The organism is Sphingomonas sp. (assembly GCF_964263785.1).
Lineage (GTDB): Bacteria > Pseudomonadota > Alphaproteobacteria > Sphingomonadales > Sphingomonadaceae > Sphingomonas.
Genome location: NZ_CAXVWL010000112.1, coordinates 1 through 47,283 on the forward strand (window position 1 = coordinate 1; position 47,283 = coordinate 47,283).

The 47,283-nt window shown below is 68.4% G+C and carries 53 protein-coding genes, 2 tRNA genes and 1 pseudogene; 21 read left to right on the forward strand and 35 right to left on the reverse strand.

What is annotated here, in order from left to right; all coding sequences use genetic code 11:
- Positions 1-417 precede the first annotated feature (417 nt).
- The 3 genes from cmk to aroA are packed head-to-tail and all read right to left on the reverse strand — an operon-like array spanning position 418 to position 3,382.
- Entirely contained in the window at positions 418-1,044 is a 627-nt protein-coding gene (gene cmk / locus ACE5C1_RS14690) for a (d)CMP kinase (protein WP_374944820.1), read from the reverse strand.
- On the reverse strand, positions 1,041-2,051 hold the full coding sequence (locus ACE5C1_RS14695; RefSeq protein ID WP_374944821.1) for an alpha/beta fold hydrolase: 1,011 nt from the start codon (positions 2,049-2,051) through the stop codon (positions 1,041-1,043). The genes cmk and ACE5C1_RS14695 overlap by 4 nt, the downstream gene beginning before the upstream one ends.
- Positions 2,048-3,382: a 3-phosphoshikimate 1-carboxyvinyltransferase gene (gene aroA / locus ACE5C1_RS14700; protein WP_374944822.1), complete on the reverse strand. Its 1,335-nt coding sequence runs from the start codon at positions 3,380-3,382 to the stop codon at positions 2,048-2,050. Before aroA ends, ACE5C1_RS14695 begins: the two co-directional genes overlap by 4 nt.
- Before the next feature lie 99 nt (positions 3,383-3,481).
- Between aroA and ACE5C1_RS14705 the strand changes: the two genes are divergently transcribed.
- Together ACE5C1_RS14705 and ACE5C1_RS14710 are read left to right on the forward strand one after the other, a co-directional pair.
- Positions 3,482-3,805 (forward strand): TIGR02300 family protein, encoded by a 324-nt coding sequence (locus ACE5C1_RS14705; RefSeq protein ID WP_374944823.1) that lies wholly within the window; start codon positions 3,482-3,484, stop codon positions 3,803-3,805.
- Positions 3,806-3,887: 82 nt separating this feature from the next.
- Positions 3,888-3,963, forward strand: a tRNA-Ala gene (locus ACE5C1_RS14710).
- A gap of 19 nt (positions 3,964-3,982) precedes the next feature.
- On the opposite strand, the pseudogene xth reads toward ACE5C1_RS14710, so the two are convergent.
- Positions 3,983-4,765: pseudogene (gene xth / locus ACE5C1_RS14715) on the reverse strand (exodeoxyribonuclease III); the annotation flags it as partial.
- 304 nt (positions 4,766-5,069) lie between these two features.
- Between xth and ACE5C1_RS14720 the strand changes: the two are divergent.
- Positions 5,070-7,460: a M10 family metallopeptidase C-terminal domain-containing protein gene (locus ACE5C1_RS14720; protein WP_374944824.1), complete on the forward strand. Its 2,391-nt coding sequence runs from the start codon at positions 5,070-5,072 to the stop codon at positions 7,458-7,460.
- Positions 7,461-7,512: 52 nt separating this feature from the next.
- Here the strand turns inward: ACE5C1_RS14720 and ACE5C1_RS14725 are convergent, their stop codons facing one another.
- Positions 7,513-7,965, reverse strand: a complete 453-nt coding sequence (locus ACE5C1_RS14725; protein WP_374944825.1) for a GreA/GreB family elongation factor — start codon at positions 7,963-7,965, stop codon at positions 7,513-7,515.
- A gap of 104 nt (positions 7,966-8,069) precedes the next feature.
- Between ACE5C1_RS14725 and ACE5C1_RS14730 the strand changes: the two genes are divergently transcribed.
- Complete coding sequence (locus tag ACE5C1_RS14730) at positions 8,070-8,240, forward strand: hypothetical protein (protein WP_374944826.1); 171 nt, start codon at positions 8,070-8,072, stop codon at positions 8,238-8,240.
- On the opposite strand, the gene ACE5C1_RS14735 is transcribed toward ACE5C1_RS14730, so the two are convergent.
- Entirely contained in the window at positions 8,237-9,526 is a 1,290-nt protein-coding gene (locus ACE5C1_RS14735; protein ID WP_374944827.1) for an MFS transporter, read from the reverse strand. The two genes, ACE5C1_RS14730 and ACE5C1_RS14735, sit on opposite strands and share 4 nt — an antisense overlap.
- 112 nt (positions 9,527-9,638) lie before the next feature.
- On the opposite strand from ACE5C1_RS14735, the gene pgsA reads away from it, so the two are divergent.
- From pgsA to ACE5C1_RS14750, 3 genes are read left to right on the forward strand one after another with little or no spacing between them, the layout of a single operon-like run.
- Positions 9,639-10,190: a CDP-diacylglycerol--glycerol-3-phosphate 3-phosphatidyltransferase gene (gene pgsA, locus ACE5C1_RS14740; RefSeq protein ID WP_374944828.1), complete on the forward strand. Its 552-nt coding sequence runs from the start codon at positions 9,639-9,641 to the stop codon at positions 10,188-10,190.
- A 5-nt stretch (positions 10,191-10,195) separates the two neighbouring features.
- Positions 10,196-10,447, forward strand: coding sequence for a molybdopterin converting factor subunit 1 (gene moaD / locus ACE5C1_RS14745; RefSeq protein ID WP_374944829.1), 252 nt, complete (start codon positions 10,196-10,198; stop codon positions 10,445-10,447).
- On the forward strand, positions 10,444-10,881 hold the full coding sequence (locus ACE5C1_RS14750) for a molybdenum cofactor biosynthesis protein MoaE (protein ID WP_374944830.1): 438 nt from the start codon (positions 10,444-10,446) through the stop codon (positions 10,879-10,881). Before moaD ends, ACE5C1_RS14750 begins: the two co-directional genes overlap by 4 nt.
- 102 nt (positions 10,882-10,983) lie before the next feature.
- Here the strand turns inward: ACE5C1_RS14750 and ACE5C1_RS14755 are convergent, their stop codons facing one another.
- The 3 genes from ACE5C1_RS14755 to ACE5C1_RS14765 are packed head-to-tail and all read right to left on the reverse strand — an operon-like array spanning position 10,984 to position 13,316.
- Positions 10,984-11,577, reverse strand: coding sequence for a fasciclin domain-containing protein (locus tag ACE5C1_RS14755; RefSeq protein WP_374944831.1), 594 nt, complete (start codon positions 11,575-11,577; stop codon positions 10,984-10,986).
- Positions 11,578-11,631: 54 nt separating this feature from the next.
- Positions 11,632-12,537 (reverse strand): hydrogen peroxide-inducible genes activator, encoded by a 906-nt coding sequence (locus ACE5C1_RS14760; RefSeq protein WP_374944865.1) that lies wholly within the window; start codon positions 12,535-12,537, stop codon positions 11,632-11,634.
- Positions 12,538-12,557: 20 nt separating this feature from the next.
- A complete protein-coding gene (locus ACE5C1_RS14765) occupies positions 12,558-13,316 on the reverse strand; it encodes a sulfite exporter TauE/SafE family protein (RefSeq protein ID WP_374944832.1) in 759 nt (252 codons plus the stop codon).
- Positions 13,317-13,457: 141 nt separating this feature from the next.
- On the opposite strand from ACE5C1_RS14765, the gene epsC reads away from it, so the two are divergent.
- Positions 13,458-14,141, forward strand: a complete 684-nt coding sequence (epsC, locus tag ACE5C1_RS14770; protein WP_374944833.1) for a serine O-acetyltransferase EpsC — start codon at positions 13,458-13,460, stop codon at positions 14,139-14,141.
- A complete protein-coding gene (locus ACE5C1_RS14775) occupies positions 14,141-14,482 on the forward strand; it encodes a DUF2794 domain-containing protein (protein ID WP_374944834.1) in 342 nt (113 codons plus the stop codon). The genes epsC and ACE5C1_RS14775 overlap by 1 nt, the downstream gene beginning before the upstream one ends.
- A 14-nt stretch (positions 14,483-14,496) precedes the next feature.
- Here the strand turns inward: ACE5C1_RS14775 and ACE5C1_RS14780 are convergent, their stop codons facing one another.
- The 10 genes from ACE5C1_RS14780 to ACE5C1_RS14825 all read right to left on the reverse strand — a co-directional run bounded on the left by ACE5C1_RS14780 (position 14,497) and on the right by ACE5C1_RS14825 (position 24,475).
- Positions 14,497-15,591: a TonB family protein gene (locus ACE5C1_RS14780; RefSeq protein ID WP_374944835.1), complete on the reverse strand. Its 1,095-nt coding sequence runs from the start codon at positions 15,589-15,591 to the stop codon at positions 14,497-14,499.
- 82 nt (positions 15,592-15,673) lie between these two features.
- Positions 15,674-16,585 carry an SDR family NAD(P)-dependent oxidoreductase gene (locus tag ACE5C1_RS14785; RefSeq protein ID WP_374944836.1) on the reverse strand — a complete coding sequence of 304 codons (912 nt, stop codon included), beginning with the start codon at positions 16,583-16,585 and terminating at the stop codon, positions 15,674-15,676.
- A gap of 67 nt (positions 16,586-16,652) precedes the next feature.
- A complete protein-coding gene (locus ACE5C1_RS14790) occupies positions 16,653-17,102 on the reverse strand; it encodes a hypothetical protein (protein WP_374944837.1) in 450 nt (149 codons plus the stop codon).
- 241 nt (positions 17,103-17,343) lie between these two features.
- Positions 17,344-18,036 (reverse strand): phosphate regulon transcriptional regulator PhoB, encoded by a 693-nt coding sequence (gene phoB, locus ACE5C1_RS14795; protein WP_374944838.1) that lies wholly within the window; start codon positions 18,034-18,036, stop codon positions 17,344-17,346.
- A gap of 1 nt (position 18,037) precedes the next feature.
- The gene (phoU, locus tag ACE5C1_RS14800; protein ID WP_374944866.1) at positions 18,038-18,727 is read right to left on the reverse strand and encodes a phosphate signaling complex protein PhoU; all 690 of its coding nucleotides are present in this window, start codon (positions 18,725-18,727) and stop codon (positions 18,038-18,040) included.
- A gap of 13 nt (positions 18,728-18,740) precedes the next feature.
- Positions 18,741-19,487 (reverse strand): phosphate ABC transporter ATP-binding protein PstB, encoded by a 747-nt coding sequence (gene pstB, locus ACE5C1_RS14805; RefSeq protein WP_374944867.1) that lies wholly within the window; start codon positions 19,485-19,487, stop codon positions 18,741-18,743.
- A 14-nt stretch (positions 19,488-19,501) separates the two neighbouring features.
- Positions 19,502-20,803, reverse strand: coding sequence for a phosphate ABC transporter permease PstA (pstA, locus tag ACE5C1_RS14810; protein WP_374944839.1), 1,302 nt, complete (start codon positions 20,801-20,803; stop codon positions 19,502-19,504).
- Entirely contained in the window at positions 20,796-22,169 is a 1,374-nt protein-coding gene (gene pstC / locus ACE5C1_RS14815) for a phosphate ABC transporter permease subunit PstC (protein WP_374944840.1), read from the reverse strand. Before pstC ends, pstA begins: the two co-directional genes overlap by 8 nt.
- Positions 22,166-23,215 carry a substrate-binding domain-containing protein gene (locus ACE5C1_RS14820; protein WP_374944841.1) on the reverse strand — a complete coding sequence of 350 codons (1,050 nt, stop codon included), beginning with the start codon at positions 23,213-23,215 and terminating at the stop codon, positions 22,166-22,168. Before ACE5C1_RS14820 ends, pstC begins: the two co-directional genes overlap by 4 nt.
- A gap of 6 nt (positions 23,216-23,221) precedes the next feature.
- Positions 23,222-24,475 (reverse strand): sensor histidine kinase, encoded by a 1,254-nt coding sequence (locus ACE5C1_RS14825; RefSeq protein WP_374944842.1) that lies wholly within the window; start codon positions 24,473-24,475, stop codon positions 23,222-23,224.
- Between the two features lie 104 nt (positions 24,476-24,579).
- Between ACE5C1_RS14825 and ACE5C1_RS14830 the strand changes: the two genes are divergently transcribed.
- From ACE5C1_RS14830 to ACE5C1_RS14845, 4 genes are read left to right on the forward strand one after another with little or no spacing between them, the layout of a single operon-like run.
- Positions 24,580-24,990, forward strand: a complete 411-nt coding sequence (locus tag ACE5C1_RS14830; RefSeq protein ID WP_374944843.1) for a hypothetical protein — start codon at positions 24,580-24,582, stop codon at positions 24,988-24,990.
- Between the two features lie 19 nt (positions 24,991-25,009).
- Positions 25,010-25,276 (forward strand): HPr-rel-A system PqqD family peptide chaperone, encoded by a 267-nt coding sequence (locus ACE5C1_RS14835; RefSeq protein ID WP_374944844.1) that lies wholly within the window; start codon positions 25,010-25,012, stop codon positions 25,274-25,276.
- Complete coding sequence (locus tag ACE5C1_RS14840; RefSeq protein ID WP_374944845.1) at positions 25,273-26,127, forward strand: HprK-related kinase A; 855 nt, start codon at positions 25,273-25,275, stop codon at positions 26,125-26,127. Before ACE5C1_RS14835 ends, ACE5C1_RS14840 begins: the two co-directional genes overlap by 4 nt.
- Positions 26,112-27,173: a nucleotidyltransferase family protein gene (locus ACE5C1_RS14845; RefSeq protein WP_374944846.1), complete on the forward strand. Its 1,062-nt coding sequence runs from the start codon at positions 26,112-26,114 to the stop codon at positions 27,171-27,173. The genes ACE5C1_RS14840 and ACE5C1_RS14845 overlap by 16 nt, the downstream gene beginning before the upstream one ends.
- Here ACE5C1_RS14845 and gph read toward each other — a convergent pair.
- The gene (gph, locus tag ACE5C1_RS14850) at positions 27,137-27,799 is read right to left on the reverse strand and encodes a phosphoglycolate phosphatase (RefSeq protein WP_374944868.1); all 663 of its coding nucleotides are present in this window, start codon (positions 27,797-27,799) and stop codon (positions 27,137-27,139) included. The genes ACE5C1_RS14845 and gph overlap by 37 nt on opposite strands.
- A gap of 72 nt (positions 27,800-27,871) precedes the next feature.
- On the opposite strand from gph, the gene glmU reads away from it, so the two are divergent.
- The 7 genes from glmU to ACE5C1_RS14885 all read left to right on the forward strand — a co-directional run bounded on the left by glmU (position 27,872) and on the right by ACE5C1_RS14885 (position 34,996).
- On the forward strand, positions 27,872-29,224 hold the full coding sequence (gene glmU, locus ACE5C1_RS14855; RefSeq protein ID WP_374944847.1) for a bifunctional UDP-N-acetylglucosamine diphosphorylase/glucosamine-1-phosphate N-acetyltransferase GlmU: 1,353 nt from the start codon (positions 27,872-27,874) through the stop codon (positions 29,222-29,224).
- Between the two features lie 25 nt (positions 29,225-29,249).
- Positions 29,250-29,519, forward strand: a complete 270-nt coding sequence (locus tag ACE5C1_RS14860; protein ID WP_374944848.1) for a CopG family transcriptional regulator — start codon at positions 29,250-29,252, stop codon at positions 29,517-29,519.
- Complete coding sequence (locus ACE5C1_RS14865; protein WP_374944849.1) at positions 29,516-29,881, forward strand: type II toxin-antitoxin system VapC family toxin; 366 nt, start codon at positions 29,516-29,518, stop codon at positions 29,879-29,881. Before ACE5C1_RS14860 ends, ACE5C1_RS14865 begins: the two co-directional genes overlap by 4 nt.
- 14 nt (positions 29,882-29,895) lie before the next feature.
- Positions 29,896-31,719 (forward strand): glutamine--fructose-6-phosphate transaminase (isomerizing), encoded by a 1,824-nt coding sequence (gene glmS, locus ACE5C1_RS14870; protein ID WP_374944850.1) that lies wholly within the window; start codon positions 29,896-29,898, stop codon positions 31,717-31,719.
- Positions 31,720-31,786: 67 nt separating this feature from the next.
- Complete coding sequence (locus ACE5C1_RS14875) at positions 31,787-32,059, forward strand: CsbD family protein (protein WP_374944851.1); 273 nt, start codon at positions 31,787-31,789, stop codon at positions 32,057-32,059.
- Between the two features lie 112 nt (positions 32,060-32,171).
- A complete protein-coding gene (locus tag ACE5C1_RS14880; protein WP_374944852.1) occupies positions 32,172-33,089 on the forward strand; it encodes an ROK family protein in 918 nt (305 codons plus the stop codon).
- A gap of 101 nt (positions 33,090-33,190) precedes the next feature.
- Positions 33,191-34,996 (forward strand): putative bifunctional diguanylate cyclase/phosphodiesterase, encoded by a 1,806-nt coding sequence (locus ACE5C1_RS14885; RefSeq protein WP_374944853.1) that lies wholly within the window; start codon positions 33,191-33,193, stop codon positions 34,994-34,996.
- Positions 34,997-35,005: 9 nt separating this feature from the next.
- Here the strand turns inward: ACE5C1_RS14885 and dinB are convergent, their stop codons facing one another.
- Positions 35,006-36,076 carry a DNA polymerase IV gene (dinB, locus tag ACE5C1_RS14890; protein WP_374944854.1) on the reverse strand — a complete coding sequence of 357 codons (1,071 nt, stop codon included), beginning with the start codon at positions 36,074-36,076 and terminating at the stop codon, positions 35,006-35,008.
- Positions 36,077-36,141: 65 nt separating this feature from the next.
- Between dinB and ACE5C1_RS14895 the strand changes: the two genes are divergently transcribed.
- Positions 36,142-37,569 (forward strand): phospholipase D-like domain-containing protein, encoded by a 1,428-nt coding sequence (locus tag ACE5C1_RS14895; RefSeq protein ID WP_374944869.1) that lies wholly within the window; start codon positions 36,142-36,144, stop codon positions 37,567-37,569.
- A 103-nt stretch (positions 37,570-37,672) separates the two neighbouring features.
- On the opposite strand, the gene ACE5C1_RS14900 is transcribed toward ACE5C1_RS14895, so the two are convergent.
- The 14 genes from ACE5C1_RS14900 to ACE5C1_RS14965 all read right to left on the reverse strand — a co-directional run bounded on the left by ACE5C1_RS14900 (position 37,673) and on the right by ACE5C1_RS14965 (position 47,074).
- Positions 37,673-37,747: transfer RNA gene (locus ACE5C1_RS14900), tRNA-Phe, on the reverse strand.
- Between the two features lie 32 nt (positions 37,748-37,779).
- Positions 37,780-37,950, reverse strand: coding sequence for a DNA gyrase inhibitor YacG (locus ACE5C1_RS14905; protein WP_374944855.1), 171 nt, complete (start codon positions 37,948-37,950; stop codon positions 37,780-37,782).
- Entirely contained in the window at positions 37,947-38,882 is a 936-nt protein-coding gene (locus ACE5C1_RS14910) for a ribonuclease (RefSeq protein ID WP_374944856.1), read from the reverse strand. The genes ACE5C1_RS14905 and ACE5C1_RS14910 overlap by 4 nt, the downstream gene beginning before the upstream one ends.
- On the reverse strand, positions 38,875-39,444 hold the full coding sequence (locus ACE5C1_RS14915) for a Maf family protein (protein ID WP_374944870.1): 570 nt from the start codon (positions 39,442-39,444) through the stop codon (positions 38,875-38,877). Before ACE5C1_RS14915 ends, ACE5C1_RS14910 begins: the two co-directional genes overlap by 8 nt.
- A 139-nt stretch (positions 39,445-39,583) precedes the next feature.
- Entirely contained in the window at positions 39,584-39,802 is a 219-nt protein-coding gene (gene infA, locus ACE5C1_RS14920) for a translation initiation factor IF-1 (RefSeq protein WP_331043386.1), read from the reverse strand.
- Between the two features lie 193 nt (positions 39,803-39,995).
- Complete coding sequence (locus tag ACE5C1_RS14925; RefSeq protein WP_374944857.1) at positions 39,996-41,606, reverse strand: site-specific DNA-methyltransferase; 1,611 nt, start codon at positions 41,604-41,606, stop codon at positions 39,996-39,998.
- A 155-nt stretch (positions 41,607-41,761) separates the two neighbouring features.
- Entirely contained in the window at positions 41,762-42,100 is a 339-nt protein-coding gene (locus ACE5C1_RS14930) for a type II toxin-antitoxin system PemK/MazF family toxin (RefSeq protein WP_374944858.1), read from the reverse strand.
- Positions 42,087-42,314 (reverse strand): type II toxin-antitoxin system PrlF family antitoxin, encoded by a 228-nt coding sequence (locus ACE5C1_RS14935; RefSeq protein ID WP_374944859.1) that lies wholly within the window; start codon positions 42,312-42,314, stop codon positions 42,087-42,089. The genes ACE5C1_RS14930 and ACE5C1_RS14935 overlap by 14 nt, the downstream gene beginning before the upstream one ends.
- A 158-nt stretch (positions 42,315-42,472) precedes the next feature.
- Entirely contained in the window at positions 42,473-44,644 is a 2,172-nt protein-coding gene (locus ACE5C1_RS14940; RefSeq protein ID WP_374944860.1) for a sodium-translocating pyrophosphatase, read from the reverse strand.
- A 66-nt stretch (positions 44,645-44,710) separates the two neighbouring features.
- Positions 44,711-45,613, reverse strand: coding sequence for a thiamine-phosphate kinase (gene thiL, locus ACE5C1_RS14945; protein WP_374944871.1), 903 nt, complete (start codon positions 45,611-45,613; stop codon positions 44,711-44,713).
- A complete protein-coding gene (locus ACE5C1_RS14950) occupies positions 45,610-45,750 on the reverse strand; it encodes a hypothetical protein (RefSeq protein ID WP_374944861.1) in 141 nt (46 codons plus the stop codon). Before ACE5C1_RS14950 ends, thiL begins: the two co-directional genes overlap by 4 nt.
- Positions 45,751-45,928: 178 nt before the next feature.
- Positions 45,929-46,135 carry a hypothetical protein gene (locus ACE5C1_RS14955; protein WP_374944862.1) on the reverse strand — a complete coding sequence of 69 codons (207 nt, stop codon included), beginning with the start codon at positions 46,133-46,135 and terminating at the stop codon, positions 45,929-45,931.
- Positions 46,132-46,587, reverse strand: a complete 456-nt coding sequence (gene nusB / locus ACE5C1_RS14960) for a transcription antitermination factor NusB (protein ID WP_374944863.1) — start codon at positions 46,585-46,587, stop codon at positions 46,132-46,134. Before nusB ends, ACE5C1_RS14955 begins: the two co-directional genes overlap by 4 nt.
- Positions 46,588-46,663: 76 nt before the next feature.
- Complete coding sequence (locus ACE5C1_RS14965; RefSeq protein ID WP_374944864.1) at positions 46,664-47,074, reverse strand: hypothetical protein; 411 nt, start codon at positions 47,072-47,074, stop codon at positions 46,664-46,666.
- Positions 47,075-47,283: the final 209 nt, after the last annotated feature.

The window sequence follows — 47,283 nt, forward strand, 5'->3', positions numbered from 1 at the left end:
CGGCATACAACCTTCAGCTGCTCGCCCGGCAGGCTGCGCCGGCCTGATACGCGGCGTATCCTCCGGTGGCCGGCGTCACCAGCCATCCGCCACGCCGGTTTCGCGCAGACCTTTTTCAACGGTCTCGAACGGTTGTGACACCGGCTAGGATCGCCAGCTCGGCATTAGCGATGCAAAAATCAAAGTTTTCGCGTCACTTCCAAAATGTCGCGATTCCGGGCATGATCCTGATGCACAAATCCAATGCTGCGTTCCCGTGCATAATCGGCGGCTCAGTACGCACCTCGACCATCGGGGATTATGCAGCGACGGCGTGGTTATGCACGGCGCCAACAACGGTGCGTCGGGCACGGTGGCGGTGATCGAGGAGGCGCGTGCCTAATTCTTAGGCTGAAGTAGAGGCATGCAGCCGACCCGCTAGGACCGCGCGCGTTGCGCCTCGACCAGTGCGATCGCGCGCTGGATGCTGGCGTCGATCGACAGGAAGCTGGTGTCGAGCAACGCCGCATCAGGGGCCTGGACCAGCGGCGCGGTCGAGCGGCCGCTGTCGCGGGCGTCGCGGGCGCGGATGTCGGACAGGACCTTGTCGAAGCTGGTGGTGTCGCCGCGTGCGGACAGTTCGGCGTGGCGGCGCTTGGCGCGGATCTGCGGCGTGGCTTTCACGAACAGCTTGGCGTCTGCGTCCGGCGCGATGACGGTGCCGATGTCGCGGCCGTCGAGCACCGCGCCACCGAGTTGCGCGGCGAAGCGCTTCTGGCGCTGGAACAGCGCGGAGCGGACCAGCGGATGCGCCGAGACGACCGAGGCGAGCGCGCCGATGGCGTCGTCGCGCAGGACGGCCGAGGCGAGGAGACGTTCGTCGAAGTCGCAGGCGGCGACCGCATCGGCTTCCTTTGCGGGATCGAGATCGTGCGCGCGGACGTTGGCGGCGACCGCGCGGTAGAGCAGGCCGGTGTCGAGGTGCGGCAATCCGTAATGGCGGGCGAGAGCGCGCGCCACGGTGCCCTTGCCCGAGGCGGCGGGGCCGTCGACCGCGATGATCATGAATCGTGTCTCTCGAGCCATCCCCGCAGGATGCCGAGCGCCTCGACCGGGCGGTCGCCGAGGAAGCCGTGCGCGGCGCCGGGGACGACCGCGAGCTCCGCGCCGGGGACGCGGGCGGCGAAATTCGCGAGGGTGGACGGGCGGGCCTCGTCGTACTGGCCGCCGATGAACAACGTGCGCGGGCCGTCGAGCCGTGCGAGCAGCGGTTCGCCGTCGTAATCCTTCAAGGTGCCGGTTGCGACGAACTCGCTGCGACCCCACATCGTCTCGTACAGCTTCGGGTCGAAGCCGCGGCCTTCGGACGCGCGGTAGGCGCGCATGCCGTCGCTGGGCGGCTCGCGGCCGTTGAAGCTCGCATAGAATACGCCGGTCGCTTCGTCGCACGATACGGGTATCGGCGCGGGGAGAGCGTCGCAGCGCGCGAGTTCCTGGCGGACGACGGGGGGCAGTTCGTCGCGCAGCGCATTGGCGTCGGCGATCCAGCTGCGGGTGGAGACGAGCGGGCTGGCGAGGATAAGGCTGGCAAGCATGGAACTGGCAAACACCGGGTGCGCGAGCCTTTCGGGCTGGCGCGCACCATATTCCAGCGCGATCGTGCCGCCCCAGCTGTGGCCAAGGACGTGCCAGCGCTTCACCCCGAGGGCGTTGCGGACTCGGTCGAGTTCGTCGACGAAGCGTTCGACACGCCAGTTGGCGGGATTCTGCGGCCAGTCGGAGCGGCCCGAATCGAGCTGGTCGTAAAGGATCACCGCGCGTCGGTCCGCCAGCGCAAGCGCATCGAGATAGGCACCGTGGGTGCCGCCGGGACCGCCGTGGACGATGACGAGCGGCGGGCGTGGGCCGGCGAGGTCGCCGTTGACGCGGACGTAGATACGGCCACCCTCGACCGGGACCATCAGCTCGCGGGTGGGCGCGGGATAGCGCGCCGGGCCGCGTGCCCAGGCGGGGAGTGCGGCGAGCGCGGTGACCGCGGCACCCGCGACCAGGAGTTCGCGGCGGGTGATCATCGCGCTTCGGCTCCCAGCAATACGGCCTGCGCGACGAAGCCGGGGTAGCTGGTCGCGATCGGCGCGGCATCGTCGATGACGACGGGCGCGCGGGCGTGAAGGCCGACGACCGCCATGCTCATCGCGATGCGGTGATCGAGGTGGGTGGCGATCGTCGCGCCGCCGGGGATCGGGTCGCCGTCGGTGCCTTCGATGGCCAGGCCGTCCTCATGCTCCGTGCAGGCGACCCCGCAGGCGCCGAGCGCGGCGGCCATCGCGGCGATGCGGTCCGATTCCTTGACGCGCAGCTCGTGCGCGCCGCGCGCAACGGTGCGACCGCTCGCGAAGGCGGCAGCGACGAAGAGCACCGGGTATTCGTCGATCATGCTCGGTGCCAGATCGGCGGGGATTTCGATCCCCGACAGGGAGGCGTGGCGGACGTGGAGGTCGGCGACGTCCTCGCCGCCGACGTCGCGCCGGTCGATCTCGTCGATCGAGGCGCCCATCATCCGCAGCGCGGTGAGCAGGCCGGTGCGGGTCGGGTTCATCAGCACGTTGGCGATGACGATGTCGGAGCCCGGCACGATCGACGCGGCGACCATCCAGAAGGCGGCGGACGAGGGGTCGCCGGGGACGATTATGTGCTGGGGTTTCAGCTCCGCCTCGCCGCGGATCGAAATCACGCGTCCCCGCGCACTCTCCTCGACCGTCAGGTCGGCACCGAAGCCGCGCAGCATCCGCTCGCTGTGGTCGCGGGTCGGGATGGGCTCGATCACGCGGGTGATGCCCGGCGTGTTGAGCCCGGCAAGCAGGACCGCGGACTTCACCTGCGCCGACGCGACGGGAAGCACGTATTCGAGCGGAATCGCCGGGCAGGCTCCGTGCATCGTCAGCGGCAGCCGGCCGCCGGGCGCGGTCGTGAAGCTCGCCCCCACGCGCGCCAGCGGATCGGTGACGCGCGCCATCGGCCGCTTCGACAGCGAGGCGTCGCCGACGAACGTGGCGGTGATCGCGTGACTCGCGACCAGCCCCATCAGCAGGCGCGTCGACGTGCCCGAGTTGCCCATGTCGAGCGCGGTTTGCGGCTGGAGCAGGCCGCCCACGCCGACACCGTGGACTCGCCAGACGCCGTCGCCGCCGCGCGCGACGTCGGCGCCCATCGCGCGCATCGCCGCGACGGTGGCGAGGACGTCCTCGCCCTCCAGCAGCCCTTCGATCCGGCTTTCGCCGACCGCCAGGCTCGCGAACATGATCGCACGGTGGCTGATCGACTTGTCGCCCGGCACCGAGACGCGGCCCGCCAAGGGACCGTTCGCGACAAGGTACAGGGGCTGGGCAGGGAACGCGGACATGGGGCGCGCGGCTTTTGACAGCCGCATTGTGATTTGGCAAGGCGCGCCCCACTTCGCTGCGGTACTCCCAGCACTACCCACCCGAAAGGTTCACACGGCATGATTCAGCCGGAATGGGGCACGAAGCGCACGTGCCCGAAATGCGCGACGCGTTTTTATGACCTGAAGAAGGACGATCCCGTCACCTGCATCGAATGCGGGGCGCACTGGGAACCCGAACCGATCCTGAAGTCCAAGCAGCCGCTGCCGTTCGAGGTGGCCAAGCCCGACACCGCCAAGCCCGACGCCGACCTGAACGGCGACGAAGAGGATATCGCCACGATCACCGGCGAGAACGAGGAACCGTCGGCCGACGACGAGGTCGATCTGGGCGGCGACGACGATCTGGGCGTGGAAGCGCCGAGCGACGACGACGAACATTGATGTAACGCGGTGGGGCAGGCGGGTGTTTCATCCGCTTGCCAACCCGGCTGCGTCCAGCTAGGGGACGCGCCTTCCCGAGAATGGGGCCGTAGCTCAGCTGGGAGAGCGCTGCAATGGCATTGCAGAGGTCAGGGGTTCGATCCCCCTCGGCTCCACCATTCCGGCCGTGCGGCGTTTGCGCTTCGGCTTATCCGCAAGTTCCACCCATACCGGCGCATGGTCGCTGGTCTTCTCCCAGCCCCGCACATGCGCGTCGACCTGTGCGTCGGTAAGCTGCTTGGCGAGCGCGGGACTGAGCAGGAGATGGTCGATGCGCAGACCGGCATCCCGGGCGTAGGCATTCCGAAAATAGTCCCAGAAGGTGTAGATCGTCGCGTCAGGGTGGACCGTGCGCAGCGCATCGGTCCAGCCCTGATCGATCAGTCGCGCAAAGGCACAGCGGACTTCGGGGGCGAACAGCGCGTCGTCGGTCCAGCGTTCGGGCTTGTAGACGTCGGCCTCGGTCGGCATCACGTTGAAGTCGCCTGCCAGCACCACCGGCACGCCCGCGTCGATCAGCGTCTGCGCATGTGCGATCAGCGCGTCGAACCAGGCGAGCTTATAGTCGAATTTGGGGCCGGGGCGGGGATTGCCGTTGGGCAGGTACAGCGCACCGACCAGCACGCCGCCGACCGCCGCTTCGAGATAGCGGCTTTGCAGCGGATCGGGATCGTCCGGAAGTCCGCGCCGGGTTTCCACCGGCACCCCGATCCGGCTGAGGATGGCGACGCCGTTCCAGCTCTTCTGCCCGTGCCAGACCGGTTGGTAGCCCGCCGCGCGGATTGCGGCTTCCGGGAACTTGGCGTCGGGCGCCTTCAGCTCCTGAAGGCAGGCGATGTCGGGGGCACGCTCGTCGAGCCAGCGCAGCAGGACGGCGAGTCGGCCGTTGATCCCGTTGACATTGTAGGTAGCGATTTTCATCGCACGCGACAACGCGCGATCGGCCGGCAGGGAACCCGGCGGCGACAGTTCGGCAACGTTTATGTCGACAACGGCGCGGCCAATGACGATTCATTGCGCGAGCGCCGTTCCGCCTAAAAAAGTTTAACTTTTTGTTACAATCCGGTTGACCTTCATTCCGCCCTGCCTAGCGTCCGATGTCGATGGGCTCGTTTTGCCAGGTGCGGACGGCGGGGATCACGGGATTTCTGCCGTTGCTGATGGTTGCGGCTTGATCTGATTCGATGCCTTCAACGATAACGACAGGGGATGTCCTTTGAGTATTGTGAACTATACGCCCGAGCGCACCGATTTCCTGGCGCCGCACCCCGACGCCGACTTTCCGGGTGTCGGCAGCGTCGATCCGCTCTACGCCAATGTCGACGGCACCGGCGGCACGATCGGCGGCAAGCCGGTCCTGACGCTGGAGCAGGTCGAGAACGTCCTCAATCGCACGTCCTATCCCGGCACCGACATCGCCGGTCCGGGCTGGAACCAGGGCGAATATGGCGCGCCTTCGCGCAGCGGCGACGCGCACACGATCACCTTCGGCTTCCATACCGAAGACACGATGTTCGCGGCGCCCTATGTCCAGACGGACCCCGACACGGGCGAACTGTTCGGGCTGCCCGAATTCTTCGGCTTTCAGGAATTCTCCGCCGCACAGAAGACCGCGGCGCGCAGCGTCATCGCATTGTGGGACGATATCGTCGCCTACAAGTTCGTCGAGACGACCGCGGACAAGGCGGACATCACGTATGGCAATTACACCAACCAGCCCGGCACGCAGGCCTATGCGTATCTTCCCTACGATTACGGCGGGGAGTATTCGCTGATCGGCGGCGACGTGTGGGTCAATGGCAACGAGCCGAGCAACCTGGAGCTGAACAACGGCGATTACGGTCCGATCACGCTGATCCACGAGACCGGCCACGCGATCGGCTGGCAACATCCGGGCGCGTATAACGCCGCGCCAGGGCTCTCGATCACCTATGCCGCCAACGCCGAATATTATCAGGACAGTCGCCAGTACACGGTGATGTCGTATTTCGACGCGCAGAACACCGGCGCGGCGCCGGTCAACTGGGCCAGTCTGACCTTCGTCTATGCACAGACCCCGCTGATCCACGACATCGCGGTCGCGCAGAAGGTCTATGGCGCGGACATGACGACGCGGAGCGGCGACACCGTCTATGGCTTCAACAGCACCGCCGACCGTGCGGTGTACGATTTCAGCCAGAACAAGCTGCCGTGGCTCGCGATCTGGGACGGCGGCGGGAACGACACGCTCGACTTCTCGGGCTTCGCGACCAATTCGTCGATCAACCTGGCGCCCGGATCGTTCAGCAGCGGCGGCGGCAGCGGCGTGACCCCGCTCGAGACGCTGAAGGCGCAGGGGCTGCTGCCCGCAAGCTATACCGAGGCGCAGTACACCGCGTTCCGCGCGCGCTATAACTCGGTCGACGGGTTGCTCCACGACAACATCTCGATCGCGTACGGCGCGACGATCGAGAACGCGATCGGCGGCGCGGGCAACGACACGATCCTGGGCAATGCGGTCGCCAACCAGCTGACCGGCAACGCCGGCAACGACACGATCAGTGGGCTCGGCGGCGCCGACCGCATCCTGGGCGGCGTCGGTGCGGACGCGCTGTTCGGCGGCGACGGCAACGATTACCTGTACGGCGACGTCGGTGCCGATACGCTCGACGGTGGGCTGGACAACGATGTGCTGTACGGCGGCGACGGCAACGACACGCTGACCGGCGGCGCGGGCGACGATCAGCTGACCGGCGGCCTGGGTGCCGATGCGATGCGCGGCGGCACCGGCAACGACACCTATTACGTCGACGATGCGGCGGATTCGGTGGTCGAATTGGCGGGCGAAGGGACCGATGTCGTCTCGTCGACGCTGATGAACTATCGCCTGGGCGCAAACCTCGAGACGCTGGTTCTCGGCGGTATCGGCGACATCAACGGCAGCGGCAACGATGCCGCCAACACGCTGAAGGGCAATGCCGGCGCCAACACGCTGCAGGGGCTGGGCGGCAATGACAGCATCTCGGGCTATGGCGGCAACGACATCATCTCCGGCGGGGCGGGCGACGACCTGTTGGACGGCGGCGACGGCGTCGACACGATCACCTTCAAGATCGGCGCGACCAATGGCGTCGTCGCCGACCTGGCGATCGCGGGGCGCCAGCAGACTGGGCAGGGCAACGACCAGCTCCGCGGGTTCGAGAATTTGGAGGGTACATCGTTTGCCGACACGCTGTTCGGCGATGCGGGCGCGAACCAGCTGCGGGGTCTCGAAGGCAACGACGTGCTGCGTGGGCGTGGTGGCGCGGACGATCTGACGGGCGGCGCGGGCGCGGATCAGTTCGTGTTCGATTCGGCCGCGATCAACGGCGTCGATCGCATCCGCGACTTCGTCTCGGGCGTCGACAAGCTCGTGTTCTACACCGCGGACGGCTATGCCGCGGACGCAGGCGTGACCTTCGGGACGGCGTCGGCGGGTGCAGGCGCGCAGTTCGTCTACGACGATGCGACCGACCGGCTGTGGTACGACGCCGACGGGATCGGCGGCGCGGACCAAGTGCTGATCGCCAACCTGGCGACGACCAGCATCGTGGCGAGCGACATCGTCGTCCGCGCCGGGACGATGCCGGCGATCTGAGCCGCCGACGCAGCGGGAATGGGGGCTCGGCAGCGATGCCGGGCCCCTTTTTCTATACGATCGCGACGACCTCGATGGCATCATCACGCCCTGCGAAGGGCAGGACGTCGCCGACTTGGGCGCCAATCAGCGCGCGTGCGAGCGGGGCGGTGAAGGCGAGGCGACCAGACTTTGGATCGGCTTCGTCGTCGCCGACGATCGCGATGCGGCGCGGCTTGCCGTCCAGCAGGATGTCGATGGTCGATCCAAAACCAGCCGTGCCGTCCGGGGGCGGCATCGTCGGGACTGCGGTCGTTCGCCGGGTCTGCCAGTAGCGCAGGTCGCGGCGGATCGCCTCGGCTGCCTCGTCCTCGGCGGCGGGCAGCTGAGCCTCCAGCGCCGCGATCCGTTCGGCGATGAGCAGCTGGCCGCGCGCGGTGACGAGATTGGCCCCGCCGGGAAGCGGCCGTTCGAAGCGGGGCTCCTTATGCTCTTCGTCGCTCTCGCGCCGGAATGCCACGCTCATGCCCTGGTCCTCTACGCCCTCGGAGCGTCCCGAATTCGGACGCAGTCGGTTTAACCACCTTTGGGGATGGGCCAAAACCTTAAGATCGCGTTAACATGCTCGCCATGAACAGACGCCTCGTCCTCACCAGCGAATCCGCCCGCCATCCGCTGCGCCGCTCGCTGCCGCCCCCGCCCGTCGTCGCAGCGCCGGTGCGCGACGACGATCACGATCTCAAGCTGTTCCTGCTGAGTTTCGCGGCCTTCTTCACCTGCTTCTACACGTTTATCTTCTAGTCGCAGGCGCGGTGCAGTTTCTGGGCGAGCCAGGCTGACACCAGGCACATCGCCGCGACCAGGAACAACATGTTCTCGGGCGTAACGCCCCGGGCGCTGATCGCAATGACCAGCACTGCGCCCGCGGTCATCGCCACCGCGTTGACGACGTTGTTCGCGGCCACCGTGCGCGCGGTCTGGTCCGCCTCCACCGTCGTCGTCAGGAAGGCGTAGAGCGGCACGACGAACATGCCACCCGTCACCGCGATCGCGAGCAGCACGAGCAGCAGCGGAATCGCCAGCGGCTGCGCGATGAAGGCGCTCCAGCCATAGAACTGGCCGGCCTGCGCCGGCGTCCAGGCCCGGACGATCAGCGAGAAAGCGACGACGAACGCGCCCATCGCCAGCACCGACACCGGCGCAAAGCGCGCCGAGATGCGCCCGCGCAGCAGCGTGTTGATGACCACTGAACCGATCGCGATGCCGATCGACAGCGTCGCGGTGAAGATGCTGGCGACGTTCTGGGTCGCGGTCAGCAGGTTCTTCACCAGCGGCGGGAAGATGATGATCAGCACCGCGCCGATCGTCCAGAAGAAGCTGATCGAGCAGATCGCCAGGAACAGCCGCGGGATGTGCATCGTCCCCGACACCAGCCGCCACGAAGCGCGCAACGGGTTGTAGTCGATCGCCAGCGGTGCGGCCTGCGGCGGTGCGGGCGGCACGCGGCGCCCCGCATACCAGCCGATCAGCGCGACGCCCATCACCCCCGCGGCGGCGGCTTCGCTGGAGACATACCCTGCGATGATCGTGCCGAGCAGGATCGCCAGATACGTCCCCGCTTCGACCAGCCCGGTGCCCCCCAGCACGTCGCAAGGGCTCAGGTGTTGCGGCAGGATGGCGTATTTGATCGGGCCGAAGAAAGTGGAGTGGACGCCGAGCAGGAACACTGCGCTCAGCATCAGCCCGATCGACACGTTGGTGTGTCCGGTCTGCGCCAGGAAGAGCCCTGCGGCGCCAACGGCCATGATGCCGATCTCCGCCGACTTCACCACCCGGATGATCCGCGCCTTGTCGTGGGTATCGGCCAATTGTCCCGCAAGCGCGGAGAACAGCAGGAAGGGCAGGGTCGACAGCCCGGTTGCGAGCGCGTTGAAACCCTGTTCGACCTTGGCGTCGCTGAAGATGCTGTAGGTCGCGAACAGCACCATCGCCTGCTTGAACAGATTGTCGTTGAACGCGCCGAGGAACTGGGTGGTGAACAGGGGCAGGAAGCGGCGGCGCTTCAGGAGCCCCAGGGCGTTGATCATGAGCGGGACCGGTCCAGCCGTGGCAAAGACACGGTCATAGACGAGCGCGCGCCATGCCGCCACTGCGGGATTCCGTTTCCGCCCGGCGGCAAGGCGCGTTAGGGACGCGGCGATGCTGACGCTCCCCAATCTGCTCACGCTGTCGCGGATCGTCGCGATCCCGCTGCTCGCGGCGCTGCTGTGGTGGCCGCAATGGCCCGCAGGCTACGGCATCGCGTTCGGGCTCTACTGCCTGATGGGTATCACCGATTATTTCGATGGCTATCTGGCGAGGGCCAACGGTGCGGTGTCGCGGCTCGGTATCTTCCTCGATCCGATCGCGGACAAGATCATGGTCGCCGCGGTCATCCTGCTGCTGGTGCGCAGCGGCGACATCCCGGGTCTGCACGTGATCGCGGCGCTGGTGATCCTGTTGCGCGAGATCGCCGTATCGGGGCTGCGCGAGTTCCTGGCGCAGTTGCAGGTGTCGGTGCCGGTGTCGCAGCTGGCGAAGTGGAAGACGACGCTGCAACTCGTCGCGCTCGGTGCGCTGATCCTCGGCGGCGCGACCCCGGGGCAGCCTTGGGTCGCTGCGGTCGGGCTGGTCAGCCTGTGGGGCGCGGCGGCGCTGACGCTCATCACCGGCTGGGATTATCTGCGCGTCGGCCTGAAGCATATGGACTGAGCGCGATGCGGATATTGTATTTCGCATGGGTGCGCGAGCGGATCGGGGTGGCGGACGAGGAGGTCTCGCCGCCGTCCGGGGTGACGACGGTGGCGGCGCTGATCGATTGGCTTGGCGGGACGAGCGCTGGCCATGCGCAGGCGTTTGCGGACCGGGGGCGGTTGCGCGCGGCGGTGGATGGCGATTTCGTCGGCCTGGACGCGCCGCTGGGCGCTGCACGTGAGGTCGCGATCTTCCCGCCGGTAACGGGCGGTTGATCCGCGTGGTCGTCTTGGCGGCGCCGATCGACGTGGCCGCGGAAATCGCGCTGGCGGAGGTGGCGGGCGCCGGGGCGGTGGCGACCTTTACCGGGCTGGTACGTGCCGACGACGGGGTCGGGACGCTGGAGCTGGAGCATTGGCCGGGACGGACCGCGGCGGCGCTTGAGCGCGTCGCCGAGACCGCGCGCGACCGGTGGCGGTGCAGCGCGGTGACGATCGTCCACCGGGTCGGGGCGATGGCACCCGGCGAGCGGATCGTGTTTGTCGCTGCAGCGGCTGCGCACCGGGCCGCGGCGCTGGATGCGTGTGCCTATTGCATCGACCGGCTGAAAACCGATGCGCCGTTCTGGAAGCGAGAGACGCGGGATGGCGTGGCGACCTGGGTGGATGCGAGGGCCGGCGACGAGGCGGCGGCGGCGCGGTGGGAATGATCCGGATCTACCGTTCGCCCTGAGCGAAGTCGAAGGGCACGGCTCTTGGCAATGTGTTTCGACTTCGCTCAGTACGAACGGACCTTGAGGTTCGTGCGAACTCTACCCCAATTTCGGTACCAATACGCCGTTGACTACGTGGACGATGCCGTTCGATTGGCGGACGTCGCCGATTTCGACATAGCTTTTGTTGCCGCCGACGTCGGTGAGCGTGAGGTGACCCTCGGTCAGCGTCAGCGTCAGCGGGTCGCCCTCTACCGACATCAGCGTCGCAGTGCCGCCGCCGGCGGTGATGCGCGCGGTCAGGTCGGCGGCGGTCAGCGTGCCGGAAACGACGTGGTACGTCAGCACCTTGACTAGCGCGGGCTTGTTCTCGGGTTTCAGCAGCGTGTCCACGGTGCCCGGCGCCAGGCGTGCGAATGCGGCGTCGGTAGGGGCGAAGACGGTGAAGGGGCCGGGGCCCGACAGCGTCTCGGCCAGCCCGGCCGCCTTCACCGCCGCGACCAGCGTCGACAGGGTTGGGGCAGCGGAGGCGTTGGCGGCGATCGTCCGGTCGGCGAGCATCGACGCGCCGCCAACCGAGGGATTGACGGGCGCGGGGGCGGCAGCGGGCGGGGTCGCCGTGCTTCCGGTATCGCGGGCGCATCCGGTGAGCGCGACGATGCCCGCCAGGCCGATCAGGGCGTATCGGGTCATGCTATCGTCTCCTGGGGGATGTGCGGGGTCTACGGTCTTTCCGGCGGTTGGTTCCTAACCGCTGCGCGCCTCGGCCAGCACGTCGGCGAGCAGGCCGAAGTCGCGGTCTCGCGGGGAGGCGCGGCGCCAGACCAGCGCGATCCGCCGGGTGGCGTCCTCACCCTCGACCGGCCGGGCGACGACGCTGCTGTGATCGAGGATCCCTGCGCGGATCGCCATCTCGGGAAGCATGGTGATGCCGAGATTGTTGTCGACCATCTGGACGATCGTGTGGAGCGACGTGCCCAGCATCGCCGCTTCCGTGCGCGCGCCGGGACGGTCGCACGCGGCGAGCGCATGGTCTTTCAGGCAATGCCCGTCCTCCAGCAGGAGCAGGCGGCTGGTGTCGATCGCCGCGGCGGGGATCGCGGGCGGCGTGTCGCCTTCGCTGCCCTGGAATGCCAGGAAAAGCCGGTCGTCGAACAGCGTGCGCGACGCCACGTCGCCGCACGGATAGGGAAGTGCCAGCAGCACGCAATCGGTGCGGCCGTTGTTCAGCCCCTCGCACGCGGGGCCGCTCGGCTCTTCGCGCAGGAACAGTTTCAACTCCGGATAATCGCGCCGCAGCCGCGGCAGGATGCGCGGGAGCAGGAAGGGTGCGATCGTCGGGATGACGCTCATCCGCATCTCGCCCGACAGCGGGCGCCCCGCGGCGCGTGCCATGTCGCCCAACTCGTCCGCCTCGCGCAGGACACGGCGTGCCTTGTCCGTGATCGCGATGCCCAGCGGCGTGAAGCGCACGACGCGGCGGGTGCGCTCGACCAGCGTCACGCCGATCAGCGTCTCCAATTCTCTCAGGCCCGCAGACAGCGTCGACTGGCTGACGAAGCACGCGTCCGCAGCGCGGCCGAAATGGCCGTGGTCGTGGAGCGCGACCAGATATTGGAGTTGTTTCAGCGTCGGTAGATAGGTCGCGGCCAGGATAGGCTCCTCGGGGTGGATCAGGCGAGCGCGCGGTATAGCCCGAAGAGGCTGGTGAGCGTGAGGACGATGCCGACCAGCAGCATAAGACGCTGCGGCGGCACCCGCTTGGCGAGAACCGCGCCGAACGGCGCGGCGATGACGCCGCCGATGAGCAGGCCGACCGTCGCGAGCGTGAACGCCTCCCATCCGAGCTGGCTGATGAAGGTCGCCGAGATGGTGACGGTGAGGAAGAACTCGGCCGTGTTGACGGTGCCGATCGTCAGCCGCGGCTGCGTGCCCTGGATCAGCAGGTTCGACGTCACCACGGGTCCCCAGCCGCCGCCGCCCGCCGCGTCGAGGAAGCCGCCGATCAGCCCGAGCGGCTCGACCACGCGCGGTTTCCTGGGCGGCTGTGGTTTGTGGGTGGCGCGCCACAGGAGATAGATGCCGATCGAGGTCAGATACGCCAGGATGAAGGGTTTGAGCGCATCGGCATTGTGGGAGAGCACATAGGCGCCGAGCACGCCGCCGATCACGCCGGGCACCATGAGGCGCAGGAACATCCGCCAGTCGACATTGCGATGAAGCGTGTGGCTGATCCCCGACACCGCCGTGGTGAAGGTTTCGACGGTGTGTACGCCGGCCGACGCGGCCGCGGGGTTCACGCCCAGGCTGAGCAGCAAGGTGTTCGAGATGACTCCGAAGGCCATGCCGAGCGCGCCGTCGACGACCTGCGCGGCGAAGCCGACGAGGACGAATGGGGCGAGTCCCTCGAGCGTGGTGAGCGAGATGTCCATGGCGCCAGCCTGCCCTCCGCCGCGATCTCCCACAAGCAAGATAGACTTTACCCGTGTGCCGCATCGGTGCGCGCGGTGCGGCCGGGGCATTGCCGGACGCACGTGCGCTCCCTAGATCGCACGCGACAAAGGGGAATGCCTGTGTTCGGTCGCCTCGCCGCTTATCTCGATTCGATCCGTGCCCGCGATCCGGCGCCGCATTCCCGGGCGGAGGTGCTGACGTATCCGGGAGTCTGGGCGCTCGGCTGGCACCGGGTGGCGCACCGCTTGTACACGCGCCGCTTCTTCCTGCTGGCGCGTATGGTCAACCACTTCGCGCGCGCAACGACCGCGATCGACATCCATCCGGGTGCGAAGATCGGGCGGCGGTTTTTCATCGACCACGGCTTTGTCGTCATCGGCGAAACCGCGGAGATCGGTGACGACGTGACCATCTATCAATGCGTGACCCTGGGCGGCACCAGCCCCGACAACGGCGTCGCGGGCAAGCGGCACCCGACGCTGATGGACGGTGCGATCGTCGGATCGGGCGCGCAGGTGCTGGGGCCGATCACCGTCGGTGCGCGATCGCGGATCGGTGCCAATGCGGTGGTGACGCGCGACGTGCCCGACGGCGCGGTGATGGTCGGCATTCCGGCGCGCGCCACGATGATCGATGGTGGACAGGCACCGGAGAAGAAGTTCGTGCCTTATGGCACCCCGTGCAGCGAGATGTTCGATCCGCAGACCCAGAAGGTCGAGTTGATGCGGTGCGAGCTGGAGGCCATGCGCAAGCGATTGGATGCGCTGATCGGCGAAAGCGAAGGGCAGCGCGACCGGGCCTGATGGGAATCGTCACGCCTTTTCCGATCCTGCCCAAAGGCGTGCAGGTCGGCTTCGAACGCGCCGAGCTCACCCGCATCCTCGACCTCTATGGGCGGATGGTCGCGGCCGGGCATTGGCGCGACTATGCGATGGACCTGGGGATCGACGCGGCGGTGTTCGCGGCGTTCCGACGCGCAGCGGAGCAGCCGGAGTACCGGATCGAGAAGCGGCCCGCTCTGCGCAATCGCCAGGGCATGTGGGCGCTGATCGGCGAGGGCGGCGCGGTACTCAAGCGTGGGCACGAGCTCGGGCCGGTGCTGGCGCCGGTCGAGCGGCGGCTGGTGAAACTGGTCGAGGGGTGACGGCGCGAGAGCGGTCAGCCGGGCGAGGGCTCAGGGGGTAGCTTGAACCGGATGCGGCGAAAGCAGCCGCGGTGGCCGGCGTCGCTTTCCACGACCCTCGCGCCCGATACGGCGTTGCGGACCGCCTCGCCGAAGGCCTCGTCGGGTTCCGATGCGACGACCTTGACGTTGCCGATCGCGCCCCAGGGTGCGGTGTCGTAGCTGATCGCCGCAACGCCCTCGACCCTGCGCCGGGAGAATGCCTGCGGGTAGGCGCTGCCTTGCAGCAGGCTCTGGATCGTCTTGGGATCGATCCTGCAAGCGGGCAGGTCGCCGTTGTCCGCAGCCGTGCCGCTGGGCAGTTCGGGGGCGGCGTCGAGCGACGGGCCATTGCGGTAGAAATGGTAGATGCAGCCGCGATAGCCCGGTCCCGGCGCGAAGCGGTTGGCGGCCAGCGCCTTGACACTTGCCCGGTCGAGCGCCGGGTTACCCGCGCTTGCCAGCACGCGCACGTTGGTGGGCTTGCCGCGCGTGTCGACGTCATAGGCCAGGAAGCTCCACGACCAGGTGCCGGCCGGCTGCGCGATCGTCTCGAACGCGGGCTGGTTCAGCCGCCGGTAGGGCCCGGGCCCGCGCGGACAATCGCTTCCCGACGGCCGTACACGATCCAGAAGCTCTTCCAGCCCGGCGGCCGGCTCGGGCATGCTTGCGAGTTCGTAGAGGGCGGGCAGCGGCGCCGTCGCGACGGGGGTGGACGTCGCGGTGTAGGCGACCGAGCAGTGCCGCCGCGCGGCGCCCCCGGGAAAGCGGGACACGGCGAGCGAGGGGGCGAGATCGCTCGTGTTGATGTAATAGCCGGGGTATGTCTGTGGACCCTCCCGATGGATCGTCGCGGGGCGGCCGTTCTCGTCGATCGCGAAGCCGAGGCGGTAGGTCGCGGGTACTGCGCGCTCGCGGGTCGATCCGTACCAGATGACGGCGGTCGAGAACGGGCGGACCGGAGCGGTACCGGCGATGGCCTGTCCGTCGCAGACGACTTTGCCGGCCTGGAACATCACGATGTCGACGTTGCGGCCCGGTACCGGAGGCGCGGGCACGCTGAGGGCGGGGGGCGGCAGGAGCAGGGGCATGGCGGCTCGCTTGTTCCGGGGGACTGGTGGGGAGGGTAGCCGGTGACGGTGAGGGGACCAAGCCCCGGGGCCTCCGCCGAGCCTATCCCTGCAGCGTCTTGCCGATCAGCATCGCCTGTTCGGCGCCGGTCCCGGGCACGATCTCGCCGGTGCGGTCGGCGATCCGGTCCCAGGCGGCTGCGACGCCCTCGACCGACAGATCGTCGCCGGCAAGCGCGACGCCGGCGGTGAGGGTGACGTAGGACGATTGGAACACGCCCGCGCCCGCGCCGACGATGGCGCCGGTGGGGGCGTCCTGCGACACGAGGTAGAGGGCGCCGGGGGCAACGCGTTCGGGGGCGAAGGCCTTGAAGGCGGCTTCGGGGAAGAGGTCCTCGGTCATGCGGGTGCCCGCGGTGGGCGCGATGGTGTTGACGCGGATGTCGTTCTTCGCGCCCTCGATCGCCAGCGTCTTCGCCAGGCCGACAAGGCCCATCTTGGCGGCGCCGTAGTTCGCCTGGCCGAAATTGCCGAACAGGCCCGTGGACGACGCGGTCATGAGTACGCGGCCGTAGTTCTGCGCGCGCATCGTGTCCCAGCATGCCTTGGTGGCGAAGGCCGAGCCGATCAGGTGGACGCGGACGACGAATTCGAAGTCGGCGGGGTCCATCTTGGCGAAAGTCTTGTCGCGGAGGACGCCGGCGTTGTTGATGAGGACGTGGACGCCGCCCCAGCGATCGACCGTCTTCGCGACCATCTCGGCCATTTGGTCGTAATCGGCGACGTTGCCGCCGTTGGCGATTGCCTCGCCACCCATCGCCTCGATCTCAGCGACGACGCGGAGCGCGGCGTCGGACTGGCCGGTGCCGTCGCGCGACACGCCGAGATCGTTGACCACGACCTTCGCGCCGCGGCGGGCGAGTTCGAGCGCATATTCTCGGCCGAGACCGCCACCTGCGCCGGTGACGATCGCGACGCGCCCCTGAAACGATATGGCGTCGAAACGGATGGACATGGAAAAGGCGCTCCCGCTGATCTGGAAGCGCCTTCCCCTAATGCGTCACGTCAGGCGTGCAACCGGCTTACTTGCCGCCGCGCTGCATGCACTTGTCGTACTGACCCTTCTTGCAGATCGGGTATTTCGCCATCGGCGCGGGCGCCGGATAGGCTTCGGACGGCGACTGCGCGGCCTGGAAGGTCGGCCGCATGCCCGGTGTCATCGTGCCGGTCATCGGCGCGCCCGAAGGCTGGTAGCCGCCCATCGGCGTCGTGCCGTCGGCGGGCATCGAGCCGCTCGACTGCATCGGCATCGGCTGACCCTGAGGCGCCATGCCCGAGGTGCCGTCGGTGGACGGCGCGGGAGTGGCCGGAGCTTGCATGGCGGGGTCGGCGGTCTGAGCGGGGTCGGCCGTCATCGGCGTGCCTGCGGCCGGCGGTGCGGACTGCATGGTGCCGGCGTCGGTCGACGGCGTGGTCTGGGCAAGAGCGGGGACGGCCAGCATGGCGGTCGCGGCCAGTAGAATGAGCTTCATCGCGAATCTCCTGAATGTCTGCGCAATCGCGTCAGCGCGTTCGTCCAACGCGCATTTGGCGCGATGGGTCCGTCGTTTCGCAAGCGATTCGTTGGCCGGGGCCGCGGAAGGTGAGGCTAAGGTGAAGCCAACGACGCGTTTCGCACGACGCCGGTTCGGTGGTGGTTTGGAGCGGTTACAAAGAGGGGGCGGAAAGACCGCCACAGTGATCTGGTCAGAGTATTTCCAACATCGCAAGCGGCTATTCGCTGGCGTCGAGTGAATAGCCTGCCGAGCGGACGGTGCGGATCACGTCGGGGAGGTCGCGGACGTTGATCGCCTTGCGCAAACGGCGGATGTGAACGTCGACGGTGCGCGCCTCGATATCCGAATCGTGGCCCCACACCGCGTCGAGGAGTCGCTCGCGCGAGAAGACCCAGCCGGGATGTTCGAGGAAGTGCTTGAGCAACCGGAACTCGGTGGGGCCGAGCGGCACCGTCTCGCCGCCGCGGCGGACCTTGTGGCCGACGGTATCCATCTCGATGTCGCCATAGACCAGTGCTTCCCCGGCGAGCGCCGGGCGGACGCGGCGCAGCACCGCGCCGACGCGGGCGACGAGCTCGCGCGGACTGAACGGCTTGGTGACGTAATCGTCGGCGCCGGTCTCCAGCCCGCGGACGCGATCCTCCTCCTCGCCGCGCGCGGTGAGCATGATGATCGGGACGTTGGCGGTCTCCGGCGTGCGGCGCAGGCGGCGGCAGACTTCGAGCCCCGACAGCCCCTCCACCATCCAGTCGAGCAGGACGATATCGGGGGTGCGTTCGCGCGCAAGCAGCAGCGCCTCCTCGCCGTCGGGCGTGTGCCTGACGTCGAAATCCTCGCGCTTGAAATGATAGACGAGCAGTTCCGCCAGCGCGGCATCGTCTTCGACCAGGAGCATGGTGGCGCGGGCCATATCAGTCCTTCGGGTGTCCGGCGCCGCGTTCGCGGTCCGCCATGTGGGTGCCGGTCGCGGCGAAATAGACCATCTCGGCGACGTTGGTGGCGTGATCGCCGATCCGCTCCAGGTTCTTGGCGACGAACAGCAGATGCGCGACCTGGCTGATCGTCTTGGGGTTCTCGACCATGTAGGTGACGAGGGTGCGAAAGATGCTGTCGTAGAAATCGTCCAGCGCGCTGTCGCTGTCGCACACCCGCACCGCCGCCTCGGCATCGCGCGCGGCGAAGGCATCGAGGACGTCGTGGACCATTTCGGACGCCATCCGGCCCATCGACGGCAGGATCGAGACGGGCTCGATCCGGTGCTCGCTCTCGATCAGCGGCACGCGCCGGGCGATGTTCTTGGCGTAATCGCCGATCCGCTCGACCACGCCGGCGATCTTCAGCGCGGCGACGACCTCGCGCAGATCGACCGCCATCGGCGCGCGCAGGGCAATGATCTGCACCGCCAGCCGCTCGACCTCCGCCTCCAGCGCGTCGATCGCCTTGTCGTCGGCGCGGACCTGTGCGGCGAGGTCGAGGTCGTTGCGCTGCAACGCCTGCATCGCGCGTGCGATCGCGTCCTCCGCCAGCCCGCCCATCTGCGAGATCAGCCCGCGCAGCCGGCCGATGTCGGTGTCGAACGCCTTGACCGTATGCTCGTTCATCAGCCGTGTTCCCTCAGCCATATCGGCCGGTGATATAGTCGCGTGTCCGGGTCTGGACGGGGTTGGTGAAGAGGTCGCCGGTGGCGCCGTATTCGACGAGGGTGCCGAGATAGAAGAAGGCGGTGCGCTGGCTGACGCGCGCGGCCTGTTGCAGATTGTGGGTGACGATGACGATCGCGTAGCGGCCCTTCAGCTCGTGGATCAGCTCCTCGATCTTGGCGGTGGCGATCGGATCGAGCGCGCTGCACGGTTCGTCCATCAGGATGACCTCGGGATCGACCGCGATGGCGCGGGCGATGCACAGCCGCTGCTGCTGCCCGCCCGACAGCGCGGTGCCGCTGTCGGCGAGCCGGTCCTTGACCTCGTCCCACAGCCCGGCGCGCCGGAGCGAGCGTTCGACGACCGCGTCGAGATCGGCCTTGCCGGTGGCGAGCCCGTGGATGCGCGGGCCGTAGGCGACGTTCTCGAAGATAGATTTGGGAAAGGGGTTCGGCTTCTGGAACACCATGCCGACGCGCGCGCGCAACTGCACCACGTCCATGCCGGGGGCGTAGATGTCCTGGCCGTCGAGCGTGATCGCGCCGGTGACGCGCGCGTTGGCGACGGTGTCGTTCATGCGGTTCAGGGTGCGCAGAAAGGTGGACTTGCCGCAGCCCGAGGGGCCGATCAGCGCGGTGACCTGATCCATGTCGACGTCGATCGACACGTCGTCGATCGCGCGCTTGGCGCCGTAATCGACACACACGTTGCGCGCGGTCATTTTCGGGGTCTGCGTCACCAGCGGGTCTCGAAACGGTTGCGGAGGTAGATGGCGAGGCCGTTCATCGCGAGCAGGAAGGCGAGCAGGACGAGGATCGCGGCCGACGTCTTCTCGACGAAGCCGCGGCCGACCTGGTCGGACCAGAGGAATATCTGCACCGGCAGGACGGTGGCGGGGTCGCTCAGCCCTTGCGCCGGGGCGGCGATGAAGGCGCGCATGCCGATCATCAGCAGGGGCGCGGTCTCGCCCAGCGCGCGTGCCATGCCGATGATCGTGCCGGTCAGGATGCCGGGCAACGCCAGCGGCAGGACGTGGTGGAAGACGACCTGCACCGGCGACGCACCGATCGCCAGCGCGCCGTCGCGGATCGACGGGGGCACGCTCTTGATCGCGTTGCGGCCTGCGATGACGATGACGGGCATGGTCATCAGCGCCAGCGTCAGCCCGCCGACGAGCGGCGCCGAGCGCGGCATGCCGAAGGTGCCGAGGAAGACCGCGAGCCCGAGCAGCCCGAAGATGATCGAGGGCACGGCCGCCAGGTTGTTGATCGACACCTCGATCAGGTCGGTCCAGCGGTTCCGCGGTGCATATTCCTCCAGATAGAGCGCCGACAGCACGCCGATGGGGAAGGCGAGCAGCAGGGTGACGAGCATCGTCAGCAGCGACCCCTTGAACGCCCCCCAGATGCCGACGCGGGTCGGGTCGGTGGCGTCGGCGGCGGTGAGGAAGGTGGTGTTGAGCCCGCGCGACAGATGGGGCGCGAGGCGGGTGACGGCGGCTTCGGCCTGCGGGGTGCCGTTGCCCTTCCGGGCGACGTCGATCGCATCGGACGCGGGCAGATCGAAGGTCTCGGCGCGTCTCAGCAGCGATGGATCCTGCTTGAGTGCATCGCGGACGACGAGCCAGGCGCCGTCGGAGAGCAGGCCTTGACCATCCTTGCCGTAGGCGCGGCCTGCGGCGGCCTGCACCGCACCTTCCAGGCCTGCGCCCGCCAGTGCGAGGTCGGCGCCGCGGCCTTGCACCTGCGCGGGTTCGATCGGCAGCCGGGCGGCGGCGAAATCGATCGGGACCTGCACGCGGGTCTGGGTGAAGCCGCCCGCACCCTGGGCGAGCATCGCGATCAGCAGATAGCCGAGGAACGTCGCCGACAGCACGACCGCGGCGAGGCCCAGGAGGCGGAAGCGACGTTCGGCGGCGTAGCGGCGGCGGATGCGGGTCTGCATCGCGCCGGTCGTCCAGTCGGTCGGGACACGCGGCGCGGGGTCGTGCGCGTCGCCTGCCACCGGCAGCTGAGGGACCAGGCTGACGCTATTCATAGGCTTCGCGGTATCGCTTCACCACGCGCAGCGCGACGATGTTGAGCAGGAGGGTGATGACGAACAATGTCAGCCCGAGCGCGAACGCGGCGAGCGTCTTGGGGCTGTCGAACTCGGCCTCCCCGGTCAGCAGGTCGACGATCTGGCGGGTGACGGTGGTGGTGCTGGCGAACGGGTTGGCGGTCAGCGTGGCGACGCCGCTGGCGGCCATGACGACGATCATCGTCTCGCCGATCGCGCGCGAGATCGCGAGCAGGACGCCGCCGACGACACCGGGCAGCGCGGCGGGGAGCAGGACGCGGCGGATCGTCTCGGACGAGGTCGCGCCCATCGCGAGACTGCCGTCGCGCATGGATTGCGGCACTGCGGCCAGGCTGTCGTCGGCCATCGACGAGACGAAGGGGATGATCATCGCGCCCATCACCAGGCCGGCGGCGAGCGCGCTTTCCGAACTGGCGTCGGCGATGCCGAGGCTCGTGCCGAGATCGCGCACCGCGGGGGCGACGGTGAGCGCGGCGAAATAGCCGTAGACGACGGTGGGAACGCCCGCGAGCATCTCGAGGATCGGCTTCATCCAGCGACGGGTGCGGGCGGCGGCATATTGGGTGAGGTAGACCGCGCTCATCAGCCCGAAGGGGATCGCCACCGCCATCGCGATGACCGCGCCGATGAAGAACGTCCCCCAGAACAGCGGCACCGCGCCGAGCGACGCGCCGGGGTCGCGCGCATCGACGACCTGCGGGCTCCAATGGGTGCCGAAGAGGAAATCGCCGACCGGCACGACGCGGAAGAAGCGCGCGGCCTCGTAGACGAGCGAGGCGACGATGCCGACGGTGGTGAGGATCGCGATCAGCGACGCCGCCAGCAGCGCGACCATCACCAGCCGCTCGACCCGCGTCCGCGCCGCGAACCCGGCGCCCGCGCGGGTGTAGGCGAACGCGCCGCCCGCGAAGGCGAGCAGCAGCGTGGCGGCGGTGGCGATCCAGTCGTAGCGGGCCTGGGCGGCGGCATAGGCGGGCGCCAGGGTGCGCGAGAGCGCGTGAAAGGCGCCGTATGGGGAGCCTTGGGCCAGACCGCGGGCTTCGGAGAGGATCGACGCGCGCTCGAATCCGGGCGCGGGCAGGGTCGCCGCAGCGCGGGTGGCGAGCACCGTTTCGGTAACTAGCGCGGGTGAGGCCATCGCCCAGACGGCGAGGAACAGCAGCGGCGGCACGACCGTCCACAGCGCCACGTACCAGCCGAAGTGCGACGGCAGCGAGCTGGAGCGGGTGCCGCTGGTGCGCAGCCCGGTGGCGCGGATACGTGCGCTGGCCCAGGCGATGAGGCCGAGGCCGAGGAGCAGGACGAGGAGAGTGGCGGCGCTCACGACAGCGCCGCCGGATCGAGCAGCGTCTCGCGCGCGACGATCGCCGCCGAGCGTGCGCGTATCGCTGGCGGGGCGGCGATCAGGCCGCGGCGGACCAGCGGGCCGGTGGGGCCCCAGGCTGCGGCGTAGAGCTTGAGGAAAGTACGCAGGCCGGGGATCGCGCCGAGGTGCGCCTTCTTGACGTAGACGTACAGCGGCCGCGCGCCCGGGTAGCGGCCGTCGGCGATGGCGGCATAGGTCGGCGCGACGCCGTCGATCGCGACGCCGGTCACGTCGCGGGCGTTCTCCTCCAGGTAGCTGTAGCCGAAGATGCCGAGCGCCTGCGGGTTGGATTGCAGCTTCTGGACGATCAGGTTGTCGTTCTCGCCCGCATCGACATAGGCGCCGTCCTCGCGGACGCGGGTGCACAGCGCCTTGTGGGCGTCGGGGTTGGTGCGGGCGAGCGGGGCGGCGGACGGATCGGAGGCTTCGCAACCCTTGGCAAGGATGAGCTCCGACAACGCGTCGCGCGTGCCGCTGGTCGCGGGCGGGCCGTAGACGGTGATCGGGATCGCCGGGAGCGCGGGGTTGACGTCGGCCCACGTGCGCGCGGCGTTGGGCTTGCCGCGGGGCGCGGCGGCGAGCGCGCGGTAGAGATCGGCGGGGGTCAGCGCCATCTTCGGGCCGTTCTTCGCTTCGGCAAAGGCGATGCCGTCGATGCCGACCTGAATTTCGAGCAGGTCGCGCGCGCCGTTCGCGGCACATTCGCGATATTCGCTCGCCTTCATCCGGCGCGAGGCGTCCTCGATATCGGGATGGGCGGCGCCGATGCCGGCGCAGAACAGCTTCATGCCGGCACCGGTGCCGGTCGATTCGATCACCGGCGCACGCGCGCCATCGCTGCTCGCGACGAACTGTTCGGCGACGATTGTGGTGAAGGGATAGACGGTCGACGATCCGACCGCGGTGATCTGCGCGCGTGCGCCCGCGCCGCCGCCGTTCGCCTGATCGACGCACGCCGCGAGCAGCGAAGCCGCGAGATAGAGGAACGGGAGGCGGGGCGTCATCGCAGGCTAAAGCCCTGCGGCATCGCCGTTGCGGAATTGTGACACCGTTTGCGACGGGGGTTGCGATAGGGGCAGGGTGACGGTCACGGTCGTGCCTTCGCCACTGCGGCTGGCGATGTCGAGGCGGCCGCGGTGGCGCTCGACGATGTGCTTGACGATGGCGAGGCCCAGGCCGGTGCCGCCGAGCGCGCGGCTGCGCCCGGCATCGACGCGGTAGAAGCGCTCGGTCAGCCGCGGGATGTGTTCGGGGGAAATGCCGTCGCCCTGATCGGCGATCGTGAGGCGAACGAGCCCCGTGCCCTCGCGCTCCAGTCGCAGCGTCACCGGCGTGCCCGCGCGGCCATATTTCAGCGCGTTGCCCGCGAGATTGTGGAGGAGCTGCGACAATTGCGCGACGTCGCCCGCGACCGGCGGCAGATCGACGTCGGCGGTGCACGCGAGGTCCTGCCCGCGCGCGCCGCCCGCGTCGCGCAGTTCGGCGCAGACCGATTCGACCAGCGCGGCGAGGTCGATGGGCGTGCTCGGCGCGCGGTATTTGTCGGCCTCGATCCGGCTGAGCGAGATCAGGTCCTCGACGAGGCGTTGCATGCGCTGGGCCTCGTCGCCCATGATCCTGAGGAAGCGGGTGCGGATCGCAGGATCCTCGCCCGCGCTGTCCGACAGCGTCTCGACGAAGCCGAGGATCGAGGCAAGCGGCGTGCGCAGTTCGTGGCTGGCATTGGCGACGAAATCGACGCGCATCCGCTCGGCGGCGCGTGCGCCGGTGGTGTCGACCAGGTGGACGATGCGGGTGCCGTCCGAGGCGGCGCCGAGGCGCATTTCCCATTGCTGGTCCAGCCCGCCGACCCCGACGAGCGCGATCGCGCCTTCCGAGGGGGCGGGATCGGGGCCGGCGAGCCGTTCGGCGGCGGCGGGGTGGCGGATCGCGACGCGGACGTCCTCGCCGACGATATGCTCACCGAGCAGCGTGCGCGCGGCGCGGTTGGCGAGATCGACGCCGCCGCCGCGGACCAGCAGCACCGGCTCGGCGATCGCGTCGAAGAGTTCCTGGAGCCCGGCACGCAGCGCCGGAGCGGCGTCGGCCGGCGCGGGTGCGACGTTCTCCTCGCCGCTGCCGAGCGCAAGCAGGACCGCGGCAACGCCGCCGACGAGCGCCACCGCGGCGGCCTGCACCGATTGCCCGGCGACGAGCACCGCCACTGCCGCCAGCAGCACGACGACGAAGCCGCCGACACCACGAAACCCGATTCCCGAACCCATGCCGGCGCGATAGCCGATCGCGCGCGTTCCCGGAACGGCACGGTTCGCGTGCTTGCGAGGGATTAGCGAATGTGAAAGGGCTTGGAGGTTACAAGGACCGCGAGATGCGCGACGACACCGACGACCAGACCCCGCCTGCGGGCGATCCCACGCCGACGCGGCGGCGCGTGCTGGCGATCGGCGCGGTCGGGGCGAGCGCGGTGGTGTCGATCCGGCCGGCGCTGGCGCAGACCGCGGGATCGGTGATGCACTGCGAAATACCGGTGCCCGATCCAGGCCGCGCGGGCAGCTTCATCGCCGCCGACGGGTCGCTGGTGCCTGCGGGTACGCAAGGCGCATTCGCGCCACCGGGACGTCCGTTCAAGGGCGAGGACGTCAAGCGCGCGCTGGCCGGTGGGCAATTGCCGGGAACGACGTGGGACAGCAACCGGGCATATGTGAAATATATCCGGCGGCTCCAGCGCGGGCAGGGCGGCTTCACCTGCTTTGCCTCGTTGCAGATGCCCAGAGCCTGAAGACGGGGGCGTAAGCCACGTGCGCTACCGCGCGGACCCGCCTGCCGCGCTGCTGATCGAGCCGCTCGACGCCTTCGTCGCGGTGTTCCACCGACCTTCCGGAATCACCCATCTGCTCGTGTCGCCCGCGCCCGAAATCCTGGCGGTGCTGGGCGAAGAGGCGCTGACGATCGACGCGCTGCTGGCGCGGCTGACCGCGGACTACGAGCTGGTCGATGCGGACCGTGCAGCGCTCGCCGAGCGGGTCGAGGAACTGGTCGCGGCCGGGCTGGTGAGTGCCGCATGAGGCACCGCCTCGACGTGCGGATCGGGCCCGTCGGGTTTCGGGTTGGCAGCGACTGGCGCGCGCCGATTGCGGCGCTGGCCGACCTGTACCACGATTACCCCAAGCCCGAGGTCGCCGATTTCACCGTGCGGCTGTCGGCGGCGCGGCCGTGGCGACGGTTCGTCCGGCCGTCGGTGACGATCGGCGGCGATTACATGCTGCCCGAGGCGGCGCCGTTGCCGCTGCGCCACGGGCTGCTCGCGGCCGAGATGGCGATGAACTTGCAGGTGGCGCTGGGGCATCGCCGGCACCTGCTGCTCCATGCCTCCGCGGTCGAGCGCGACGGGCGCGTGCTGCTGATGACGGGGGAGTCGGGGGCGGGGAAGTCGACGCTGGCGACGTTGCTGTCGGCGCGGGGGTGGCGATTCATGGGCGACGAATTTGCTATGATCGCGCCCGAGACCGGGTTGGTGCATGCGTTCCCGAGGGCGGTGAGCCTCAAGAACGAGAGCGTTGCGGCGGCGCAGACCGCTTTGCCGCGTGCGCGTTTCGGGCCGCTGCTGGCGGGGACGCCGAAGGGCGACATCCGCCATCTGGTGCCGCCTGCCGATGCGGTCGCGCGGATGGACGAACCGGCCCGTCCCGCCCTACTGTTGTTCCCGCGCTTCGGCTTCGCGGCGGCGGTGGCGCCGGTGCCCGCCAGCGAGGCGTTCGTGCGGCTGACCCAGGCTTCGACCAATTACACCGCGATGGGGGAGGCGGGGTTCGGCGCGCTGACCCGGCTGGTGCGGACGGTGCCTTCGGTGGCTATTGATTATCCCGATGGTGCGTCGGCGTGTGCGCAGGTGGAGGCTCTATGGGCAGCGCTGTGACGCTCGCGCGGGTGCTTGCCGATCCGCAGGCGAGCGGGGCGCTCGATGCCGAGGGCTGGACCGCGCTGATCGCGACGGCGCGGGCGGAGCAGTTGATGGGGACGCTGGCGTACCGGGTCGAGGGTCTGCCGATGCCGTGGTCGGTGGCGGCGATCCTTGTTGATGCGCGCGCCGCTGCCGAGCACGGGCGGCGGGCGGCGCTGTGGGAGGCGGAGATGGCGCGGCGGGCGCTGGGGGGGGTGGACTGTCCGGTGCTGCTGCTGAAGGGCACGGCGTTCGTCGCGGGCGGGCTGCTGGTGGGGCGGGGCCGATCGATCGGCGATCTGGACATTCTCGTGCCGCGCGACGCTCTGGATGCGGTCGAGGCGGCGCTGCTGGCGCACGGGTGGGAATGGGTGAAGCCCGACGCGTATGACGACGCTTACTATCGCCGCTGGATGCACGAGCTGCCACCGCTGATCCACCGGACACGCGACCGGATGATCGACGTGCATCACACGATCCTGCCGCCGACCGCGCGGCCTAAGCCCGATGCGGCGGCGCTGATCGCCGGCAGCGTGGAACTCGTGAACGGCCTGCGGCTGCTGTCGCCAGCGGATATGGTGGTCCATGCCGCTGCGCACCTCATTGCGGATGGAGATTTGGCGGGCGGCCTGCGCAACCTCTGGGACATCGACCGGCTGTGCCGGGAGTTCGAGGAAGATGACGCAGACTTCTATCTCAGCGTCATGGAGGCGGCCTGGTATCACAACCTGTGGCACGAGACTGGTCGCGCGCTTCGCCTGGCTCGCCAGATTTTCGGCACTCCGGTCAAGGCATACGACATCCCCATCCGGTTCCGGTTTGACGAGGTTTGGAGCGACCAATGGTTCCGCCGCCGCCTGCTCGCGCGCGATAATTGGGGGCGGGCGACGCAGCCTGCGACGCGATTTGGTTTCTACGTCCGCTCGCACTGGCTGCGGATGCCGCCTGCGTTGCTGGCGCGGCATCTGTGGACCAAGTGGCGGGCTCAGAGGCGTTCGAGCGCTCCGACCAGCTCGTCGTAATGGTCGATCACCGCATCGGCGCCGAGGTCCGCGACCGGGCCGGTGAGAAAGCCGAAGCTGCACGCGACCACCGGCAGCCCCGCGGCACGCGCGGCACGGACGTCGTAAACCGAATCGCCGACGAACGCCGCGGGGCCACCACCGCAGCGATCGACCATTGCGCGGATCGGTGCCGGATCGGGCTTGGCGACGCCTACCGTGTCGCCGCCGACGATTGCCGCGAAGCGGTCGGTCAGGCCGAGGTCGCCGAGCACGGTGCGGGCGAAACGCTCGATCTTGTTGGTCATGATGCCGAGCTTCACCCCGCGCGCCGCCAGTGCGTCCAGCGCGTCGAGCACGCCGGGAAAGGGCTGGGTGTGGACCGAGATGTTGGCTTCGTAATAGGCGAGCAGGCGCTTGTGGAGGACATCGAGCGTCGCCTCATCGCAGCCGCCGGTCGCGGCCATCCCCTGGGCGAGCATGTGGCGCGCGCCGCCGCCGATCATCGGTTTGACCTGTTCCACCGTCAGCGGCGCACGGTCGACCGACGCGAGTGCATGATTGACCGCGGCGGCGAGGTCGCCGCTGGTGTCGAGCAGGGTGCCGTCGAGGTCGAAGCCGACGATGGCGAAGGGAAAGGACGTCATCGTGCCGCGGGTGGCGAGCGCCACTGGAATTGGCAAGGCTTTCGTGGCAGCGCGCACCCCATGAAACATGGCATGACCACACCGATCGCCGCCGTCATTCTCGCCGCGGGCAAGGGCACGCGGATGAAGTCCGCGCTCCACAAGGTGCTCCACCCGATTGCGGGCAGACCGATGCTGCTGCATCTGGCGGATGCGGTGGCGGCGCTGGGGGCAGCGCAGACCGTCGTGGTGACGGGTGCGGGGCGCGAGCAGGTCGAGGCCGCCGTCGCGCCGTTGGGAATCGCGACCGCCTTGCAGGCCGAGCAGTTGGGGACGGCGCATGCAGTGTTGCAGGCGCGGGCTGCGCTCGCTGGCTTCGAGGGCGACGTGCTGATCCTCTACGGCGACGTGCCGCTGGTCGAGACCGCCACGATGCGGCGGATGATCGAGCGGCTGCACGCCGACGACGCGCCGGCTGCGGTGGTGCTGGGCTTCCGGCCCGCGGATCCCGGCGCTTATGGCCGGGTGATCGCCGATGCGGCAGGGCGGATCGCGCGCATGGTCGAGTTCAAGGACGCGAGTGCGGACGAACGTGCCGAGACGTTGTGCAATTCGGGGCTGATGGCGGTGCGCTCGGGCGATCTGTTCGCGCTGCTGACGCGCGTGGGCAACGACAATGCGGCGGGGGAATATTACCTGCCCGACATCGTCATGCTCGCGGCTGCCGATGGGCGCGCTTCGGCGGTGATCGAGACGTCGGCTGACGAGGTGGCGGGGGTCAACAGCCGCGCCGAACTTGCTGCGGTGGGGCTCGCGTGGCAGCAACGACGGCGCGCGCAGGCGATGGCCGACGGCGCGACGCTGGTCGCGCCCGAGACGGTGTGGTTCGCGCACGATACATTGCTGGGCCGCGACGTGACGGTCGAGCCGAACGTCGTCTTCGGGCCTGGCGTGCGCGTGGCGGATGGCGCGACGATCCACGCGTTCAGCCACCTGGAAGGGGCGACCGTGGGCGAGCGTGCCGACGTCGGTCCCTACGCCCGGCTGCGCCCCGGCGCGGTGCTGGGGGAGGGAAGCAAGGTCGGCAATTTCGTCGAGGTCAAGAAGGCGACGTTGGGCAAGGGCGCGAAGGCGAACCACCTGACGTATCTGGGCGACGCGGAGGTGGGCGCGGGCGCGAATATCGGCGCGGGGACGATCACCTGCAATTACGACGGCTTCTTCAAATACCGGACCGTCATCGGCGAGGGCGCGTTCGTCGGTTCGAACTCGGCGCTGGTCGCACCGGTGACGATCGGCGCGGGCGCGATCGTCGGAGCGGGATCGGTGGTGACCAAGAATGTCGAGGCGGATGCGCTGGTGCTGGTGCGGCCCGAGCAGCGGATGAAGACGGGGTGGGCGAAGCGGTTTCGCGAGGCGATGCAGAACAAAATGGCTAGCACCTGATATCGGCTCCTGATATCGGAGGTCTATGCGCACTCTGGTCGACATACCCGAGACGGACATCCGCAAGCTGGATGAACTGGCAAGCCACGCCAGGCGTTCGCGCGCCGCCGAAATCCGCGATGCGATAGCCAGGCACATCCATGCCAAGACCGATCAGTCCTGGATCGATGCCGGCGCCGGCTATTGGAAGGATCGCGACGATATCGGTGACGGAGTGGAGTATCAGCGTGCGATCAGACATGATCGCGGCTTCGTTCCGGCAGAGGGATTGCCGCCATCGACGGACGCACGGTGAGCGAGGCGTTTTTCGACACCAACATTCTGATCGACTGGCTGGGCGATCGACCTGAAGCGACCGCGGAACTCAAACTGTATTCCCGCTATCGCATCAGCCGGATCGTGTGGGCCGAAGTGCTGGCTGGTGAGCCGCCTGCTACCCGCAAGACGGTGCAACGACTGATCGAGCCTTTCGAAATCGTCGAGGTCGACGCGGATGTGGCCGCTCGTGCGGCGGACGTTCGCCATCACAGCCGTGTCAAACTGATGGACGCGCTCATCTACGCGACAGCACAGACGTACGGCGCGGTGCTGGTGACGCGAAACACGAAGGACTTTCCGGCGACGATGCCCGGTATTCGCATTCCCTATCAACTCTAGTCCTGGATCAAGCCATGTGCGGCATCGTCGGAATACTCGGCTCGGGCGACGTCGCCGGGCGTCTGCTGGAAGGGCTCAAGCGGCTCGAATATCGCGGCTACGATTCGGCGGGGATCGCGACCGTCCACGACGGACGGATCGAGCGGCGGCGGGCTCCCGGAAAACTCGCCAATCTGGCGGCGCGGCTGGCCGAGGAGCCGCTCGCCGGTGCGACCGGGATCGCGCATACCCGCTGGGCGACGCATGGCGCGCCGACCGAGGACAATGCCCATCCCCATATCGCGGGCGACGTGTCGATCGTCCACAACGGCATCATCGAGAACTTCAAGCCGCTGCGCGACGAGCTGCTTGCCGAAGGCCGCACCTTCCTGAGCCAGACCGACAGCGAAGTCGTCGCGCATCTGGTCGCACGCGAACTGGAGTCGGGCCTTGCGCCGCGCGAGGCGGTGGCAAGCGTGTTGCCGCGGCTGCACGGGGCCTTCGCGATCGCGTTCCTGTTCCGCACCGAGCCCGACCTGCTGATCGCGGCGCGGCTCGGCGCGCCGCTGACGGTGGGGTATGGGGATGGCGAGAATTACATCGGGTCGGACGCGCACGCGCTGGCGCCGCTGACCCAACGCATCGCGTATCTGGAGGAGGGCGATTGGGCCGCGGTGACGCGCGGCGGGATCGACATCTACGACCGCGACAATGCGCGGGTCGAGCGCGAGATCGTCAATTCGGGAGTGTTCGGGCATGCCGCGGACAAGGGCAATCACCGCCACTTCATGCAGAAGGAAATCTACGAGCAGCCCGTGGTCGTCGCGCAGACGCTGCGATCGTACCTGAAGCGGATGGAGGGCGAGGTCTCCTTGCCGATCCCCGAGTTCGACCTGTCGACGATCAAGCGCGTGACGATCGTCGCGTGCGGGACCAGCTTCTATGCGGGGATGGTCGCCAAATACTGGTTCGAGCAATTCGCGCGGGTGCCCGTCGACTTGGATGTCGCGTCCGAATTTCGGTATCGCGCCCCGGTGATGGAGCCGGGCGGGCTGGCGCTGTTCATCAGCCAGTCGGGGGAGACCGCGGACACGCTCGCCGCGCTTCGCCACGCCAAGGCCGAGGGCCAGCGGATCGCGGTGGTCGTCAACGTGCCGACGAGCAGCATGGCGCGCGAGGCCGATTTGCTGCTGCCGACGCACGCCGGGCCCGAGATCGGGGTGGCGTCGACCAAGGCGTTCACCTGTCAGCTGGCGGTGCTCGCTGCGCTCGCCGCCAATCTGGCGCGCGCCAAGGGATTGCTGACCCGCGACGGCGAGCGCGAGCTGGTCGAGCAGCTGGCCGAGGTTCCGGCAGCGCTGAACGCGGCGCTGGCCCGCGACGAGGCGATCGAGGGGATCGCGCCGATTGTCGCAGGCGCGCGCGACGTGCTGTATCTGGGGCGTGGGACCGATTACCCGCTGGCGCTCGAGGGCGCGCTCAAGCTGAAGGAGATCAGCTATATCCATGCCGAGGGCTATGCCGCGGGCGAGATGAAGCACGGGCCGATCGCGCTGATCGACGAGCACGTGCCGATCATCGTCATCGCGCCCTCGGGGCCGCTGTTCGAGAAGACCGTGTCGAACATGCAGGAGGTGCGCGCACGGGGCGGCAAGGTCATCCTGATCTCCGACGACGAGGGCATCGCCGCAGCAGGCGAGGGATGCGTGGCGACGATCGCGATGCCGCGCGTCCACCCACTGATCGCGCCGATCGTCTATGCGGTGCCGGTGCAGCTGCTCGCCTATCACGTCGCGGTGGCCAAGGGCACCGACGTCGACCAGCCGCGCAATCTCGCAAAGAGCGTGACCGTCGAATAGGGCACCTTCGCCGCGGTCGCTCGTTGGGCGGCCGTGCCCTGCTGATGGGGCGTCGAAAGGACGAACGATGAACAGCGACACGCTGGCCGGTGGCGGCAAGGATCTCGGTGGCTCTCTCAAGGAAGGCGCCGGCAAGGCGACCGGGAACGAGTCGTTGCGCGGCGAAGGCGTCGCCGATCAGCTGACGGGTCAGGTGCAGAAGGGCTATGGCGTGGCACGCGACAACGTAGGCCCGCTGGCCGAGAAGGCGAAGCAGTTCGCGCGCGACCGGCCCTATACCGCCGCGGCGCTCGCCGGGGTGGTGGGCCTGGCGATCCTTAACACTCTGCGCGGCCGGTAACGGCGGGCGTGCCTCTCCCCAATGCGGAGGGGCACGCCAAGGCGCTTGCGCGCGCCGCCAGCCGTATCGGGCTAGAGCCCGAGCGCGTCGACGGCTTGGGCGCAAGGACACGATGACCGAGCCACCACTGATCGCCGGCATCGAGCTGGGCGGGACCAAGGTGATCTGCATCCTGGCCCGGGGCCCCGATGCGGTCGAGGATCGGGTGACGATCCCGACCACCCGCCCCGCCGAGACGATGGCAGCGATCGAGGCGGTTCTGGATGGCTGGTCCGGCTTTGCCGCGCTCGGCATCGCCAGCTTCGGCCCCGTCTCGATCGATTCCCGAGCCGCCGATTACGGCCATATCACCGCCACGCCCAAACCGGGCTGGAGCGGCACCGATGTCGCCGGACGGTTCGCGCGGCGCTACCGCGTGCCGGCCGGGTTCCACACCGACGTGGTCGGTGCCGCGCTGGCGGAGGCGCGCTGGGGAGCGGCGGCGGGGCTGGCCGACGTGGCGTATGTCACCGTCGGCACCGGCGTCGGTGTCGGCCTGATCGCGAGCGGGCGACCGGTCGACGGGCTGACCCATGCCGAACTCGGGCACATTCGGCCGGTGCGCTACCCGCACGACGACTGGATCGGTGCCTGCCCGTTTCACGGCGCATGCCTGGAAGGACTCGCGTCGGGCCGGGCGATCGCAGCGCGGGTCGGCACGCCCGCGCCCGAGCTGCCGGCCGATCATCCGGTTTGGGAGGGCGTGGCGCACGCGCTGGGGCAATTGCTCCACGTGCTGGTGCTGACCGGAATTCCGCGCCGCGTCGTCATGGGTGGCGGCGTGATGGTCGGCAGCGCGCATCTGTTTCCGCGTATCCGTACCGCCATGCTCGCGAGCCTGGGCGGCTATGTCGGCCTGCCCGAGGTCACGATGGCGGACACCTTTGTCGTGCCTCCGGCGCTGGGCGGCAATGCAGGGCCGCTCGGCGCGGTCCTGCTCGGCGCGCAGGCGCTCGGCAAATCATCGGCGCTCACGTTTACGACGGGTTAACCCCACCTGGATACGGTCCCGCAATCAAGAAGGCCAAGAGTGTGCGGTGCCGACAGAGCCCGCGCGACTCGTGGCCGCGGTTCGAGAAGGACGTCAGGGGCATGCGCATTCTGGTCGTGGACGACGATGTGGCGGTCCACGCCCACTACCTGCGGTGTTTCGCTGCTCCCGCGGGCGCCGCCGCGTTCGACCCGACCTATTGCACCGGTGGCGCGGCTGCTGCCGATGCGGTCGCCGCAGCGCTGTCGGACGACGTGCCGTTCGCGGTCGCTTTCGTCGATATCGGCATGACCGGGGGCCGCGACACGGTGCAGCGAATCCGCGCGCTGGATGCCGACATCAACCTGGTCGTCGTCACCGCGCAGGATTTCCTGCCGGCGGAGATCGGCGCGGTCGCGGGTCCGCCCGACAAGACCTTCTACATCGCCAAGCCATTCGCAGCGGCCGAGATCGTCCAGACCGCCACCGCGCTGCGCGAGCGCTGGGCGATCGACCGCCAGCTGATCGTCGCGCGCGCCCGGCTGCGCACCCAGGTGCTGCTGCTGGAGGAACAAAAGCTCGAGCTCGCCGCCAACGAGAGCCGCGCGATGCATATCGCGACCCACGATTCGCTGACCGAGGCGCCCAACCGCCTGGCGTTCCTGCGCGCGCTGGGCGAGCGGGCGCGGAGCCCGGGGGCGTTCGCCACCGCGATGCTCGACCTCGACCGCTTCAAGCTCGTCAACGACACGTTGGGGCATCTGGCCGGCGATGCGCTGATCCGGGAAATCTGCGCGATCCTGCAGCGCTCCGCGCCGGCTGGCTCGCTGGTCGCGCGTCTCGGCGGAGACGAGTTCGGCATCCTGTTCGACACGTCCGATGTCGCTGCGGCGGTGACCGCGTGCGAGCGCGTGGTCGCGGCGTGCGCGGTCACCATCACCGTGTTCGGCAATTCGGTGCAGGGCGGCGCATCGGCGGGGATCGTCGTCGTCGAGGGCGGCGCCGGCGATGCGAGCGACGTCATGCGCCGCGCCGATCTGGCGTTGAACGACGCCAAGCGGCACGGCCGCGGCGGGGTGCGGTTGTTCGACGAGAGCATGGACGAGGGCATCCGCTTCAGCCGCCGGATCGAGAGTGGCCTGGCGCAGGCGATAGCCGGGGGCGAGCTGACGCTGGTCTACCAGCCGATCGTCGAGCGCGACCGGCTGACCATCGACGGGTTCGAGGCGCTGCTGCGTTGGGACAGCCCCGAATACGGCGCGATCAGCCCGGCGATCTTCATCCCGATCGCCGAGGAATCGAACCTGATTCACCAATTGGGCGATTGGGTGCTCGACGCGGCCCTGACGGAGCTGAAGCGGTGGCCGGGGCAATATGTGTCGGTCAACTTCTCGCCGCGCCAGTTCCGTCGCCAGAATTTCGTCGGGCACATGATGGAATGCGTCGCCCGCGCAGGCGTCGCACCATCGCGGCTCCAGATCGAGATCACCGAAACCGCGATCTTCGACGACGTCGAGCGCGCCGCCGACACGCTCCGGCGGCTGCGCGACCTGGGATTTCGCATCTCGCTCGACGATTTCGGCGCGGGCTATTCGAGCCTGCACAACATCCGCAAGTTCGCGCTCGACAGCCTCAAGATCGATCGCAGCTTCATCGACGGCATCGGCCGCGAGCGCGAGAGTGCGGCGATCGTCTATTCGATCATCCATCTCGGCCGTGCGCTGGGGCTCGAGGTGGTGGCCGAAGGCGTCGAGACGGCGGCACAGGTCCAGGCACTCAGGATAGCGGGGGCAAGCCACCTGCAAGGCTATTTCCTGTCGCACCCGGTCGATGCGGACGCGGCGCGGGCGATGGCGCATACGGCGACCGTTCCGGGCGTTGCGGCAGAGCCGTTCCTTGACGGCAGCCGGGCCGGAAGCACGGGTTGAGCCCGGTTGTTACAGCAATGTCGGCTGCGCGGGTGTCTCTTCGCCGACAATGCCCGACAGCGTGAGGCCGAGCAGCCGCACGCCGTTCGGCACCGGCAGCAATCCGCCAAGCAACGCTTCGCCGAGCTCGAGGAAGCGGGAGCGTTCGCCGACGGGCGTGGCCTGCGAGTGTGCGCGGGTGACGGTGCGGAAGTCGGCGTGGCGCAGCTTGAGCGTCACCGTCCGGCCGCGCGCACCGTGGCGCTCGATCCGCGTCCAGGCGGCATCGGCGACGCGCGTCAGGGCGTCGTGAAGCTCGTCGGGCGCGGACAGGTTGGTTTCGAAGGTGCGTTCGGCACCGACCGACTTGGTCGGCCGGTCGGCGCGGACCGGGCGGTGATCCTCGCCGCGCGCGGCGGCGTGGAGATACGCTGCGTGGCTGCGGAAATGCGCTTCGAGGACCGCCAGCGGCTGCGCGCGGAGGTCGGCACCGGTCAGGATGCCGAGCGCCTCCATCCGGCGTGCGGTGACCGGGCCGACGCCGTGGAAGCGCTTTACCGGCAGCGCCGCGACAAAGGCGGCGCCCGCGGCGGGCGGGATCACGCACAGGCCGTCGGGCTTGTTCTGGTCCGACGCCAGCTTGGCGATGAACTTGTTGTAGCTGACCCCGGCCGATGCGGTGAGGCCGGTTTCCTCGGCGATGCGCGCGCGGATCGCCTGGGCGATGGCGCGAGCGGAGCCGAGCGCGTGACGATCGACGGTGACGTCGAGATAGGCTTCGTCGAGCGACAACGGCTCGATCAGGTCGGTGTAGTCCGCGAAGATGCTGCGGATCTGTTGCGAGATGGCGCGGTACACGTCGAAGCGCGGCGGCACGAAGACGAGGTCTGGGCAGCGGCGCAGCGCGGTGACCGACGGCATCGCCGAGCGCACCCCGAAGGTGCGCGCCTCGTAACTCGCCGCTGCAACCACGCCGCGCGCGCGTGCGCCGCCGACCGCGACCGGACGCCCGCGCAACGCGGGCGCGTCGCGCTGCTCCACGCTGGCGTAGAAGGCGTCCATGTCGACGTGGATGATCTTGCGGGGAGCGGGGTCTGCCATGCGTCGTGTGTCGACATACGCGGCGGGCGGTTGCATTTCGAGCGCCGGGCGGCTTGAAGGCGCCCATGGAGCCTTCAGCGACCGAGTGGCGGATCGAACCCGCCGAACGTTTCTCGGTGATCGTCGATGCCGAACGCTATTTCCGCGTCGCGCGGCGGGCGATGCTGGATGCCAAGCAGCGGATCATGCTGGTCGGCTGGGACTTCGATGCGCGCATCGTCCTCGACCACGACTGCGCGAGAGACGAGGGGCCGCGCAACGTCGGCGAGTTCATCTACTGGCTGGTCGAGCGTAACCCCGACCTGGAGGTTTACTTGCTGCGCTGGGATGTGGGCGCGCTCCGGGCGCTGTTCCGCGGCATCACGATCCTGACGGTGCTGAAATGGATGCGGCATCCGCGTATCCACACCAAGCTCGACGGGCATCATCCGGTCGGCGCGTCGCACCACCAGAAGGTCGTGGTAATCGACGATTGCCTGGCATTCTGCGGCGGCATCGACATGACCGGCGACCGCTGGGACACGCGCGAACACCGCGACGGCGATCCGGGCCGGGTGCAGCCGTCGGGCAAGCCCTACAAGCCCTGGCATGACGCGACCACCGCGGTCTCCGGGCCGGTCGCGGCGGCGCTGGGCGACATGGCGCGCGAACGGTGGCAGATCGCGGGCGGCGCGGCGCTTGTGCCGATCGCGGGTGCCGCACCGTGCTGGCCCGAGGGACTCGACGTCGATTTCGAGAATATCCCCGTGCGGATCGCGCGGACGATCCCGGAGATGGCGGGCCAGGAGACCGCGCACGAATGCGAGGCGCTGTTCCTGGCGCAGATCGCCGCGGCCAGGACCTGCGTCTATATCGAGAGCCAGTATTTCGCGTCGCGCCGCATCGCCGAGGCGATCGCGCGGCGGCTGGACGAGCCGGACGGGCCAGAATTCATCATCGTCAATCCGCAGACGGCGCAAGGCTGGCTTGAGCCGGTGGCGATGGACTCGGCGCGCGCGCGGCTGGTCGAGGCGCTGCGGCGGCGCGACCGCCACGGCCGGTTCCGGATATATCATCCGTTCACCGCAAAGGGTGCGCCGATCTATGTCCATGCCAAGATCCTGATTGCCGATGACCGGGTGCTGCGGCTGGGGTCGTCGAACATGAACAACCGGTCGCTGCGGCTCGACACCGAATGCGACCTGGCGATCGAGGCGGCGAGCGCAGGCGACGCGGCGCGGGTCGCCGCGATCCGCGACGATCTGCTCGCCGAACATCTGGGAGTGCCGGTCGAGCGGGTCGGCGCGGCGGTGGCGGAGAAGGGATTGATCGGCGCGGTCGAAGCGCTGCGGGGCGCGGGGCGATCGCTGCGGCCGTTCGAGCAGCCCGATCTGGGGGCGGTGGAAACGTGGCTGGCCGACAACGAGGTGCTCGATCCCGAGGGGCCGGGCGAGATGTTCGAGGCACTGTCGACGCGCGGGCTGTTCCGGCGGTTGCGCAAGCCGCGGGGGTGAGGGGGCGCGGGACTTGGGCGAAGCCCAAGTCTCGTCGGTCGCTTTGCGCCGGCCGCACCTGCGCCGAGTCTTGGCGCAGCTCTGCTGCGTCAAGCCGGCTTGGTGGTGCCCAGGGGCGGAGTTGAACCACCGACACGACGATTTTCAGTCGTCTGCTCTACCACTGAGCTACCCGGGCACACCAACCGTCGCCGACTGGGAAGCGCGCGTTTAGTCGCGCTCGGGCGGGCTGTCCAGCCCTTCCGGGTCTGCGGGCGCGCCGGGCAGGCGATAGCCTTCGTCGAGCCATTGCAGCAGGTCGCGGTCCTTGCAGCCCGGCGAGCAGAAAGGCGCGTTCTCCGGCCTGGAAGGCTTGCGGCAGACGGGGCAGGGGGCGGTCATAGGCCTGTCAGCTCATGGAGGACGCCGGTGCGGCGGGCCAGTTCGGCGAGCCAATCGGCGCGAGAGGTGATTCGCGCAAGCACGGCCGCTGGCAGGCGGTGCTGACGCGGTGCGCCCGGCGGGGTGCGTTCGAGACTGCGCAGCGCGGCGCGCGCGGCGGCACCGACCGGGTCGGCGCGCAGGCGTTCGGGGATCGAGGCGCGGGGACGGGGGCGGACGATCTGGAGGAAACCGAAGCCGTTCATCGTCGTGCGCTCGAAGGCGCCATGCAGGTGCGTGTCGATCGCCTCGGCCACGGCCTGGCGCGGCGCCTTGCCGGGGAGCGTCGGGAAGTCGATGCCGATCGACCCGCCGATACCGTGGCGGCGGATCGCCTGCGCGACCGCCTGCGCCGCGGCGAGCGCGAGCGTGTCGAGCGGGGCGGCGCCGTCGACGTCGAAGAGCGTCATCGCGGGGGTCGGCGTCATGCGGAGCGCGCCGCGGGGAAAGACGATCTCGCCGGTCTGCGCCTCGTCGAGGAGTTCGGACCAGCCTGCCGCCTCCAGTGCGTCGGGTTCGTGGGCGCGCAAGCGTCGGACGGGGACGCCGGTCGCCGTGATGCGCGCGAGCAGGTCGGGTGCAGGAGCGGGCGGGGCATCGGTGGCGAGCGCGCGGGCGGGCTTGGCGCGGCCGGGTTCGGGTATGGCTTCGCGGACGATCTCGACGGTGAGCGCGGCACCTTCGGTGATGCCGGGCGGGAGCTTGGCGAGGATCGCTTCGCCGCCTTCGAGCGACACGCGGCCGGTGCTGCGGTCGATCAGGCGGGCGCACGCGATCGTGCCGACACGCAGGCCGATGTCGTCGGGTTCGATCAGCGCTTCGACGATGCGGCCGTCCTCGACCAAGGCGGCACGGGCTTCGCCAATCCCACCCTCGTAAAGCCACTCAGTCAAGCGGCAAGCCGGCGGCGCGAAGCAGGGCGCGGGTCTCGAACAGGGGAAGCCCGACCACGCCCGAATGGCTGCCCGAGAGGAAACGGACGAAGGCCTCCGCGCGGCCCTGGATCGCGTAGCCGCCCGCCTTGCCGAGCCCCTCGCCGCACGCGACGTAGGCGTCGATCTCGGCCAAGCTCAGCGGCTTGAAGGCGACGATCGTGTCGGAGAGGCGGGTGCGCAGCGTTCCATCGGCGGCGATGACGCAGACTGCGGACAGGCAATGGTGGCGACGGCCCGAGAGCTTGCCGAGCAGGTCGCGCTGGATGTCCTCGGTCTCGGCGGGCGGCAGGATGCGGCGGCCGAGCGCGATCGTGGTGTCGCCCGCGAGGACAACGTCTCCATCACCGCGCACAACGGCGTTAGCCTTCTCGACCGCCAGGCGCAGCGCGTAGGCGCGTGGTAGCTCGCGGGCGTGCGGCGATTCGTCGATCGCGGGTGATTCGACTCGGGTCGGGACGATGCCCAACCGCGCGAGCAGGTCGCGGCGGCGCGGCGAGGAGGAGGCCAGGACGAGGGACATCATCCCATCTCCGTTCGTGCTGAGTAGGGACCGAGCATGGCAAAGGCCCGTATCGAAGCATTCGCCCGTCTCGAAATACTCCTTCGATACGCCGTTTCGACGGTGCTCAACAGCTACTCAGGACGAACGGGTGAGACGATCACTTGAACCGGTACGTGATCCGGCCCTTGGTGAGATCATAGGGGGTCAGCTCGCACAGCACCTCGTCGCCGACGAGGACGCGGATGCGGTTCTTGCGCATCTTGCCCGCGGTGTGGCCGAGAACCTCGTGGTCGTTCTCCAGCATGACGCGGAACATCGCGTTGGGGAGCAATTCCACCACGCGACCGCGCATCTCGAGCAATTCTTCCTTGGCCAAACAAATACCCCGGCTTGGTGATGTGATTTCGCATGCGCCCCTAGCCGAAGGACGGCGAAAAGGGAAGGCGGTGCAAAGGTAATGAAGGTAACGTGATTACGCTACCCGGATGCAGGTGGGGATTGGGACAGGCTGCGGCAATGGCAAAGAGCGTCGGGCAGGTACTGGCAGCGTCGCGGCGTGTAGGACAGTCCTAAAGCAACGTCTTCTGCCGTCCGCCGTCCTCGGTTGCAGCGCGGCGCAGGGCGGTGCGGTCGACGTTGGGGATGCGCGGGCGCTTGCCCTGGAACAGTTCGGCCAGCGTGATGATCTGGAGCCGCGGGAAGGGCGCGTCGACGCCGTCGCGGTAGACGCCGACCGCGGCGGCGCGGCGCTCCATCTCGCGGGTGGGGAGCGCGTTCATCAGCAGGACGCCGATCGGTGCCTTCTCGCGCTCGATCGTCGCGGCGAGCGTTTCGACCATCGTCACCGAGGGTTTCAGCCCGCCCTTGACCGAGACGATCGCGCGCAGTTTCTTCATCGTGCCGGTCGCGGGGTCGAGGTCGTCGAAATAGATGATGCCGTCGATGCCGCCGTCGGCGCCCTTCTTCTTGCCGCCGAACGGCAGCGCGTCGACCATCGACACCGCCCACCATTGGAACTGGTATTTGTCGCGCAGCGCCAGGTCCTCGGCCGACGCCAGGTCGCGCGGCGTGCCCTCGACGGTGAAGGCGATGCCGGGGAATGCGTCGCGCATCCGCTTTTCGATGAGCGAGATCGCGAGGTGAGTGACGTCGATGCCGATCCACTGGCGCCCGAGCTTCTGCGCGGCGTGGATCGCGGTGCCGCAGCCGCAGAACGGATCGAGGACGACATCGCCTTCGTTCGACGACGCGGCGATGATGCGTTCGAGGAGCGCAAGGGGTTTCTGGGTGGGGTAGCCCAACCGTTCCTGCGCCTGCGAGTTGAGCGCGGGGATATCGGTCCATAGCGCCTGCATCGGCATGCCCTTGGCCTCGTCGAGGTAGCGCTTCAGGCGGATGCCGCCGGCCCGGGTGAAGTGCAATCGCCCTTCCCGGTCGAGCCGCTTCATCGTCTCGAGCGGCATGCGCCAGAGCGACGTCACCCCCTTGTAGGCGTAGGTGTAGCCGCCGCCCGACAGCCCCTTGGCGGTGAGATTGTCGTCGGTCCAGCGGCGCCCGTCGGTGTCGGCATTGCGAAAGCGTGCGGCATGATCGGCATCGTAGGCGGCATGTTGCGTGTTCCATGCGGCATTCGCGGTGCGCGCATAGAACAGGATGGTGTCGGCGTTGCGGCCCCAGCGCGCCGCGTCGCTGTGCGCGGTGGTGCGCTTCCAGATGATCTCGTTGCGGTAACGATCCGCGCCGAACACGCTGTCGAGCACGAGCTTGAGGTAGTGCGAGGCGGTCGAATCGCAGTGGAGATAGAGGCTGCCGGTGGGTTTGAGGACGCGGTGGAGCTCGAGCAAGCGGACCGCCATCATCGCCAGATAGGCCATCATGTCGTTGTCGCCGAGAAAGGCGCGCATCGCGTTCAGGAGGTCGAACGCCTTGGTATGGCCGCTGCGCGCGACTTGATCGAAGGCGGATTCAGCAGTCTCGTTCCAGTGCCAGCTATCCTCGAACGCCGCGATCTGCGCGTCGGCGGAGGCGCCGGTGGGAGACTTGAACAGGATGTTGTAGGTGGCGTTCGAGTTGAACGGCGGATCGAGATAGATCAGGTCGACGCTGGCATCGGCGACATGCGCGCGCAGGACCGCGAGATTATCGCCGTAGAAGAGCTGATTGCCGGGATGATTGTGCATGCGGGCGAGAGTGAACCGAATGCACGTGCGGCTTCACCTCCGTTTCGGAGGCTTCGCGGGTTAAAACAGGGTCGGACGGGGAACGACAGCAAAGAATACATCCGGTGCGGATGTACCTATTCCGGGCCCATTCTGCAGTTCAAAAAAAGGTTCGCTCACACCAAGATGCAACGGATATGCGACATTACCGCGGCAAGGCGTTCCGGATCGAGGCGGCCAAGCAATGTCGCATGATCGCCATCGAGCGTGGCCACCTTATGCGGGCGAATCACCGAAGGGGCAGTGAGTCCCACCTCTGCGTAGTCGCCTTCGATCGCAATATCGTCCGGCCAACCGCGATTGGCTGCGCTGGTGATCATTACCGCCCAGAACTGCTTGCCCTCCGGCCCAAGTGGGACGCGAGAGACGATCAACGCAGGGCGGAACTGAACTCGCTCGCCATCGGTGTAAGGAAAGGGGACGCGGACGATCGTGCCCGCGTCAAAGATCGGCATAGGCCTTTTCGTCAGCCTCGGTCGCCCATTCGGTAAAGGTCGAGAAATTGGCGATGAAGGGATCCGCAGGCACGGTCGCATCGGCTCGGGTCAGTAAAACGCGGCCATTCTCTATGGCATAGGACAGGGTGTCGCCGGGCTTGACGCCGAGCGCGCGCCGTACGGCGAGCGGTACGGTTGTCTGCGATTTGGAGGTGATGCGCGAGTGGATCATAGGGCGAAGGTAAGGAGGTTCCTTACCGGGAGCAAGGGGGCAAGGGGCAACGGAGGTCAGGGGGACAGGGGATAGCAGGGGCGTCGCAGCGAAGCTGCGCCGTCGGCCGGATCGAGTGGGAACTACGTCCCGCCCGTCCGCCGTCCGGTCGCACTGCTCTAGGAGCCGCTGCCAGCCAGGGCTGCCAGCAGTAGCAGCGCGACGATGTTGGCGATCTTGATCATCGGGTTCACCGCAGGTCCTGCCGTGTCCTTGTACGGGTCGCCGACGGTGTCGCCGGTGACCGCGGCCTTGTGCGCTTCGGAGCCCTTGCCGCCGTGATGGCCGTCCTCGATATACTTCTTGGCGTTGTCCCACGCGCCGCCGCCGCTGGTCATCGAGATCGCGACGAACAGGCCGGAGACGATCACGCCCAGCAGCATCGCGCCGAGCGAGGCGAAGCCCTGTTCCTTGCCCGCGACCGCGGCGATGATGAAGTAGACTGCGATCGGCGACAGCACCGGCAGCAACGAGGGCACGATCATCTCGCGGATCGCGGCGCGGGTGACGATGTCGACGGTGCGGGCGTAGTTGGGGCGGCTGGTGCCGGCCATGATGCCGGGATTGTCGCGGAACTGCGCGCGGACGTCCTCGACGACGTGGCCCGCCGCGCGGCCGACCGCGGTCATGCCGAACGCGCCGAACAGGTAGGGGAGCAGCGCGCCTAACAGGAGCCCGACGATGACATAAGGGCTGCTGAGCGAGAAATTGACCGGGGCGGTCAGCCCGAGCGCGTCCTTGTAGCGTTCGAGGTCGGTCGTGTACGCGCCGAACAGCACCAATGCGGCAAGCGCGGCCGAGCCGATGGCATAGCCCTTGGTCACCGCCTTGGTGGTGTTGCCGACCGCGTCGAGCGCGTCGGTGCGGTGGCGGACGTCGTCGGGCAGCCCCGCCATCTCGGCGATGCCGCCGGCGTTGTCGGTGACCGGACCGTAGGCGTCGAGCGCGACGACCATTCCGGCGAGCGCCAGCAGCGAGGTCGCCGCAAAGGCGACGCCGATGATCCCTGCCAACTGGTAGGTCGCGATTACCGCGACGACGATGACGAGCGTCGGCAGCGCGGTCGATTCGAGGCTGATCGCCAGGCCCTGAATGACGTTGGTGCCGTGGCCGGTCTCCGACGCTCTGGCGATCGACTGGACCGGGCGGTGGTTGGTGCCGGTGTAGTACTCGGTGATCCAGACGAGCAGCCCGGTGACGCCCAGCCCGATCATCATGCACCAGAACAGGTTCCAGCCGGTGAAGCTGAGCTCGCCGGTCGCCGCCGCCACCGTCTCGCCGCCGAGTGCGGTCGTGCCGGTGTCGAGGAACGCCGAGGCGCTGACCACCTGGCTCAGATCGCCGAGGCAGTAATAGGTCGCTGCCCAGATCGCCGGGACCGCGAGCAGCGTCGTCGTCCAGAAGCCCTTGTAGAGCGCGCCCATGATCGACTGCCCGCGCCCTAGCCGGACCATGTAGGTGCCGATGATCGAGGTGATGATGCACACCCCGCCGACGAGCAGCGGCAGCGCCATCAGCTGGAAGAGCCGGTCGGCGTTCGGAACGAGCAGCGCGATCGACACCATCGTCAGGCCGATCGTGACCACGTAGGTCTCGAACAGATCGGCGGCCATGCCGGCGCAATCGCCGACATTGTCGCCGACATTGTCCGCGATCACCGCGGGGTTGCGGGGGTCGTCCTCGGGGATACCCGCCTCGACCTTGCCGACCAGGTCGGCGCCGACGTCGGCCGCCTTGGTGAAGATGCCGCCGCCGAGCCGCGCGAAGATCGAGATGAGCGACGCGCCGAACGCGAGTGCGGTCAAGGCCTCGACGATCTCGCGGTCGGCGGGCGCATGGCCTTGGACCTGGACGAGATACCAGAAGATGCCCGCGATCGAGAGGAGCCCGAGCCCCGCCACCAGCATGCCGGTGATCGCGCCCGAGCGGAAGGCGATGGTGAGGCCGCCCTGGAGCGAGGTCCGCGCGGCCTCCGCGGTGCGGACGTTGGCGCGCACCGAGATGTTCATGCCGACATAGCCCGCGACGCCCGACAGTATCGCGCCGATCAGGAAGCCGGCGAGGCTCAAGGAACCCAGCGCGAAGAACAGGATGACGGCGACGACCGCGCCGACGACGCCGATGGCGGTGTATTGGCGGCCGAGATACGCCTTGGCGCCTTCCTGAATGGCCGCGGCGATGTCCTGCATCTTCGCGTCGCCCGCGGGTGCGGCGAGCACCTGGCGGCTGGTCACGAAGCCGTAGAGCACCGCGATCACGCCGCAGAGCATCGCGAGGTACACTGTCGTCATGCCGTTCTCATCCCCTCTTGTGGACGCGACGCCGGTGTGCCGGTCGTCGTCGGATGCGGGAACCTATCAGGGCACGGGGGATGCGCAAGCGTGCTGGAAGCCGAGTTTGGGGGGAAGCGCTACGGACGAGCCGGACTCGTGAAGCGTCAGGCCCGCCCCGTGCGCGAAGCGGCCGACCGCGGTGGCGGGAACCGGCGGCGCAAAGCCGGGGGCTGCGGCGAACAGGAGCTCGTAGTCGTCGCCCGCGGTTGCGGCGTCGAGCGGGGTGCCGCCGTACGCGCGGTACGCATCGGACAGGGGGACGGCGGCGAGGTCGATCGCGATCGCGAGGCCGCTCGCCGCCGCCATCCGCTGTGCGTCGAGGAGCAGGCCGTCGGACACGTCCATCATCGCGTGGACATGCGGCGCGAGCGCGCGGCCTTCGGCGAGGCGCGGGGCGGGACGGCGGTAGGCGGCGAGGAGCGCAGGCGAGTCGGGGGCGCCCTGTGCGATGGCAAGGCCCGCCCCTGCGTCGCCGATCGTGCCGGTGACCCACAGGATGTCGCCCGCTTTCGCATCTCTTCGGGACGGAGCGGCGGCATCTCGGCCGAACGCGGTGAGGGTGAGGACGCGCGGCGCTCCGGCGGGGAGCGACACGGTGTCGCCGCCGATCAGCGGCGCGTCGAAGGAGCGGAGCGCCTCCCCGAACCCCGCAAGGAAGGCGCGGTCCCAGGCGTCGTCGCGAATCGGATAGTTGAGCAGGATGCCCTCGACCAGCGCGCCCTTGGCGGCGAGATCGGACAGGTTGGTGGCTAGGAGCTTCCACGCGACGTCTTGCGGTGGGTCGCGGGCAAGGAAGTGGATGCCCTCAACGAGGGTGTCGGTGGTTACGACGAGGCCAGCGAGGGTCGCGGTGTCGTCCGTCAGTCCGCGCGCGCCGGGATGAAGCAGGAGCGTGCGGAGGACCGCGAGGAAATCAGCCTCGGTCAGCGGCGATGCCGCTCCATGTCGCGGTCAAACGCTCGTTCGCTTCGGCGATAGGCGGTGAAAAGACCACTCAACCCTATCGCCCAGGCGACAATGATCATCCATGCAATCATCAGGACGAGGTCCGTATCGATATTCATCGCTCGGTTTCCTTCAGCACCGCTTCGAAACGCTCCGCCGTCAGCTCGCGTATCGCTACACTCTGTTCTAGCACCATCCATAAGATAGTGCAGCCGAGAAACAGGAGCAAGGCGATCACTGCCGTTACCGTCACTGACCACGGAGCTTTGCCGTTTACCAGCAGCAGTAAGGTAGTCGTCAGCAGCGACCCGCCGCCGAATTTGGCGAAGCGTCGGCCAGTCTCGCAAAGCCCTGCAGTCGACGCGCCTGCAGGCGGTAGCCGATGATCTGTTCGCGATATTCGATACGCGCGATCCGACGTTCGTCAACGTCCGTGATCGCGATGATCTCTCGCGCGATCTCTGCGGATAAGCGTTGTTCCTGGGGGTGGCCAAGCACCCTCACCCCCGTACGCCTTTGGCGATCCCGTCGAGCAAACCGTTGACGAACCCGACCTCGCGGCGGTCGAAGAAGGCGTGGGCGACGTCGACGTATTCGGTGATGACCGCGCCCACCGGCACGTCGGCGCGGGCGAGCAGCTCGTAGGTGCCGGCGCGCAGGATCGCCTTCATCGGCTTGTCGAGGCGGGCGAGGGTCCAGCCGGTCGCGAGCTTGCCCGCGATCAGCGCGTCGATCTCGTCCGCCCGCGCGTGCGCGCCGGTGACCAGGTCGTCGAAGAAGTCGATGTCGGCGTCGGCATATGCGACGTCCTCGATCGTCGCGCCGATTCGGTGATTGTGGAATTCGTGAAGGAGGACCGGCATCGCGGTGCCCTCCATCTCGTGCTGGTACAGCGCCTGGACGGCGGCGAGCCGCGCGGCGGCGCGCGCGGGGGTGCGGGGGGCGGGTTTGGGCATAGGAGGCGGCATGTAGGCTAGGGGCGGGGGTGTGTCAGCCCTGGACTATTGGCACCACGAGGGGCGGCCTTGGTGCTCAGCTGTCGCTTGTACGCCGCCAGACGATTCGATCTATGGCAAACGCCACGGCCGTAATGGCGAACGGTGAGAGCAGCATGATAAGCGCTCCGAACATGTCCACTCCGGACCCGTCGGGAGCCTTTTGGTAAGCAATACCCTTCGCGAGCCACCACCAACGCAATGCGACGGTAGAGGTGAGAGCAAAGGCCCAAGGTGCAAACCGCTTTGATGCCCTTAGCGCAAGGGCAAGGAACGGGATCGCGGTAAGGACAGAGTTCATGACGAGCACATCAATTTCGCTCACATCTACCTGCCGGCCCAGAGCTACCGCGAAGATAGCTCTTTCTCCGATCGAAATGGCCAAGCCAATCACCAGCGCAAGGATGAGCAAAGGGGTTCGATGCTGGGGGTGGTCGAGGTCGGGCATAGTGGAAGGGTAAGCCGCTGTTCCATTCTCCGCCAGAGGGAGAGCATAAGCAACTGAGGTGAGCCTAGCGCTTAGCAGGCTGCTGAAAAAGGCCATGGTTTGGCGATAAAGGAGGTGTCGTCGCCATTGTCATAGGCGATTTCGCCTTCGAGCCAGCCATCGTCGCGCAGCTCGGCCCACCCGGTGCCGGTCACCTGATCGCCTTCATC

Bases quoted from the DNA above. Each gene is read 5' to 3' on its own strand.
- cmk (WP_374944820.1), bottom strand. From the start codon at position 1,044: ATGATCATCGCGGTCGACGGCCCCGCCGCCTCGGGCAAGGGCACCGTG.
- ACE5C1_RS14695 (WP_374944821.1), bottom strand. From the start codon at position 2,051: ATGATCACCCGCCGCGAACTCCTGGTCGCGGGTGCCGCGGTCACCGCG.
- aroA (WP_374944822.1), bottom strand. From the start codon at position 3,382: ATGTCCGCGTTCCCTGCCCAGCCCCTGTACCTTGTCGCGAACGGTCCC.
- ACE5C1_RS14705 (WP_374944823.1), top strand. From the start codon at position 3,482: ATGATTCAGCCGGAATGGGGCACGAAGCGCACGTGCCCGAAATGCGCG.
- ACE5C1_RS14725 (WP_374944825.1), bottom strand. From the start codon at position 7,965: ATGAGCGTGGCATTCCGGCGCGAGAGCGACGAAGAGCATAAGGAGCCC.
- ACE5C1_RS14730 (WP_374944826.1), top strand. From the start codon at position 8,070: ATGAACAGACGCCTCGTCCTCACCAGCGAATCCGCCCGCCATCCGCTG.
- ACE5C1_RS14735 (WP_374944827.1), bottom strand. From the start codon at position 9,526: ATGATCAACGCCCTGGGGCTCCTGAAGCGCCGCCGCTTCCTGCCCCTG.
- pgsA (WP_374944828.1), top strand. From the start codon at position 9,639: ATGCTGACGCTCCCCAATCTGCTCACGCTGTCGCGGATCGTCGCGATC.
- moaD (WP_374944829.1), top strand. From the start codon at position 10,196: ATGCGGATATTGTATTTCGCATGGGTGCGCGAGCGGATCGGGGTGGCG.
- ACE5C1_RS14755 (WP_374944831.1), bottom strand. From the start codon at position 11,577: ATGACCCGATACGCCCTGATCGGCCTGGCGGGCATCGTCGCGCTCACC.
- ACE5C1_RS14765 (WP_374944832.1), bottom strand. From the start codon at position 13,316: ATGGACATCTCGCTCACCACGCTCGAGGGACTCGCCCCATTCGTCCTC.
- ACE5C1_RS14775 (WP_374944834.1), top strand. From the start codon at position 14,141: ATGGGAATCGTCACGCCTTTTCCGATCCTGCCCAAAGGCGTGCAGGTC.
- ACE5C1_RS14780 (WP_374944835.1), bottom strand. From the start codon at position 15,591: ATGCCCCTGCTCCTGCCGCCCCCCGCCCTCAGCGTGCCCGCGCCTCCG.
- ACE5C1_RS14785 (WP_374944836.1), bottom strand. From the start codon at position 16,585: ATGTCCATCCGTTTCGACGCCATATCGTTTCAGGGGCGCGTCGCGATC.
- ACE5C1_RS14790 (WP_374944837.1), bottom strand. From the start codon at position 17,102: ATGAAGCTCATTCTACTGGCCGCGACCGCCATGCTGGCCGTCCCCGCT.
- phoB (WP_374944838.1), bottom strand. From the start codon at position 18,036: ATGGCCCGCGCCACCATGCTCCTGGTCGAAGACGATGCCGCGCTGGCG.
- phoU (WP_374944866.1), bottom strand. From the start codon at position 18,727: ATGAACGAGCATACGGTCAAGGCGTTCGACACCGACATCGGCCGGCTG.
- pstB (WP_374944867.1), bottom strand. From the start codon at position 19,487: ATGACCGCGCGCAACGTGTGTGTCGATTACGGCGCCAAGCGCGCGATC.
- pstA (WP_374944839.1), bottom strand. From the start codon at position 20,803: ATGAATAGCGTCAGCCTGGTCCCTCAGCTGCCGGTGGCAGGCGACGCG.
- ACE5C1_RS14820 (WP_374944841.1), bottom strand. From the start codon at position 23,215: ATGACGCCCCGCCTCCCGTTCCTCTATCTCGCGGCTTCGCTGCTCGCG.
- ACE5C1_RS14825 (WP_374944842.1), bottom strand. From the start codon at position 24,475: ATGGGTTCGGGAATCGGGTTTCGTGGTGTCGGCGGCTTCGTCGTCGTG.
- ACE5C1_RS14830 (WP_374944843.1), top strand. From the start codon at position 24,580: ATGCGCGACGACACCGACGACCAGACCCCGCCTGCGGGCGATCCCACG.
- ACE5C1_RS14840 (WP_374944845.1), top strand. From the start codon at position 25,273: ATGAGGCACCGCCTCGACGTGCGGATCGGGCCCGTCGGGTTTCGGGTT.
- ACE5C1_RS14845 (WP_374944846.1), top strand. From the start codon at position 26,112: ATGGGCAGCGCTGTGACGCTCGCGCGGGTGCTTGCCGATCCGCAGGCG.
- gph (WP_374944868.1), bottom strand. From the start codon at position 27,799: ATGACGTCCTTTCCCTTCGCCATCGTCGGCTTCGACCTCGACGGCACC.
- glmU (WP_374944847.1), top strand. From the start codon at position 27,872: ATGACCACACCGATCGCCGCCGTCATTCTCGCCGCGGGCAAGGGCACG.
- ACE5C1_RS14860 (WP_374944848.1), top strand. From the start codon at position 29,250: ATGCGCACTCTGGTCGACATACCCGAGACGGACATCCGCAAGCTGGAT.
- glmS (WP_374944850.1), top strand. From the start codon at position 29,896: ATGTGCGGCATCGTCGGAATACTCGGCTCGGGCGACGTCGCCGGGCGT.
- ACE5C1_RS14875 (WP_374944851.1), top strand. From the start codon at position 31,787: ATGAACAGCGACACGCTGGCCGGTGGCGGCAAGGATCTCGGTGGCTCT.
- ACE5C1_RS14880 (WP_374944852.1), top strand. From the start codon at position 32,172: ATGACCGAGCCACCACTGATCGCCGGCATCGAGCTGGGCGGGACCAAG.
- ACE5C1_RS14885 (WP_374944853.1), top strand. From the start codon at position 33,191: ATGCGCATTCTGGTCGTGGACGACGATGTGGCGGTCCACGCCCACTAC.
- dinB (WP_374944854.1), bottom strand. From the start codon at position 36,076: ATGGCAGACCCCGCTCCCCGCAAGATCATCCACGTCGACATGGACGCC.
- ACE5C1_RS14895 (WP_374944869.1), top strand. From the start codon at position 36,142: ATGGAGCCTTCAGCGACCGAGTGGCGGATCGAACCCGCCGAACGTTTC.
- ACE5C1_RS14905 (WP_374944855.1), bottom strand. From the start codon at position 37,950: ATGACCGCCCCCTGCCCCGTCTGCCGCAAGCCTTCCAGGCCGGAGAAC.
- ACE5C1_RS14915 (WP_374944870.1), bottom strand. From the start codon at position 39,444: ATGTCCCTCGTCCTGGCCTCCTCCTCGCCGCGCCGCCGCGACCTGCTC.
- ACE5C1_RS14925 (WP_374944857.1), bottom strand. From the start codon at position 41,606: ATGCACAATCATCCCGGCAATCAGCTCTTCTACGGCGATAATCTCGCG.
- ACE5C1_RS14930 (WP_374944858.1), bottom strand. From the start codon at position 42,100: ATGCCGATCTTTGACGCGGGCACGATCGTCCGCGTCCCCTTTCCTTAC.
- ACE5C1_RS14935 (WP_374944859.1), bottom strand. From the start codon at position 42,314: ATGATCCACTCGCGCATCACCTCCAAATCGCAGACAACCGTACCGCTC.
- ACE5C1_RS14940 (WP_374944860.1), bottom strand. From the start codon at position 44,644: ATGACGACAGTGTACCTCGCGATGCTCTGCGGCGTGATCGCGGTGCTC.
- ACE5C1_RS14950 (WP_374944861.1), bottom strand. From the start codon at position 45,750: ATGAATATCGATACGGACCTCGTCCTGATGATTGCATGGATGATCATT.
- nusB (WP_374944863.1), bottom strand. From the start codon at position 46,587: ATGCCCAAACCCGCCCCCCGCACCCCCGCGCGCGCCGCCGCGCGGCTC.
- ACE5C1_RS14965 (WP_374944864.1), bottom strand. From the start codon at position 47,074: ATGCCCGACCTCGACCACCCCCAGCATCGAACCCCTTTGCTCATCCTT.